This window comes from Roseomonas sp. E05 (assembly GCF_030063475.1).
Lineage (GTDB): Bacteria > Pseudomonadota > Alphaproteobacteria > Acetobacterales > Acetobacteraceae > Pseudoroseomonas.
Genome location: NZ_JASIRT010000022.1, coordinates 1 through 54066, shown reverse-complemented (window position 1 = coordinate 54066; position 54066 = coordinate 1). Strand labels below are relative to the sequence as shown.

Annotated in this window: 54 protein-coding genes; 30 read left to right on the top strand and 24 right to left on the bottom strand. The window is 72.0% G+C overall.

What is annotated here, in order from left to right; translation table 11 throughout:
- Window positions 1-206: 206 nt before the first annotated feature.
- Window positions 207-1115: a YihY/virulence factor BrkB family protein gene (locus tag QMO56_RS18720; protein WP_283528227.1), complete on the top strand. Its 909-nt coding sequence runs from the start codon at window positions 207-209 to the stop codon at window positions 1113-1115.
- 36 nt (window positions 1116-1151) lie between these two features.
- On the opposite strand, the gene QMO56_RS18715 is transcribed toward QMO56_RS18720, so the two are convergent.
- Window positions 1152-1820 (bottom strand): haloacid dehalogenase type II, encoded by a 669-nt coding sequence (locus QMO56_RS18715; RefSeq protein ID WP_283528225.1) that lies wholly within the window; start codon window positions 1818-1820, stop codon window positions 1152-1154.
- Between the two features lie 115 nt (window positions 1821-1935).
- On the opposite strand from QMO56_RS18715, the gene QMO56_RS18710 reads away from it, so the two are divergent.
- The 3 genes from QMO56_RS18710 (at window position 1936) to QMO56_RS18700 (ending at window position 3998) form a co-directional block, all read left to right on the top strand.
- Window positions 1936-2796, top strand: a complete 861-nt coding sequence (locus QMO56_RS18710) for a GNAT family N-acetyltransferase (protein ID WP_283528222.1) — start codon at window positions 1936-1938, stop codon at window positions 2794-2796.
- A 236-nt stretch (window positions 2797-3032) separates the two neighbouring features.
- Window positions 3033-3350 (top strand): hypothetical protein, encoded by a 318-nt coding sequence (locus QMO56_RS18705; protein ID WP_283528221.1) that lies wholly within the window; start codon window positions 3033-3035, stop codon window positions 3348-3350.
- A 90-nt stretch (window positions 3351-3440) separates the two neighbouring features.
- Window positions 3441-3998: a DUF1080 domain-containing protein gene (locus QMO56_RS18700; protein ID WP_283528219.1), complete on the top strand. Its 558-nt coding sequence runs from the start codon at window positions 3441-3443 to the stop codon at window positions 3996-3998.
- 70 nt (window positions 3999-4068) lie between these two features.
- On the opposite strand, the gene QMO56_RS18695 is transcribed toward QMO56_RS18700, so the two are convergent.
- From QMO56_RS18695 to tsaE, 3 genes are read right to left on the bottom strand one after another with little or no spacing between them, the layout of a single operon-like run.
- Window positions 4069-4794: a nucleotidyltransferase family protein gene (locus QMO56_RS18695; protein WP_283528217.1), complete on the bottom strand. Its 726-nt coding sequence runs from the start codon at window positions 4792-4794 to the stop codon at window positions 4069-4071.
- Window positions 4791-5810 (bottom strand): aminoglycoside phosphotransferase family protein, encoded by a 1020-nt coding sequence (locus tag QMO56_RS18690; RefSeq protein ID WP_283528215.1) that lies wholly within the window; start codon window positions 5808-5810, stop codon window positions 4791-4793. Before QMO56_RS18690 ends, QMO56_RS18695 begins: the two co-directional genes overlap by 4 nt.
- A 52-nt stretch (window positions 5811-5862) precedes the next feature.
- Window positions 5863-6324, bottom strand: a complete 462-nt coding sequence (tsaE, locus tag QMO56_RS18685; protein WP_283528213.1) for a tRNA (adenosine(37)-N6)-threonylcarbamoyltransferase complex ATPase subunit type 1 TsaE — start codon at window positions 6322-6324, stop codon at window positions 5863-5865.
- 132 nt (window positions 6325-6456) lie between these two features.
- Between tsaE and QMO56_RS18680 the strand changes: the two genes are divergently transcribed.
- The 6 genes from QMO56_RS18680 (at window position 6457) to QMO56_RS18655 (ending at window position 12198) form a co-directional block, all read left to right on the top strand.
- Window positions 6457-7479 (top strand): SDR family oxidoreductase, encoded by a 1023-nt coding sequence (locus QMO56_RS18680; RefSeq protein WP_283528211.1) that lies wholly within the window; start codon window positions 6457-6459, stop codon window positions 7477-7479.
- A 119-nt stretch (window positions 7480-7598) separates the two neighbouring features.
- Window positions 7599-8642 carry an NAD(P)/FAD-dependent oxidoreductase gene (locus QMO56_RS18675; protein ID WP_283528210.1) on the top strand — a complete coding sequence of 348 codons (1044 nt, stop codon included), beginning with the start codon at window positions 7599-7601 and terminating at the stop codon, window positions 8640-8642.
- Window positions 8643-8727: 85 nt separating this feature from the next.
- Window positions 8728-9381, top strand: a complete 654-nt coding sequence (locus tag QMO56_RS18670) for a glutathione S-transferase family protein (protein ID WP_283528208.1) — start codon at window positions 8728-8730, stop codon at window positions 9379-9381.
- The gene (locus QMO56_RS18665; protein WP_283528206.1) at window positions 9378-10229 is read left to right on the top strand and encodes a VOC family protein; all 852 of its coding nucleotides are present in this window, start codon (window positions 9378-9380) and stop codon (window positions 10227-10229) included. The genes QMO56_RS18670 and QMO56_RS18665 overlap by 4 nt, the downstream gene beginning before the upstream one ends.
- Window positions 10226-10981, top strand: a complete 756-nt coding sequence (locus QMO56_RS18660) for an FkbM family methyltransferase (RefSeq protein ID WP_283528204.1) — start codon at window positions 10226-10228, stop codon at window positions 10979-10981. The genes QMO56_RS18665 and QMO56_RS18660 overlap by 4 nt, the downstream gene beginning before the upstream one ends.
- Before the next feature lie 161 nt (window positions 10982-11142).
- Window positions 11143-12198 carry a glycosyltransferase family 4 protein gene (locus tag QMO56_RS18655; RefSeq protein WP_283528203.1) on the top strand — a complete coding sequence of 352 codons (1056 nt, stop codon included), beginning with the start codon at window positions 11143-11145 and terminating at the stop codon, window positions 12196-12198.
- Here the strand turns inward: QMO56_RS18655 and QMO56_RS18650 are convergent.
- Window positions 12182-12829, bottom strand: coding sequence for a YjbF family lipoprotein (locus QMO56_RS18650; RefSeq protein WP_283528202.1), 648 nt, complete (start codon window positions 12827-12829; stop codon window positions 12182-12184). The two genes, QMO56_RS18655 and QMO56_RS18650, sit on opposite strands and share 17 nt — an antisense overlap.
- 134 nt (window positions 12830-12963) lie before the next feature.
- Here QMO56_RS18650 and QMO56_RS18645 point away from each other — a divergent pair, with 134 nt between their 5' ends.
- The 3 genes from QMO56_RS18645 to radC all read left to right on the top strand — a co-directional run bounded on the left by QMO56_RS18645 (window position 12964) and on the right by radC (window position 15293).
- On the top strand, window positions 12964-13662 hold the full coding sequence (locus QMO56_RS18645; RefSeq protein WP_283528201.1) for a CBS domain-containing protein: 699 nt from the start codon (window positions 12964-12966) through the stop codon (window positions 13660-13662).
- 116 nt (window positions 13663-13778) lie between these two features.
- A complete protein-coding gene (locus tag QMO56_RS18640) occupies window positions 13779-14285 on the top strand; it encodes a pyridoxamine 5'-phosphate oxidase family protein (protein WP_283528199.1) in 507 nt (168 codons plus the stop codon).
- Window positions 14286-14402: 117 nt separating this feature from the next.
- Window positions 14403-15293 (top strand): RadC family protein, encoded by an 891-nt coding sequence (gene radC, locus QMO56_RS18635; RefSeq protein WP_283528197.1) that lies wholly within the window; start codon window positions 14403-14405, stop codon window positions 15291-15293.
- Between the two features lie 99 nt (window positions 15294-15392).
- Here the strand turns inward: radC and QMO56_RS18630 are convergent, their stop codons facing one another.
- Window positions 15393-15950, bottom strand: coding sequence for a hypothetical protein (locus QMO56_RS18630; RefSeq protein ID WP_283528196.1), 558 nt, complete (start codon window positions 15948-15950; stop codon window positions 15393-15395).
- An 11-nt stretch (window positions 15951-15961) separates the two neighbouring features.
- Window positions 15962-17137, bottom strand: a complete 1176-nt coding sequence (locus QMO56_RS18625) for a zinc-dependent alcohol dehydrogenase (protein ID WP_283528194.1) — start codon at window positions 17135-17137, stop codon at window positions 15962-15964.
- Window positions 17138-17744: 607 nt separating this feature from the next.
- Between QMO56_RS18625 and QMO56_RS18620 the strand changes: the two genes are divergently transcribed.
- Window positions 17745-17954, top strand: coding sequence for a hypothetical protein (locus QMO56_RS18620; RefSeq protein WP_283528192.1), 210 nt, complete (start codon window positions 17745-17747; stop codon window positions 17952-17954).
- Window positions 17955-18016: 62 nt separating this feature from the next.
- On the opposite strand, the gene QMO56_RS18615 is transcribed toward QMO56_RS18620, so the two are convergent.
- The 4 genes from QMO56_RS18615 to QMO56_RS18600 all read right to left on the bottom strand — a co-directional run bounded on the left by QMO56_RS18615 (window position 18017) and on the right by QMO56_RS18600 (window position 20974).
- Entirely contained in the window at window positions 18017-18910 is an 894-nt protein-coding gene (locus QMO56_RS18615) for a 3-hydroxybutyryl-CoA dehydrogenase (RefSeq protein ID WP_408906539.1), read from the bottom strand.
- 3 nt (window positions 18911-18913) lie between these two features.
- A complete protein-coding gene (locus QMO56_RS18610; RefSeq protein WP_283528191.1) occupies window positions 18914-19840 on the bottom strand; it encodes an electron transfer flavoprotein subunit alpha/FixB family protein in 927 nt (308 codons plus the stop codon).
- Window positions 19841-19843: 3 nt separating this feature from the next.
- Complete coding sequence (locus QMO56_RS18605) at window positions 19844-20590, bottom strand: electron transfer flavoprotein subunit beta/FixA family protein (protein WP_283528189.1); 747 nt, start codon at window positions 20588-20590, stop codon at window positions 19844-19846.
- A 189-nt stretch (window positions 20591-20779) separates the two neighbouring features.
- Window positions 20780-20974, bottom strand: coding sequence for a twin transmembrane helix small protein (locus QMO56_RS18600; RefSeq protein ID WP_283528187.1), 195 nt, complete (start codon window positions 20972-20974; stop codon window positions 20780-20782).
- Window positions 20975-21084: 110 nt separating this feature from the next.
- Here QMO56_RS18600 and QMO56_RS18595 point away from each other — a divergent pair, with 110 nt between their 5' ends.
- Window positions 21085-23382, top strand: a complete 2298-nt coding sequence (locus tag QMO56_RS18595) for a mechanosensitive ion channel family protein (RefSeq protein ID WP_283528185.1) — start codon at window positions 21085-21087, stop codon at window positions 23380-23382.
- Window positions 23383-23557: 175 nt separating this feature from the next.
- Window positions 23558-23836 carry a hypothetical protein gene (locus QMO56_RS18590; RefSeq protein ID WP_283528184.1) on the top strand — a complete coding sequence of 93 codons (279 nt, stop codon included), beginning with the start codon at window positions 23558-23560 and terminating at the stop codon, window positions 23834-23836.
- 48 nt (window positions 23837-23884) lie between these two features.
- Here QMO56_RS18590 and QMO56_RS18585 read toward each other — a convergent pair whose 3' ends face one another.
- Window positions 23885-24634, bottom strand: coding sequence for a TSUP family transporter (locus QMO56_RS18585; RefSeq protein ID WP_283528182.1), 750 nt, complete (start codon window positions 24632-24634; stop codon window positions 23885-23887).
- A gap of 84 nt (window positions 24635-24718) precedes the next feature.
- Between QMO56_RS18585 and QMO56_RS18580 the strand changes: the two genes are divergently transcribed.
- On the top strand, window positions 24719-25609 hold the full coding sequence (locus QMO56_RS18580; RefSeq protein ID WP_283528180.1) for a LysR family transcriptional regulator: 891 nt from the start codon (window positions 24719-24721) through the stop codon (window positions 25607-25609).
- Between the two features lie 225 nt (window positions 25610-25834).
- On the opposite strand, the gene QMO56_RS18575 is transcribed toward QMO56_RS18580, so the two are convergent.
- Genes QMO56_RS18575 through QMO56_RS18565 form a run of 3 tightly spaced genes read right to left on the bottom strand, consistent with a single transcriptional unit; the run spans window position 25835 to window position 28632 of the window.
- Window positions 25835-26722, bottom strand: a complete 888-nt coding sequence (locus QMO56_RS18575) for a prephenate/arogenate dehydrogenase family protein (RefSeq protein WP_283528178.1) — start codon at window positions 26720-26722, stop codon at window positions 25835-25837.
- Entirely contained in the window at window positions 26715-27800 is a 1086-nt protein-coding gene (gene hisC, locus QMO56_RS18570) for a histidinol-phosphate transaminase (protein ID WP_283528176.1), read from the bottom strand. The genes QMO56_RS18575 and hisC overlap by 8 nt, the downstream gene beginning before the upstream one ends.
- Window positions 27801-27804: 4 nt before the next feature.
- Entirely contained in the window at window positions 27805-28632 is an 828-nt protein-coding gene (locus QMO56_RS18565) for a chorismate mutase (RefSeq protein ID WP_283528174.1), read from the bottom strand.
- Between the two features lie 96 nt (window positions 28633-28728).
- Here QMO56_RS18565 and QMO56_RS18560 point away from each other — a divergent pair, with 96 nt between their 5' ends.
- The 6 genes from QMO56_RS18560 (at window position 28729) to QMO56_RS18535 (ending at window position 36672) form a co-directional block, all read left to right on the top strand.
- The gene (locus tag QMO56_RS18560; protein ID WP_283528172.1) at window positions 28729-29907 is read left to right on the top strand and encodes a homoserine O-acetyltransferase; all 1179 of its coding nucleotides are present in this window, start codon (window positions 28729-28731) and stop codon (window positions 29905-29907) included.
- Between the two features lie 145 nt (window positions 29908-30052).
- Window positions 30053-31774, top strand: a complete 1722-nt coding sequence (locus QMO56_RS18555) for an NAD(P)H-dependent oxidoreductase subunit E (RefSeq protein ID WP_283528170.1) — start codon at window positions 30053-30055, stop codon at window positions 31772-31774.
- Window positions 31771-34536, top strand: coding sequence for a formate dehydrogenase subunit alpha (gene fdhF / locus QMO56_RS18550; RefSeq protein ID WP_283528168.1), 2766 nt, complete (start codon window positions 31771-31773; stop codon window positions 34534-34536). Before QMO56_RS18555 ends, fdhF begins: the two co-directional genes overlap by 4 nt.
- Before the next feature lie 162 nt (window positions 34537-34698).
- Entirely contained in the window at window positions 34699-35268 is a 570-nt protein-coding gene (locus tag QMO56_RS18545) for a hypothetical protein (RefSeq protein ID WP_283528166.1), read from the top strand.
- A gap of 226 nt (window positions 35269-35494) precedes the next feature.
- Window positions 35495-36454, top strand: a complete 960-nt coding sequence (locus QMO56_RS18540; RefSeq protein WP_283528164.1) for a helix-hairpin-helix domain-containing protein — start codon at window positions 35495-35497, stop codon at window positions 36452-36454.
- An 11-nt stretch (window positions 36455-36465) separates the two neighbouring features.
- Window positions 36466-36672 (top strand): ChaB family protein, encoded by a 207-nt coding sequence (locus QMO56_RS18535; RefSeq protein ID WP_283528163.1) that lies wholly within the window; start codon window positions 36466-36468, stop codon window positions 36670-36672.
- An 11-nt stretch (window positions 36673-36683) separates the two neighbouring features.
- Here the strand turns inward: QMO56_RS18535 and QMO56_RS18530 are convergent, their stop codons facing one another.
- Together QMO56_RS18530 and QMO56_RS18525 are read right to left on the bottom strand one after the other, a co-directional pair.
- A complete protein-coding gene (locus tag QMO56_RS18530) occupies window positions 36684-37043 on the bottom strand; it encodes a response regulator (protein WP_283528161.1) in 360 nt (119 codons plus the stop codon).
- Between the two features lie 7 nt (window positions 37044-37050).
- Window positions 37051-38520 (bottom strand): ATPase domain-containing protein, encoded by a 1470-nt coding sequence (locus tag QMO56_RS18525; protein ID WP_283528159.1) that lies wholly within the window; start codon window positions 38518-38520, stop codon window positions 37051-37053.
- 387 nt (window positions 38521-38907) lie between these two features.
- Here QMO56_RS18525 and QMO56_RS18520 point away from each other — a divergent pair, with 387 nt between their 5' ends.
- Together QMO56_RS18520 and cysK are read left to right on the top strand one after the other, a co-directional pair.
- Window positions 38908-39639 (top strand): Crp/Fnr family transcriptional regulator, encoded by a 732-nt coding sequence (locus QMO56_RS18520; RefSeq protein ID WP_283528156.1) that lies wholly within the window; start codon window positions 38908-38910, stop codon window positions 39637-39639.
- An 84-nt stretch (window positions 39640-39723) separates the two neighbouring features.
- The gene (cysK, locus tag QMO56_RS18515; RefSeq protein WP_283528155.1) at window positions 39724-40638 is read left to right on the top strand and encodes a cysteine synthase A; all 915 of its coding nucleotides are present in this window, start codon (window positions 39724-39726) and stop codon (window positions 40636-40638) included.
- Between the two features lie 27 nt (window positions 40639-40665).
- Here cysK and QMO56_RS18510 read toward each other — a convergent pair whose 3' ends face one another.
- Window positions 40666-41571, bottom strand: coding sequence for a LysR family transcriptional regulator (locus QMO56_RS18510; RefSeq protein ID WP_283528153.1), 906 nt, complete (start codon window positions 41569-41571; stop codon window positions 40666-40668).
- A 159-nt stretch (window positions 41572-41730) separates the two neighbouring features.
- On the opposite strand from QMO56_RS18510, the gene QMO56_RS18505 reads away from it, so the two are divergent.
- The gene (locus QMO56_RS18505; protein ID WP_283528151.1) at window positions 41731-42912 is read left to right on the top strand and encodes an MFS transporter; all 1182 of its coding nucleotides are present in this window, start codon (window positions 41731-41733) and stop codon (window positions 42910-42912) included.
- A gap of 28 nt (window positions 42913-42940) precedes the next feature.
- On the opposite strand, the gene QMO56_RS18500 is transcribed toward QMO56_RS18505, so the two are convergent.
- The 5 genes from QMO56_RS18500 to QMO56_RS18480 form a co-directional block, all read right to left on the bottom strand.
- Window positions 42941-43612 carry a TrkA family potassium uptake protein gene (locus tag QMO56_RS18500; protein ID WP_283528149.1) on the bottom strand — a complete coding sequence of 224 codons (672 nt, stop codon included), beginning with the start codon at window positions 43610-43612 and terminating at the stop codon, window positions 42941-42943.
- A complete protein-coding gene (locus tag QMO56_RS18495; protein ID WP_283528146.1) occupies window positions 43605-44936 on the bottom strand; it encodes a TrkH family potassium uptake protein in 1332 nt (443 codons plus the stop codon). The genes QMO56_RS18500 and QMO56_RS18495 overlap by 8 nt, the downstream gene beginning before the upstream one ends.
- 144 nt (window positions 44937-45080) lie before the next feature.
- Window positions 45081-46568: a hypothetical protein gene (locus QMO56_RS18490; RefSeq protein ID WP_283528144.1), complete on the bottom strand. Its 1488-nt coding sequence runs from the start codon at window positions 46566-46568 to the stop codon at window positions 45081-45083.
- A 293-nt stretch (window positions 46569-46861) separates the two neighbouring features.
- Window positions 46862-48886 (bottom strand): BTAD domain-containing putative transcriptional regulator, encoded by a 2025-nt coding sequence (locus tag QMO56_RS18485; protein WP_283528142.1) that lies wholly within the window; start codon window positions 48884-48886, stop codon window positions 46862-46864.
- A 72-nt stretch (window positions 48887-48958) separates the two neighbouring features.
- Complete coding sequence (locus QMO56_RS18480; RefSeq protein WP_283528140.1) at window positions 48959-49234, bottom strand: hypothetical protein; 276 nt, start codon at window positions 49232-49234, stop codon at window positions 48959-48961.
- Window positions 49235-49535: 301 nt separating this feature from the next.
- On the opposite strand from QMO56_RS18480, the gene QMO56_RS18475 reads away from it, so the two are divergent.
- Window positions 49536-49748, top strand: coding sequence for a hypothetical protein (locus QMO56_RS18475; protein ID WP_283528138.1), 213 nt, complete (start codon window positions 49536-49538; stop codon window positions 49746-49748).
- 75 nt (window positions 49749-49823) lie between these two features.
- On the top strand, window positions 49824-50618 hold the full coding sequence (locus QMO56_RS18470; protein ID WP_283528136.1) for a DUF6065 family protein: 795 nt from the start codon (window positions 49824-49826) through the stop codon (window positions 50616-50618).
- A 162-nt stretch (window positions 50619-50780) separates the two neighbouring features.
- Here QMO56_RS18470 and QMO56_RS18465 read toward each other — a convergent pair whose 3' ends face one another.
- Window positions 50781-51776 carry a tripartite tricarboxylate transporter substrate binding protein gene (locus QMO56_RS18465; RefSeq protein WP_283528134.1) on the bottom strand — a complete coding sequence of 332 codons (996 nt, stop codon included), beginning with the start codon at window positions 51774-51776 and terminating at the stop codon, window positions 50781-50783.
- A 193-nt stretch (window positions 51777-51969) separates the two neighbouring features.
- Here QMO56_RS18465 and QMO56_RS18460 point away from each other — a divergent pair, with 193 nt between their 5' ends.
- Window positions 51970-52668: a GntR family transcriptional regulator gene (locus QMO56_RS18460; protein WP_283528132.1), complete on the top strand. Its 699-nt coding sequence runs from the start codon at window positions 51970-51972 to the stop codon at window positions 52666-52668.
- On the top strand, window positions 52659-53777 hold the full coding sequence (locus QMO56_RS18455) for an isocitrate/isopropylmalate dehydrogenase family protein (RefSeq protein ID WP_283528131.1): 1119 nt from the start codon (window positions 52659-52661) through the stop codon (window positions 53775-53777). The genes QMO56_RS18460 and QMO56_RS18455 overlap by 10 nt, the downstream gene beginning before the upstream one ends.
- Window positions 53778-54066: the final 289 nt, after the last annotated feature.

Here is a 54066-nt window from a genome sequence, read left to right as displayed (position 1 = left end):
GGTGATTTCCTCCATTTCGGCATCTGTCGTGCCGGCCCAGAAGATTCCCCTCCGCGGAGGACGAGACAAGGTGTCGATCGCCGCCGACAGGACAGGGCAGGGTGGAAAGCGCGGAAACTCCCACCTTCTTGAGCGGTTGCCGGCCTGCGGCGGGGCCGTGGCGGGGGGACTGCACCGCCTGGTCCGCCCGGAGGGAGGAGGAACAGATGGCCGACTCGCAGCGTGAGCCCCGCGAGGCGCCCTGGCGGCACCCCTTGCGTGCCTTCCTCGCCGAGGTGCTGAGCGACCATACCCAGACCGTCGCCGCCGCCCTGGCCTTCCATGCGATGTTCGGCGTGCTGCCGGCGCTGGCCGGCGCGGCGGCGCTGCTGGGCAAGGTGGCCGATCCGGCGCTGCTGCGCGGGCCGGTGCAGTCGGGCGCCGAGCGCCTGCTGGCGGACAAGGCCGCCGCCTCCGTGCTGGTCGAGTTCGTGACGACGGTGCCGCAGGGTTTCGGCTTCGGTCTCGGGCTGGTGCTGAACCTGCTGGTCGCGCTCTGGGCGGCGCAGCGGGCCGCCAGCGGCCTGCTGACCGCGCTCAACATCGTCTATGACCAGACGGAGCGGCGCGGCTGGCTGCAGCGGGAGGGCATCGCCGTCGTCATCGCCTTCGCCGTCTTCCTGCTGCTGACCCTCACGCTGGCGTTGCTCGCCTTGCCGCCGCTGCTCACCGGCCATGTGGAGAGCGACCTGCTGGACCTCGTCAGCATCGCCCGCTGGCCGGCGCTGGTGCTGCTCTTCGCCCTGGCCGTCGGCGCGCTCTACACCTATGCGCCCAGCCGGGCACGGCCGCAGCGGGACTGGGCCTCCTGGGGCACCGTCGCCGCCACGCTGCTCTGGGTCGCGGCCTCGATCGGGCTTTCCGTCTATGTCTCGCACGCGCAGAGCTTCGGCGTCTTCTACGGCTCGCTGGGCGGCGGCGTGGTGCTGATGATGTGGTTCTACCTCACCGCGCTGGCGCTGCTGGCCGGCGCCGAGGTCAACGGGCTGCGCCAGGAATGGGCGGAGCGGCGCGAGGACCCGGTGAAGCGGGGGCTGCGCGACCGGGAACGCCGGCCGGATGGGGATGGCGGCTGAGCGGGCGGTGCCGGCGGGCGGTGGCCCTCCGGCGCGTCAGAGGCCGAGCAGCCCCGGCAGTCCGCCGATGTCCGGAATGACCTGCGCGCCGTAGTGGGGAAGGGTTGGCTCATGGCCGCGCGCCACATGCACGCGCCGGCCGATTCCGAGGTCGTGCGCCGCCATCAGGTCGTAGCGGTAGCTGGAGGAGACGTGCAGGATCTCCCCCGGCTCGGCGCCGAGCTGGTCGAACATGTATTCGAAGGCGCGGAAGCGCGGCTTGTAGGCCCCGGCCTGCTCGGCCGTGAAGACGGCGTGGAACGGCGCCTCCAGCTTCGCGACGTTGTGGCGGATCTGCGCGTCGGCGGCGTTGGAGAGGATGACCAGCGGGAAATCCCGCGCCACGCGCCTCAGCGGTTCCGGCACGTCGGGATGCGGACCCCAGCCGGGGATGGCCTCATAGAGGCGCTGGCCATCCGCCGCCGCGAAGGCGATACCGTGCCGTCGGCAGCTCCGCTCGGCGGCGCAGGCCAGCACCTCCGCATAGGGCTTCCAGGCGCCCAGCACCTCGTCGAACCGGTAGGCGGCGAAGTCCCTGAGGAAGGCGTCCATCCGCCCGGCCGGAAGGCGCCCGGCGAAGACCTCGCGGGCCAGCGCGCCGATGCGGAAGTCGGTCAGCGTGCCGTAGCAGTCGAAGGTGATGAACTTCGGCCGGAAGCCGGGCATGGCGTGATCTCCCGAGATGCGGATGAAGGCGCGGCGCCCCGTTGTGCGCTGCACTGTCCCGCCGCGCGGAATGCGGCATGATGGCGGGCGCAATGCGCGAAAGGAAGGAGAAGCCGTGTCTGGCCACTGTGTGGAGGCGGAGGTCGCGCTGCGGCCGCTGACGGCGGATGATCTGGAGGCGGCGCGGGGCCTGTCGCAGGCCGTGGGCTGGCCGCATCGGCTGGAGGACTGGCGGTTCGTGCAGGCGCTGGGCTCCGGCCTCGCGGCCGAGCGCGCCGGCCGGCTGCTCGGCACGGTGATGGGCTGGCACTTCGGCACCGGCTATGCGGCGCTGGGCATGGTGATCGTCGCGCCCGAGGCGCAGGGCCAGGGCCTCGGGCGGCGGCTGACCGCGGCGGCGGTGGCCGCGCTGGAGGGGCGCGGCATCCTGCTGCATGCCACGGCGGCGGGCCAGCCGCTCTATGCGAGCCTCGGCTTCGTCACGTCGGGCGAGGTGTGGAAGCATGAGGGTGTCGTGGCGCCGGCCGGGCCGGCGGTGCCCGGCGCCGGAGAGCGGCTGCGCCCGGCAGAGCGCCGGGACGCGACGATGCTGGCGGCGCTCGACCAGGCGGCGACCGGGCTCGACCGCGCGCCGCTGATCGCGGCGCTGCTCGCCGGCGCCGAGGCCGTGGTGCTGGAGCGCGAGGGCGGGCCGGCCGGCTTCGCGATGCTGCGCCGCTTCGGCCGGGGCTGGACGGTCGGCCCGGTGGTGGCGCCGGACGCGGCCGCGGCGCAGGCGCTGGTGGCGCACTGGCTCGCGGCCTGCGGCGGCCGCGCCCTGCGCATCGACGTCCCGGCGGAAAGCGGCCTCTCGCCCTGGCTGCGGGCGTGGGGGCTCCAGCCGGCGGGCGCCGCCACGGCGATGCGGCGCGGTCCGGCGCCGGCGTCCGGCGGGGTGGTGCACCGCTTCGCGCTGGTCAATCAGGCGCTGGGCTGAGCCGCGCTTTCAGCCTCGTCTCCTTCGCCGGGCCTTATCGGGCGTGGCGTCTTGCCTGCCATCGGGCCCCCCGGCCAGCAGGACGCCGCAAGGCGGGCCTTCCGCACCGGGGAGGCCCCCGATGCGCCCCCGATGCGCTTCGGGGGGCGGAACGGAAGAGCATCGGCGGCGTTGCCAGGGAGGCGCCGGATTCGGAGCGTTCCCGCTGCCTGGCCCGCAACCCATGGAGACCGACAATGCCCGAACTGCGACTGCCCGGCGAACTCATCGAGCCGGCGCGCAACGCCTTCGAGCGCGGCGCTGCCTCGGTGTCCGGGACCACGCCGCTGGAGCCGGCGGCGATCGAGGGCGCGCGCGCCGCCCTGCTGCGGGCGGCGAAGGCCGGAGAGCGGGCGGAATGCGGCGTCGAACTGGCGCCGCAGGAGCTTGAGGCTTTCCGGGCGTGCTTCCTGGCGGGCGGGGAACACGCCGCTGGGCTGGAGGATGCGCAGTGGCGCGCCATCCTGGCCGCCATCGATGCGGCGGAAGGCATGCGGCGCCCCGACATCGCCTGAGGGGGGCCGATGGACGGCTTTTCAGTCGGCGTGCCCGGCCGGGTGGGCCAGGATGGACGCCGTGACCACGTGTGAGGGGAATGCCAGGGAATGGAAGACTTCAGGCCGCTGCTGACCGCCGACCTCGCCGGCTGGCGCATGGCCGGACCGGGCGGATTCCGCTGGGCGGCGCCGGGAGTGCTGGAGAGCTTCGGCGGCTCCGGCCTGTTCTGGTTCGCCGATGCGGCCTTCGAAGACTTCGTGCTGAAGGTCGAATGGCGCATCCAGCGGCCGGACGACAATTCCGGCGTGTTCATCCGGTGTCCGCCGCTGCAGGACAGCCCCGGGCCCGCGATCGAGCGCGGCTATGAGATCCAGATCGACGACCGCGGCTATGACCCGAAGGGGAAGCAACTGGACAGTCCGCTGCACCTGACCAGCGCGATCTACCGGCTGGCGCCGGCCAGCGGCCACCTCTCGCATCCCTGCGGCGACTGGAACGAGTTCATCATCCGCGCCAAGGGGGACCATTTGGCGGTCTGGCTGAACGGGACGCCCGCCGCGCATCTCTTGCCCGCCACGCGGGAACCGCGCGGGCACATCGCCCTGCAGAACCACCACGAGGGTTCGGCGGTGCAGTTCCGGCGGCTGGACGTGATGGCGCTTTAGCCGGGCAGGAGGGGCTCCACCCCTCCTGGACCACCCCGCCGGGGGAACCGAGTTCCCCCAGGCCCCCGCATTAGAACAGCGGCCGCGTCAGCCCGGTGGCCAGCGCCGCCTCGGCCCGCCGCAGATCGACGGGTGTCGAGAGGTGGAACCACGCCCCGTCATGCACCAGGCCGAACAGCCGCCCCGCCTCGATGGCACGGTTCCACAGCAGGTTCATGCTGAAGGAGCCTGCCGGCGCGCCCTCGAAGAGGCGCGGATGCACCATCTGCAGCCCGGCGTAGAAGTAGGGGGCGATCTCCCGCTCCTTCGGGCGGCGCACGCGGCCGAGCGGGTCGAGCAGGAAGTCGCCACGGCCGACCTCGCCCTCCACCGCGGTGGCACGCACCACCAGCAGCAGGGCGTCCATCGCCGCCGCATCGAAGCGGTGGGCCAGGCGCTCGATGGTGGGGGTGGGGCCGTCCAGCCAATAGGCGTCGCCGTTCACCACCAGGAAGGGATCGGCGCCGAGATGCGGCAGCGCGTCGCGCACCCCGCCGCCGGTCTCCTGCACCGGCTCCTCGCGCAGCACCGTGGGCGGGTTGGGGCGCGCCGTGCAGACCGCCTCCACCTGCTCGGGAAACCAGTGGGCATTGACCACCACCTTGCCGATCCCGGCGGCGTCGATGCGGTCCAGCGCGTGGTCGAGCAGGCTGCGCCCAGCCAGCGGCAGCAGGGGCTTTGGCTTCGCCTCGGTCAGCGGCCGCATGCGGGTGCCGAGGCCGGCAGCCAGCACCATGGCGGAGTTGAGGGTGATCACGCGGCGTCGTCCTTGGTGGGGCTGTCGGGGTTGCGCCGCAACTCGGCGGGCACGTGGCGGTCGAGGAAGGCGGCGAGCGGGGCGGCGGCGGGATGGCGCAGCGCCTGGGCCAGCAGCGCCCAGCAGCGCGGGCCGTGCCGGAGGTAGTGCGGCTTGCCGTCGCGGCGGTCCAGCCGCACCCAGAGGGCGGCGACGCGCAGGTGCCGCTGCGCCGCCATCGCCGCCATCGCGGCACGGAAGGCGGCGGGGTCCAGCTCCGGCCGGGCGGCGAGATAGCGGGCGAGGGCCGCCTCGCGCACGGCGGGCGCCACGTCGCGGCGGGCGTCCTCGGTCAGGCTGACCATGTCATAGGCGGGATGGCCGAGGGCGGCGTCCTGGAAGTCCAGGATGCCGACGCGGCGCGGCCCGGCGCGGTCCGGCAGGTGCATCAGGTTGGCCGGGAAGTAGTCCCGGTGCACCAGGCAGCCGGCGCCGGCGAAGGGCGTCAGCATGGCGTGCAGGGCGGCCATGAACCCGGCCCGGATCGCCTCGCCGGGGGCGGCGCCGAAGGTGGCGGGCCACCACCAGTCCAGGAAGGTCTGCGCTGCCGTCGCCGCCATGCGCGGGGCTTCCCAGTGCGGCAGGCCGGGCGGCGGCGGGGCGGCGTGCAACGCGGCGAGCGCCTCGGCGGCCGCCTCGTAGAGCGGCTGCGGCGCGGCGCCGGCATCCAGCAGCATGGCGTGGGTCTCGTGGCCCAGGTCCTCCACCAGCAACAGGCCATGCGGCGCGTCCTCGGCCAGGATGGCGGGGGCGGAAAGGCCGATGCCGGCGATGTGCCGCGCCAGCTTCAGGAAGGGGAGGAGATCCTCCTCCGGCGTCAGTCCGACCCTGGGCGCGTCGGTGCAGTCCATCAACAGGGCGGGGCGCGGCCCGCCGTTCAGGCGGGTGTAGCGGCGGTGGCCGGCATCCTGGGGCAGCGGCGCGCGCGCCGCCTCCGCATAGCCATGGGCGGCCAGAAAGGAATCCGTAGGGGTCATGCTGCGGCAAGGAGGTGCCGCAGGCCGCGGCGATTGCCAAGCGCGGAATGCGTCAAAGCCCGGCCAGGGCCGCCAGCCGCGCATCCCAGCCCCGCAGCGCGGCATGGCGGGCCTCGCCTTCGGGGTCGGGGCGAAGCGTCAGGTGCAGCGCCCCGGGCGGGGTCAGCCAGCCCAGCCGGTCCGGCCATTCGACCAGCACGATGCCCTCGCGGGCCTCCTCCCAGCCCAGCTCCTCCAGCTCCTCGGGGCCGGCGAGGCGGTAGAGGTCGAAATGGTGCGCCGGGCCGCGCGGCAGGTCATAGCCCTGCACCAGGGTGAAGCTGGGGGAGGGCACCTCCAGCGCCGGATTGTGGGCGGCGGCGCGCAGGAAGGCGCGGCAGAAGGCGGACTTCCCGGCGCCCAGCGGCCCCTCCAGCAGGATTGCGTCGCCCGGGCGCGCGAGCGCGGCGACGCGCGCGGCGAGCGCCTCGGTGGCGGCCAGGTCGGGCAGGAGGAGGTGCAGCGTCTCGGGCATGGGCAGGAGGCAATCTGCCCCCGGGGCGCGGCCGTTTTCAAGGGCAGGCGGAGGCGGGCCGCCACGCGCCACCGAACCTGCCGGCGTTTCCGCTGTTCAGCTGGGGACACTCCAACAGAGAGGCCCTGCCGCATGACCGACGATACCTCCCCCTCCCGTCGCGACGTCTTCCGCGGCATGGCCGCCGGAGGGATCGCCTCGGTGGTCGCCGCGCCCGCCATGGCGCAGACGGCCTCCGGCTCCGGCTCCGTCTCCGGGCAGGCCGGCGCCGCGCCTGCCTTGTCCAACCCGCAGGACCGCTTCCCCAAGCCGCCCTTCGAAATGCAGACCCAGCCCTGGCCGGCGCTGCAGTCGAAGATGACGCCGGTGCCCGACTGCGGCGAGGAGAGCTACAAGGGCTCGGGCCGGCTCACCGGCCGCAAGGCGCTGATCACCGGCGGGGATTCCGGCATCGGCCGGGCTGCGGCCATCGCCTATGCGCGCGAGGGCGCGGATGTCGCCATCAACTATCTCCCCGCCGAGGAGCCGGATGCGCGCGATGTCGCGGACCTCATCCGCAAGGCCGGGCGCAAGGCGGTGCTGATCCCCGGCGACATCCGCGAGGAGGCCTTCTGCAAGAGCCTGGTGGACCAGGCGGTGCAGCAGCTCGGCGGACTCGACATCCTGGTCAGCAACGCGGCCTACCAGCATGCGCAGAAGTCCATCCTGGACATCTCGACCGAGCAGTTCGACCAGACGATGAAGACGAACGTCTATGCGATGTTCTGGATCGTGAAGGCGGCGCTGCCGCAGATGCCGGCGGGCTCGGCGATCATCTGCACCAGCTCGATCAACGCGCAGCGGCCCTCCGAGTACATTCTCGACTATGCCTGCACCAAGGCGGCGAACGCGATCTTCGTGCGGGGGCTCGCCAAGCAGGTGATCGGGCAGGGCATCCGCGTGAACGGCGTGGCCCCCGGGCCGTTCTGGACGCCGCTGCAGGTCGGCGGCGGGCAGACCGCCGACGGACTGAAGACCTTCGGCAGCAGCACGCCGATGGGGCGGCCCGGCCAGCCGGTGGAGCTGGCCTCGGTCTATGTCGAGCTGGCGGCGGCCACCTCCAGCTACACCACGGGGCAGATCTACGGCGAGACCGGCGGCGTCGGCTGGCCCTGAGCGGCGCATCCGGGGAAGGCGGCGGCCCTTAGGGGAGGGCCGCCCTTTGCCGCCGCCCCTTTGCCGTCGCTGGCCAAAGCCTCTATGCACGGCAGCCGGACGCGGAGGTACTGTTCCCCATGCTCGATCATTCCCCCGAGACGGCGCATGTCGCGGTGGAGGCCGATGTTGCCATCATCGGCGCCGGCCCCACCGGCCTGTTCGCGGTGTTCGAATGCGGCATGCTGCGGATGAAATGCGTGGTGATCGACACGCTGGAGGCGATCGGCGGGCAATGCGCCGCGCTCTATCCGGAGAAGCCGATCTACGACATTCCCGCCCATCCCGCGATCGCCGGCGGCGAGCTGATCGAGCGGCTGGAGGCGCAGGCCGCGCCCTTCGCGCCGGTCTATCTGCTCGGCCGCCGCGTCGAGGCGCTGAAGGAGCAGGAGGGCGGCCTGTTCGAGCTGCGCACCAGCAAGGGCGAGGTGGTGCGGGCCAGGGCGGTGATCCTGGCCGCCGGGGCCGGCGCCTTCGGCCCCAACCGTCCGCCGCTCAATGACCTGGCCGCCTATGAGGCGACCGGCGCGGTGCGCTATATGGTGGCGCGGCGCGAGGAGTTCCGGAACAAGCGCGTGGTGATCGCCGGTGGTGGCGACTCGGCGGTGGACTGGGCGCTCAGCCTGAAGGACGTGGCCGCGCGGGTGACGGTGGTGCATCGCCGCCCGAAGTTCCGCGCCGCGCCGGAGAGCGTGGCGCAGATGGAGGCCGCCGCCGAACGGGGCGAGATCGAGCTGGCCATCCCCTACCAGCTGCACGGCCTGCGCGGCAGCGGCGGCGAGCTGGACCATGTGGTGCTGGCGACGCTGAAAGGCGAGGAGAAGGCGGTGCCGGCGGACCACCTGCTGGCCTTCTTCGGCCTGTCCATGGAACTCGGCCCGATCGCGGAGTGGGGCCTGGGCCTGGAGCGCAGCCACGTCATGGTGGAGCCTTCCACCTGCGCCACCAACATCCCGGGCATCCACGCGATCGGTGACATCGCCACCTATCCCGGCAAGCTGAAGCTGATCCTGCAGGGCTTCTCGGAGGCGGCGATGGCGGCGCATGCCATTCATCCGCGCATCTTCCCGGGCGAGGCGCTGCATTTCGAGTACAGCACGTCGAAGGGCGTGCCGCTGGGCTGAGGCAGGTCCAGGACCCTCAGGGTCCTGGCGGGGGAGTTCCAGAGGGGGCGGCGCCCCCTCTGGCCGACGCGGAAGGAGATGCGGAATGGCCGAGGGGCGCCTTTTCATCGGCACCAAGATGTATTCCTCCTGGTCGCTGCGCGGCTGGCTGGCGGTTCGCCTGGCCGGCCTGGAGGTCGAGGAGGTGGTGATCCCGCTGGCCGGGGGCGCCACCGCGGCGGTGAAGGAGGCCACGCCTTCCGGCACGGTGCCCTATCTGGAGCATCGCGGGGCCCGCATCTGGGAGAGCCTGGCGATCATCGAGTATTGCGCCGAGACCGCGCCCTCCCTCTGGCCGGCCGATCCGGTGGCGCGCGCCCAGGCCCGCAGCATGGCGGCGGAGATGCATGCCGGCTTCCGCGGCCTGCGCATGGCCATGCCGATGACCATCCTGAACCGCTTCCCCGGCCAGGGCCGCACCCCGGAGGCGCTGGCCGACATCGCCCGCATCGAGGCGATCTGGCGCGAGGCGCTTCTGAACTCGGGCGGGCCCTTCCTGTTCGGCGCGGGCTTCGGCGCGGCGGATGCGATGTTCGCGCCCGTGGCGTGCCGCTTCCTGACCTGGGAGCCGGAGCTCTCGGAGGCCAGCCGGGCCTATGTGGATGCTGTGCGCGCGCATCCGCTGGTGCGGCGCTGGTACGACGAGGCGGCGGCCGAGCCGGCGGAATGGCGCCTGCCGAAATACGAGCCGCAGCCGTGAGCGGCGCCGCCAGCCTCGACCATGTCGGGCTCGGCACGCGGGACGGGCCGGCGCTCTGGGCCGCCTATGAGCGGCTGGGCTTCCGGCTGACGCCGGTGGCGCGGCAGTCCGGCCGGCGCGCGCCCGGTGCGCCGCTCGAGCCGCTCGCCACCGGCAACCGCTGCGCGATGCTGCGCGAGGGCTATCTGGAGCTGCTGGCCATCCTGGAGCCGGCGCGCTTCGACAACGGGCTGGGCGGCTTCCTCGACCGCTATGCGGGGATGCACATCCTCGCCTTCGGCATCGCGGATGCGGAAGCCGAGCTGGCCCGGCTGCGCCGCGCCGGGCTGGAGATCCCGGGGGTCGCGCATCTGGAGCGCCCGGTGGATGCGCCGGATGGGCCGCGCGCCCGCTTCTCCCGCCTGCCGCTGCCGGACGCGCCGGAAGGGCGGCTGCAACTGATCCAGCACCACACGCCCGAGCTGCTGTGGCAGGCGCGCTGGATGGAGCACCCGAACCGCGCCGTGGCGCTGGAGAGCGTGGTGCTGGTGGCGCCGGAGCCGGCCGCCAGCGCCGCCGCGCTTTCGCGCCTGACCGGGCATCCGCTGGAGCCGGACCCGGCGGGGGGCTACGTGCTGCCCCTGCCGCGCGGGCGGGTGCGCATCCTGCCGGCGGAGGCGCTGGAGGCCGTGCTGCCCGGCGTCACCGCCCCCGCACTGCCGTTTCTCGCCGGCTTCACGGTGCGGACAGAGGATGGCAATGCCGCCGTCCGCCGCCTGCTTGGCGGCCTGCCGCTCCGCACGGCGCCGGAGGGGCTGATGGTGCCACCCGAACTGGCCGGGGGCGCCGCGCTGGTATTCCGGCCATGAGCCTTGCCCCGAACGCGCGCGCCATCGGCCGCTCGCTGCGCACCTACTACGCTCCCGGCCGCGCGGAGGCGCTGGATGCCTTCCTCGGCCGCTTCGTGGCGGCGGAAGATCTGGCCTTCGACATCGGCGCCCATGTCGGCGACCGGACCGCCAGCCTGCGGCGGCTCGGCGCCCGCGTGGTGGCGGTGGAGCCGCAGCCGCGGCTGGTCCGACTGCTGGGCCGGCTGTTCGGGAAGGACGAGGGGGTGACCGTCCTCGGCACGCTGGTGGGCAGCCAGCAGGGGCTGGGCCGCCTCCACCTGAACAGCGCCAACCCGACCATTGCCACCGCCTCGGAGGCCTTCATCTCCGCCGCGGAGGGGGCGCCGGGGTGGGAGGGGCAGGTCTGGGACGGCGCCATCGCCGCGCCCGTCACCACGCTCGACGCGCTGATCGAGGCGCATGGCGAGGCCGCCTTCATCAAGCTCGACATCGAGGGTTTCGAGGCCACGGCGCTGGCCGGGCTGTCGAAGCCGGTGCGAAGCCTGTCCTTCGAGTTCACCACCATTCAGCGCCGGGTCGCGCTGGACTGCCTCGACGCCCTGGAGGGGCTGGGCGAGTACAGCTTCAATGCCTGCCTCGGTGAGGAGATGCGCTTCGTGCTGGAAGGGCCGGTGCATGCCGGCACCATGGCGCGCTGGCTGGAGGCGCTGCCCGACGCGGCCAATTCCGGGGATATCTACGCCAGCCTGGAGGAGGCGCGGGTGACATAGCGCGGCCAAAGGGGGGCGCCGCCCCCCCTCTGGACACCCCCCGGCAGGAACCTCAGGTTCCTGCACCTCCCCCGAAGGGAAGGTCCGGGAAACCCGGTTTCCTGATGGGGGGAGCTTAAGGGGGCGACGCCCCCCCGATTCCTCTCGCTGGGCCTCGTTCGATGACCTCCTACGCCTTCCTGCAGCACCTGACCTTCGCGGCCGGGCTGGCGGCGCTTTCCGCCATGCTGGTGCGGCTGATGATCGCCTTCCCGATCCTCGACCACCCCGACCACCGCAAGGCGCACAGCCGCCCCACGCCGAAGGGGGGCGGTGTCGGCATCGTCTGCGCCTTCATCCTGGGCATGCTGGTGCTCTACCAGGTGGCCGATTTCGCGCGCATGGCGGATCGCCGCTTCATCGGCGTCATCCTGGCGGCGGTGGCGATCGCCGTGGTGGCGCTGCTGGACGACATCCGCGACTTTCGCTTCGTGGTGAAGCTGGCGGCCCAGGGCCTTGCCGCCCTGGTGGCGGTCGGCAGCGGGCTGGTGGTGGACCGCCTGGCGCTGCCCTGGTACGGCATCCTCGAACTCGGCCCGCTCGGCGCCGTGCTGACGCTGTTCTGGATCATCGCCTGCACCAACGCGGTGAACTTCATGGACGGGCTGGACGGGCTGATCGGCGGCACGGTGCTGATCGCCTGCGTCGGGCTCGGCTTCGTGGCGGAGCTCCAGAACGGCTGGTTCATCTACGCCGCCTGCCTGATCCTGGCCGCCGGCATCCTCGGCTTCCTGCCCTTCAACCTGAGCCCGGCCCGCATCTTCATGGGCGATGTCGGCAGCCAGTTCCTCGGCTTCATGCTGGCGGTGCTGGGGGTGGCGGCCGCGCGGCTTGATGTGGCGCAGCTCTCCTTCCTGCTGGTGCCGCTGCTGCTCTTCGCGCTGCTCTTCGACACCGGCTTCACCCTGCTGCGCCGCGCCGTCATGAGCGAGCCGCTCAGCGCGCCGCACCGCACCCATCTCTACCAGATGGCGCAGCGCAGCGGCATGCCGATGGGAGCGGTGGCGGCGGTGCATTGGGGCTTCACGGCCTTCCATGGGGCGCTGGCGCTACTGTTCCTGCGCCTGGCGCCGGACGTGAAGCCGCTGATCATCCTGCCGCCGCTGGCGGTGCAACTGCTCTGGCTCGCCTATGTCGCGGCGCGGGTGCGGCGCGCCGGGCTCAGCTGGGTGGGTTGACCACCTCCAGCCGCATCATCCCGGCCTCGCCCACCCACTGCTCCGAGCGGTAGATGCCGCCCGACTGCGGATCGGCCCAGTAGCGATTGGTGAAACTGCCGCCGCCGCGGCGGCGGCAATGCTCCAGCACCAGCACCGCGGCGCCTTCCATGCTGGCCGTCAGGCGGCAGTTCAGCGCCAGGCCGAAGCGCATGCTGTCGGGCGAGCGGTCGCTCCGCATCAGGTCCACCTGCCGCCGCAGGGTCGCGGATTGCCCGACCAGTGCCAGTGGCTCGTCCAGCGGGTCGGGGCCATCGAGCCGGGTGCTGGCGATCCATTCCCGCAGCCCTGCGGTGGCGACGATGCGGGCGCCGTCGGTCGCCACTGCCAGCCCGCCGGCGCTGCGCCAGAGGCGGTTCTCGCCGTTCTCCTGGATCAGCAGCGCCAGCGCCCGGCTGCCGCGCCAGGCGAGCCGGATGGAGGGCGTGTCCTCCGGAGGCCGTGCCATCGCCTGCGGCGGGTCGGGCTCCGCTTCGGGGGGCGGCGCCTCCCAGAGCGCGGAGAGGCCGGGAAGGGCGGAAAGCTCCGGAAGGGCAGGGAGGCCGATGCAGCCGGGCAGCAGCAGGAGAAGGCCGAGCAGGGCAGCGCGCATGGCCTTAGTCTAGATTATCACGCGTCCGTGATCACCTGCTTTGTTCCGGAAACGGCCGGCCTATATTGATCGGGATCAAGGCGCACCCACCCGGTGCGGCGCATCCTCCCCGGCACAAAAGAGGAGCCGGACCCATGACCATGCCGACCGCCAAGGACATCATGACGCCCGACGTCGTCACCGTGCCACCGGAGACGCCGTTCCTGGCCGTCGCCCATCTGCTGGCGGAGCGCGGCATCTCCGCCGTGCCGGTGGTGGGGCCGGACGGCGCGCTGCTCGGGATCGTCACGGAGGCAGACCTCATCCGCCGCCTGGCCGGCGCCGACAAGCCGCCGATGGGGCTGCTGCGCCAGCTCTTCGCCAACATGGACCAGCTGGCCAACCGCTATGCCTGCAGCCACGGCACCACCGCCGCCGAGGTGATGACCACCGACGTCATCACCGTCGCGCCCGGGACGAAGGTCGGCGCCGTCGCCGAGACGATGGAGACGCACAACATCCGCCGCGTGCTGGTGGTGGAGGAGGGCAAGCTGCGCGGCGTGGTCAGCCGTGCCGACCTTCTGCGCGCCCTGGTGGCGCCGCAGATCGATGCGGGCAACTACTCCGACGAGCGGCTGCGCCGCGCCGTGCTGGCGGCGATGAAGCGTGAGCCCTGGGCCGACACCTTCTACACCCTGGTGGACGTGCAGGATGGTGTGGTCGAGCTGCACGGCTTCAGCCGCAGCCTCTCCGTGCAGCGGGCCCTGAAGGTGCTGGCCGAGCAGGTGCCGGGCGTGAAGGGCGTGGTGGACAAGACCCAGCCGATGCCGACCTACCTGTTCGCCGGCAGCTGACGGCAAGGCCGGGGGGGTCTCCCCCGGCATGCCCCCCGGCCCGCGGGGGACGCGGGCCGAGGGCAACCCCGGCGGAGGCGGGGGGTTCATCCCGGCAGACAGCCAGGGAGCGAACCATGCCGACCGATCGCAACGAGGACGAGATGCGGATGAAGGTGCGGGAGATGATCTCCGACATCGCCACCGCGACCTTCGTCACCCTTGACGAGCAGGGCCGCCTGCGCGGCCGCCCGATGCGTACCCAGAAGCCGGACCCCGACGGCCACACCCTCTGGTTTTTCACCCGCAAGGACAGCCCGAAGGTGGCGGAACTGGCGCATGACTCGCGCGTCCTGCTCGGTTATGCGGATACCAAGAGCCAGGATTACGTCTCCCTCTTCGGGCGCGGCCGGGTGGTGACCGACGTGGCGAAGAAGAAGGAGCTCTGGACCGAGGGCCTGCGCAGCTGGCTGCCGCAGGGGCCGGAGGGCGAGGATGTGGCACTGATCGCCGTGACGGTCGAAGGGGCCGAGTACTGGGACGGCATCTCCTCCAACCTGCGCTATGCCTACGGCTATGCCCAGGCGCTGATGGGCGGCAAGCCGGACAGCAGCGAGAATGCGAAAGTCCGCTTCGGCGATTGACGCCGTGGCTGCATCAATTCTGCTTGAAGAACCATAAAATTGATGAGAGGTTAGTGTCTGCCACCAGGAGGGTGGCGCTCGGGGTGGGTGAGTACCATGGCAGCGTGGCTCTCCAGGATGTTCGACTCCCGGGGGAAGGTGCGGCCCAACCCGCCGCTGCATCCTGAGGCTGTGCCGCAGGATGCATTGGCGCGCCCCACTGCTTCTCCGGGCTTTGCGGAGGGTCCGCTCCGCGCCGATTTCGATTCGCTCTCCGGCGCCACACCGGTGATGCCACCGCCCTCGCCTGCTCCGGCACCAGAGGCGGAGCGGCCGGAGGCGGTGGCGCCCTTCACCAGCACCGGCCCTCACGGCCATCGCGGCCGCATGCGGGAGAAGCTGTTGGAGCGTGGGCCGGATGCGCTGGCCGACTACGAACTGCTTGAGATGCTGCTCTTCTTCGCCTTCAAGCAGGGCGATACCAAGCCGCTGGCGAAATCCCTCATCAACCGCTTCGGCAGCTTCGCCGGCGTGCTGGCGGCACCGCAGAAGGTGCTGCTGGAGACGCGCGGCCTGGGGCCGCACAGTGTGGCCGCCATCAAGCTGGTGCAGGCGGCCGCCCTCCGCCTCGCCAAGGCGGAGGTGATGGAGGCGCCGGTCCTCAACAACTGGGATCGGCTGATCACCTATCTCAACGCCGCCATCTCGCGCGAGAAGATCGAGCAGTTCCGCATCCTCTTCCTCGACAGCAAGAACCGCCTGATCGCCGACGAGCCCCAGGCCAAGGGCACCGTCAACCACACGCCGGTCTATCCGCGCGAGGTGATGAAGCGGGCGCTGGAACTGCACGCCACCGCCCTGATCCTGGTGCACAACCATCCGAGCGGCGATCCCACGCCCAGCCGCGCCGATGTCGAGATGACACAGGAGATCAAGCAGGCCGGGAGCTTCTTCGCGGTGGTGGTGCATGACCACCTGATCGTCGGCAATGGGCGGTATTTCAGCTTTCGGAGGGAGGGGCTGCTCTAGGCCGGCCAGGGCGGGCGCCGCCCTCCCTGGAACCCTCCCGCCGGGGTGGCTGAACCACCCCGGACCCCGGCATCAGCAAGCCCGGCGCGGGGCCTCCGGTCACGCAATGCCGGGCAGGGCGGGGCGCGCCTCGCCGGCCTGGCGGACGGCACCCCGGGCAGCGGCCAGGCCCTTCGGGAAGCCCGAGCGATCCCGGTAGTCACGCCGTGGGCCGCTTGGGCGCGCGTGCCGCCTGGTCAGTCCCTGTTGGCAGAGCACATCCAGCAGGGTGACGCCGGCAACGGCAAGCAGCGCAAGCTCGGCGTTGCCGCGCTTCGGATTGTCATGGCGCAGGGCGGGAAGGAGCGTCAGGATGTCGAGCCCGTCACCCGCGACCCGGCTCGTGACGCCTGGGAGCGGGTTGGCCGAGAGGCATGCGACGCCGGATGCGACCTCCCGCAGGCCGTAGCCGCGGATCAGCCACTCGTATCCTTCCAGGCCGAGGCCCCGCGCGACGCGGTTGGCAGCGAGCAGTTCGGCCGCGCCGAGCCCGATGCTGAACCAGCCCAGGCCACGGGCCATGCGGTCGGCCGCGCCGAGCGAACTGGGCCCGGTGGACTGCACCTTCGGGTCACCCGGCGAGCGGGCGATATCGGCGGCTTTCGCCAGCATGTTCATGGAACCCACCCTCAGGGCTTGAGGACAACCTTGACGCAGCTGTCCTGCTTGTCACGGAACACCTTGTACATCTCCGGGCCTTCCTCCAGGCCCACCGTATGGGTGATGACGAAGGAGGGGTCGATCTGCCCCTCCTCGATCCGGCGGAGGAGGTCATCCGTCCAGCGGTTCACATGCGTCTGGCCCATGCGGAAGGTCAGGCCCTTGTTCATGGCCATGCCCATCGGGATCTTGTCCACCAGCCCGCTATAGACGCCGGGGATGGAGATGATGCCCGCCGGCCGGCAGACATAGATCATCTCGCGCAGGACATGCGGGCGGTCATTCTCCATCAGCATCGCCTGCTTGGCGCGGTCCAGCAGCGTATCGGGCAGGCTGGGCGTGACATGCGCTTCCAGGCCGACGGCGTCGATGCACTTCTCCGGGCCTTTTCCGCCCGTCAGGTCATTCAGGCGCCCGACGACGCTCTCCTCCTCGAAGTTGATGGGGATCGCGCCGCCCGCCTCGGCCATGGAGAGCCGCTCCGGAACGCAGTCGATCGCGACCACCTGCTTCGCCCCGAGCAGGATGGCGCTGCGGATCGCCATCTGGCCGACCGGGCCGCAGCCCCAGATCGCCACCGTGTCCGTCGGCTCGATGTCGCACTGCGCCGCGGCCTGCCACCCCGTGGGAAAGATGTCGCTGAGGAAGAGCACCTGCTCATCCGTCAGGTTGTCCGGCACCTTGATGTGGGTGGCATCCGCGAAGGGCACACGAAGGTATTCGGCCTGGCCACCGGGATACCCGCCGGTCAGATGCGTGTAGCCGAAGAGCCCGGCCGTGGTGTGGCCGAAGACCTTCTCGGCGAGATCCTTCCTGCGGTTCGTCCTTTCGCAGACGGAGAAATTGCCGCGTTTGCACTGGTCGCATTCGCCGCAGATGATGGTGAAGGGCACAACAATGCGGTCGCCCGTCCTGAGCTTGCTTTTCGCGGCGGAGCCCACCTCGACGACTTCTCCCATGGCCTCGTGGCCCATGATGTCGCCGGGCAGCATGGCCGGGATGAAGTTGTGGAAGAGGTGTAGGTCCGAGCCGCAGATGGCGCAGCTTGTCACCCGGATGATGGCGTCACGAGGGTCCTCGATCTCGGGGTCCGAAACCCTGTCGCACCGGATGTCCTGCTTGCCGTGCCAAACCAAGGCCTTCATCGCATGCCCTCCGCTGCGCAAATGAACGCAATCCGCCTGGCTCCGGACCCGCGGACTCTCCTACGGATCGCGAAGCCTCATGGGTGCGGTAACATCGTCATCACCGGAGGGTTCCTCGGCTCTCCGCCTCGTCATGTGGCCGGGACGCAGCCGCTTTCGGCCGATCCGCCCGCCGGGAGAGCGCCGCCCTCCCGGCGGGCGGTTCAACCATCTCTCCCATCCCGGCACCGGGAAGGCAGGGGGAGGGGCCGCTGGCAGGGATATCGCAGGGCCAGCCAACTCCGCCGCGCGAGCACGTCCGCGTGCCCTGATGACCGACGATCGTTGTGAAAGGTCATGGACAGGAAGCAGGCGCGGCTCGCGGCCCGATCGGAAGACCCTCTGCCCCGCGGGCACCGGCGGAAAGCCTGGTGCCGGCCTATGCGGTCGTCCTGCCCGCCCTGGCCGGCGGCGTGGCCGTCTGGATCGCCGCCGGGCCGGCGGCATCGCTGGGCCTGCACTGGACCATCACCTGGGCCGGCGCCATTCTGTGCGCTTCCTTGCCGGCGTCCGCCATGGCCCCAGCTTCCGGCAGGAGGGCGGCCCGAACTTCGGGCAGCTCGGGTCCATGCTCTGGTTTCTCGCGCTGGGCGCGGCGGCGCTGTTCTCACCGTGGATGCCCGCCTCGGTGATCCTGCTCCTCGCCGGATACGGGACCATGGCGGTGCTGGACCCGATCGCGGCGCGCCGGCGTGAGGCGCCCCGCGACTTCCGGCGGCTCCGGTCTCCGCAGCGACTCTTGCTTGCCGCCGGTCCGGCCAGCCTGCTGGTCAGGTAGCCGGCCTGAGCGGCGCCTTGGCTCCGCTCAGGCCGGCTACCGCTATCCCGGGCCTTGCCGCGTCAGCGCGTGGCCTTCGGCGGGTCCTGCGAGTAGTCGTAGAAGCCGCGCCCGCTCTTCCGCCCGAGCCAGCCGGCCTCGACATACTTCACCAGCAGCGGGGAGGGGCGATACTTGCTGTCGCCCATGCCCTCGTGCAGCACGCGCATGATGGCGAGGCAGGTGTCGAGCCCGATGAAGTCCGCCAGCTCCAGCGGGCCCATCGGGTGGTTGGCGCCCAGCTTCAGCGCGGTGTCGATCGAACGGACGTCGCCCACCCCTTCCTGCAGCGTCTGCACCGCCTCGTTGATCATCGGGATCAGGACGCGGTTGACGATGAAGGCCGGGTAGTCCTGCGCGACCGCCGTGACCTTGCCGAGCTTGCCGGCCAGCGCCAGCACGGCGCCGAAGGTCGGCTCGTCGGTGGCGATGCCGCGGATGATCTCGACCAGCTTCATGACCGGCACCGGGTTCATGAAGTGCATGCCGATGACGCGCTCGGGCCGGTCGGTGGCGGCGGCGAGGCGGGTGATCGGGATCGATGAGGTGTTGGAGGCGAGGATGGCCTCCTGCTTCAGCAGCGGGCAGACCGCCTTGAAGAGGGAGAGCTTGAGCTCCTCGCGCTCGGTGGCCGCCTCGATGACGATGTCGCTCTCGCCGAGGAGGGCCATCTCGGTGCCGGTGCGGATGCGGCCGAGGGCCGCCTCCTTGGCCTCGGCGGTGAGGGCGCCCTTGGCCACCTGGCGGTCCATGTTCTTCGCCATGGTCGCCAGCGCCTTCTCCAGCGCCTCGGCCTTCACGTCCACCAGCACGACGGGCAGCCCGGCCAGCGCGGCCACATGGGCGATGCCGTTGCCCATCTGGCCGGCGCCGATGACGCCGACGGATGCGATCTCGGGGATACCCGTCATCGCCATGGCTCAGCCCAGCGCCTTTTCCAGCTCGGGGATGAGAGTGAACAGGTCGCCCACCAGGCCGTAATCGGCCACCTGGAAGATCGGCGCCTCCTCGTCCTTGTTGATGGCGACGATCACCTTGCTGTCCTTCATGCCGGCCAGGTGCTGGATGGCGCCCGAGATGCCGACGGCGATGTAGAGCTCGGGTGCCACGATCTTGCCGGTCTGGCCGACCTGGTGGTCGTTCGGCGCGTAGCCGGCATCCACCGCGGCACGGGAGGCACCCACCGCGGCGCCGAGCTTGTCGGCCACCTTGTCGAGGATCGCGAAGTTCTCCGCCGAGCCGAGCGCGCGGCCGCCGGAAATGACGACACGGGCGGCGGTCAGCTCCGGCCGCTCGCTCTGCGCGATCTGCGCGCCGACGAAGGCGGAAATGCCCGGGTCCTCGGCGCCCGGCGCCGGCTCCACGGTGGCGCTGCCGCCCTCGGCGGGCACCGGGTCGAAGGAGGCGGCGCGGACGGTCAGCACCTTCTTGGCGTCCGAGGTCTTCACCGTGGCGAGCGCATTGCCGGCATAGATGAAGCGGCGGAAGGTGTCGGGCCCCTCCACGCCGGAGATGTCGGAGAGGATCTGCACGTCGAGCAGGGCGGCGACGCGGGGCATGATGTTCTTGCCCATGGCGCTGCCGGGGGCCAGCAGATGCGTGTAGGAGGGCGCCAGCGCCACCAGCAGGGCGGCGGCCGGCTCGGCCAGCCCATGCTCATAGGCCGGGCCATCGGCCTGGATCACCTTGGTGACGCCGGGCAGCTTGGCCGCCGCCTGCGCGGCCGCGGCATCGCCCAGCACCAGCACATGCACGTCGGAATCGATCTGCGAGGCGGCCGCCACCGTGCTGCGGGTCGGGTTGCTGACGGTCGTGCCGCTGCGGTCGGCGAGAACGAGAACGGCCATGGCTCAGATCACCTTCGCTTCGTTGCGCAGCTTGTCCACCAGCGTGGCGACGTCCGGCACCTTCACGCCGGCCTGCCGCTTCGGCGGGTCCTCGACCTTCAGCGTGGTCAGGCGCGGGGTGACATCGACGCCGAGATCGGCCGGCTTCAGCGTCTCGATCGGCTTCTTGCGCGCCTTCATGATGTTGGGCAGCGACGCGTAGCGCGGCTCGTTCAGCCGCAGGTCGGTGGTGACGATGGCGGGCAGCTTCAGGCTGACCGTCTCCAGGCCGCCATCCACCTCGCGCGTCACCTTCGCCTCGCCCTCGGCCATCTCGACCTTGCTGGCGAAGGTGCCCTGCGCCCAGCCGAGCAGCGCCGCCAGCATCTGGCCGGTGGCGTTCATGTCGTCGTCGATCGCCTGCTTGCCCATGATGACCAGCTGCGGCGACTCGCGCCCGACCAGCGCCTTCAGGATCTTGGCGACGGCCAGCGGCTCGGTGCCCTCGGCCTCGACCAGGATGCCGCGGTCGGCGCCCATGGCCAGCGCGGTGCGGATCTGCTCCTGCGCCTGGGCCGGGCCGATGGAGACGGCGACGATCTCGGTCGCCACGCCCTTCTCCTTCAGCCGCACCGCCTCCTCGACGGCGATCTCGTCGAAGGGGTTCATCGACATCTTCACGTTCGCCGTCTCGACGCCCGTGCCGTCCGCCTTCACGCGGACCTTCACGTTGTAATCGACCACCCGCTTGATGGGTACGAGGAGCTTCATCGCCGGGCCGTGTCCTGTTGTTCCAACCTGGGTTTCCAAAGGTCATGCCCGGCCGGCGCCGCCCGGGGCCGGGCGACGCGACGGGCATGCCGCCGCCCCTCGCGGGGCGGTCTTGGCGCTGTTGCGGTGCAAAGCCTATGCGCCAGCCTTACCCGAGGCAAGGTGAGCGCCGCAACGAGGCCGTGCGGTTCAGCGCCCCATGCTGAGCATCAGCGCCAGGAAGAGCAGGATCGAAAGGCCCTGCAGCCCGATGCGCCAGCGCATCAGGCGGTTGGAGCGGGCGCCATCCGCCCCGCCGCGCACCGCGCCCAGCACGCCGGCCATCATGACGCCGAAGGTGGCGAGCATGGCGATGCCGAGCAGGATCGAGAGGAGTGTCTGCATCCACGCGAGATAGCGCCGTTTCACGGCCGTGCAAGCGCCGGCGGCGGGGCGCCGGGGCCTTTGGTAACGAGGCTTGACCTGGTCCGTCTTATCGGCTTCGCCCCTCCTCCATGCGCCTCCTGCCCGTCCTGCTGCTGCTCTGCGGCCTCGCGCTGCCGGCCCTGGCCCAGCCCCCCGCCGCACCCCCGGCCGCTGCGGCCGCCGGCATGCGGCCGGGCGAGGCGCAGCGCCTGCTCAACCTGCTGCGGGACGAGGCGCGCCGGGCCGAGCTGACGCGAACCCTGGAAGCGCTGGCCGCCGCCGAGGCGCGCATCGCCCCCGCCGCGGCCCCTCCGCCGGCCGCTCCCGCCAGCGGCATGCCTCCCGCAGCGGCCGAGGCCGCCGCCGCGGCGCCCGAGGCACCGCTGCTCGCTCCCAACACGCTGGGCGGGCAGATCCTGATCGGCGCCTCGCAGCGGCTCGCCTGGCTGTCCGAGCAGGCCGTCGCCGCCGCCCAGGCCGTCACCGACCTGCCGGGCCTGCTCTCCTGGTTCTCCTCGCTGGCGCGCGACCCGGTGACCCAGGCGCGGGTGATCGACGCCTCCTGGAAGCTGGCGCTGCTGTTCGGCCTCGGCATCTGGGCGGAGTGGGTGGTGCAGCGCGCCCTGGCCGGGCAGCGCGCGCGGCTGGACCGCATGGCGCCGCGTGCCGTGCATGGCTGGGGCTGGCTGCGGCGGGTACCGCTGGTGATGGGGCGGCTGCTGCTCGACCTGCTGCCGGTCGCCGCCTTCGGCCTCGTCTCCTACGGACTGATCGGGGCGGTGCGGCCGCTGCCAACCACCGAGCTGGTGCTGCTGACGGCGAACAACGCCTATCTGGCCTGCCGGCTGGTGATGGCGCTGAGCCGGATGCTGCTCTCGCCCGCCTCGCGTCACTTGCGGCTGCTGCCCTGCTCCGACCTGACGGCCGCCTATGTGACGCTCTGGCTCGGGCGCATCGCGGTGGTGCTGGTGGGCGGCTACGGCATGGCCGAGGCGGGACTGCTGCTGGGCCTGCCCTGGGGGGCCTATGACGCCATCCTGCGGCTGGTGCTGCTGGTTGTTTCCTTCTTCTGCGGCATCATCGTGCTGCAGAACCGGGTGGCGGTGGCGCAGTTCCTGCGCGCGCCGCCGCTCAAGCCGGGCGATGCGCCGCACCGTGCCCGCGCCGCGCTGCGCCGCTTCCGCGACTGGCTGGCCGAGGTCTGGCACGTGCTGGCCATTCTCTATCTGCTGGCGCTCTGGGCGGTCTGGGCGCTGCGGATCGAGGAGGGCTTCACCCGGCTGCTGCGCGCCAGCCTGTTCACCCTGATGGTGCTGGCCGCCGCCAAGGGGCTCGACATGGGCCTGCGCCGGGTCCTGGCCGGCAGCTTCCGCATCGCGCCGGACCTGGCGCACCGCTATCCCGGCCTGGAGGCGCGCGCCAACCACTACCTGCCGCTGCTGAAGGGCGGTGTCTCGGCCATGCTGACGGTGCTGACCCTGCTGGTCCTGCTGGAGGTCTGGGGGATCGGCTCCTTCGCCTGGTTCGCGCCCGGCGAGCTGGGCAGCCGGGTGGTCGGCTCCGGCCTCTCCTTCGCGCTGACCGTGCTGGCCGGCGTGCTGGTCTGGGAGGCGGCCAATGCCGCGCTGCGGCGGCACCTGGAGCGGCTCTCGCGCGATGCCGAGGCGGCGCGCAGCGCCCGGGTGCGCACCCTGCTGCCGATGCTCCGCACCAGCCTGCTGGTGGTGATCCTGCTCTTCGTCGGCTTCAACCTGCTGACGCAGATCGGCGTGAACGTGGCGCCGCTGCTGGCCGGCGCCGGCGTGGTCGGCCTGGCGCTGGGCTTCGGCTCGCAGAAGCTGGTGCAGGACGTCATCACCGGCATTTTCCTGCTGTTCGAGGACGCCATGGCGGTGGGCGACGTGGTCAACCTGGGCGGCAAGGCGGGAGTGGTGGAGCAGCTTTCCATCCGCTCCATCAAGCTGCGCGACCTGGATGGCAGCGTGCACATCATCCCGTTCAGCACCGTCACCAGCGTCACCAACATGACGCGCGACTTCTCCTTCGCGCTGCTCGACGTGCAGGTGAGCTACCGGGAGAACACCGATCGCATCGTCGAGCTGCTCCAGGGGCTCTGCCAGGAGATGCGCGGCGAGGCGAAGTGGAGCCAGGCCATCCGCGACGACATGGAGGTGCTGGGGGTGGACAGCCTGCAGACCAATGGCCCGGTGGTGCGGGTGCGGATCAAGACCGAACCGATCAAGCGCTGGGACGTGATGCGCGAGATGAACCGCCGCATCCGGCATCGCTTCGACGAGCTGGGCATCGAGATCCCGGCGCACCGGCAGCAGGTGGTCTTTACCGGGGCGGTGCCGCCCCCCGCTGCCGCCTCCGCGCCGCAGCCGTGAGGCTCGGGAGAGGCTTGTCTCGTGCCGGGGGAGCGCCTATCCTTCCTGACATGGACCGCATTCGGACCTTCCGGATCATCATTAGCGGCCCGGCCGCCTGAGCGCCTTGCGGGGGGCAGCGGCCGGGGAAACCCCGCGCAGCCTCTTCCAACCGCTCGATCCGGAACCTTTTCCGATGTCCGATTGCTCCGCTGCCCTGACGGCCGCCCGCTTCACCGTTGTGGCCGAGGCCTCGCCGGGCCTGCTCTCCCGTGTGCTGGAACCTTTCGCCAAGCGCGACCTGACACCCGACCGCGTCCGCTCCCAGCGCGAGGGCGCGCTGCTGCGCACCGAGGTGGCGCTCGACGCCATGCCGGTCGAGATGCTGCACCTCGTGGCCGGCAACCTGGGCCAGATCATCGGTGTGATCCGTGTGGAGGCGATGGAAGGCCGCCACATCCGCCTGGCGGCCTGAAGTCCGAGGAGGGGGCCGAGGGACAGCGCCTCGGGCCCCGTTTTTCCTTCAGCTGCCCGTCGCCAGGGCCAGATGTGCGCCGAGCGCCACCAGGGACGCGAAGAACACCCGCCGGAACAGCATGGGGGGCAGGCGCAACCGCTGCCCCAGGGCCATGCCGAGCAGCGCCGGGGCAAGGGCGAGCGCCGAGGCGCCGAGTTCCGCGCCGCCCAGGGCGGCATGGCGTGAGAGCGTGGCTGCCAGGGCGAGGGTCGAGGCGCTGAAGGCCAGCCCCATGCCCTGCAGCAGTCTCTGCCGCTCCAGCCCCAGCGCCTGCAGATAGGGCACCGCCGGCAGCACGAAGACACCGGTGGCGGCGGTGAGCAGACCGGTGGCGGCACCGCTCGCCGCGCCCGCCCAGCCGGTGGCGCCGGGCGGGAGGGTGAACCGCCGCTCGCTCAGGCCGAGCAGCCCATAGAGCAGCAGGGCCACCCCCAGGGTCTGCCGCGCCGTCCGCGCGCCGCTTTCACCCAGCCCCAGCCCGGCCAGCGCCGCCAGCCCGGCGCCCGCGAGGATGCCGAGCAGCAGCGGCGCGAGACGGCGCAGCAGGGGGAGCAGGGCGCCGCCCCAGGCGCCCTGCCAGAGATTCGTCAGCAGCGAAGGCAGCACCAGCAGTGCCGCCGCTTCGGCGGGCGGCAGGAACAGGCCGAGCAGCCCGATGGCGACGGTGGGCAGGCCAAGGCCGACCACCCCCTTCACCAGCCCGGCCAGGAAGAACACGCCGGCCACCGCCAGCACCATGGAGAGATCGCTTGTCATGCCGCGCAGCTTGCGGGCGGCGGCATGGCGGGCACAATGCGGCTTTCGACGAGGCTGGCTTCGCGGAAGGCGAAGGCACGTGGCATGCACCTGGACCTGACCGACCTGCGGCTGTTCCTGGCCATTCTGGAGGAGGGCAGCATCACTGCGGGCGCGGCGCGGGTGAACCTGGCGCTGGCGGCGGCCAGCACGCGCATCCGCGGGCTGGAGGCACGGGCGGGCGTGACGCTGCTGGAGCGGGGGCGGCGCGGCGTGCGGCCTACCCCGGCGGGATTGGCGCTGCTGCACCATGCGCGCGCCGTGCAGGCACAGGTCGCGCGGCTGGAGGCGGAGCTGAAGGACCATGCCGGCGGCGTGCGCGGCATGGTGCGCCTGCCGGCCAATGGCGCCGCCTGCGCCGAGTTCCTGCCCGAGGCACTGCCCGCCTTCCTGGCCGCCCATCCACTGATCGACGTGGAGCCGGAGGAGAGGCCAAGCCATGCCGTGCTCGACGCGGTGACGACGGGCGCGGCGGAGCTTGGCATCGCCGCGGCCTGGGCGCTGGAAGGAAGGGCCGGCCTCTGCGGTGCCCCGTTCCGTACGGATCGCCTCGTGCTGGTGGCGCCGCGCGGGCATCGGCTCGCCAGCGGGCCGGCGCTGCGGCTGGCGGAGGCTCTCTCGGCGGAGTTCGTCGGCCTGGGCACGGGCAGTGCCTTGCAGGCCCATCTGCTGGCGCAGGCCACCCGCGCCGGTGGGCAGCTGCGGCTGCGGACGCACGCCCCGGGCTTCGACGCCGCCTGCCGCATGGTTGCGGCCGGGGCGGGTGTGGCCATCCTGCCGGAGAATGCCGCACGCCGGCACCGCCGCATCCTCGCCATCCGGCGGCTGGCGGAGTCCTGGGCCGTGCGCCGGCTGATGCTCTGCACCCGGGCGGGCGCCACGCTGACGCCGCAGGCAGACCGGCTGTTCCAACATCTCGCGCGGGAAGGACAGTGACCCCTTAAACCTCGCCGCCAGATGGGCGGCCGCTGCGCTTGGCCGCCGTTGCGGGAGGGCTAGAGCAGATCCCGTTCCGATGGCATCATCGGAACGGGTGAAGATGCTCGTCAAAACGCTCTGGGATGAAAGCCTGCCCGGGAGCCGCCGGGAAGGGCGGGGCCGGGGGGGGGGCATTGCCACCCAGCGGGGATGTCCAGAGGGGCGGAGCCCTCTCTGGAAGGTTCAGGCCTGCTTCCGCTCGATCAGCCCGTGGCGGATCTTGCGGCCGCGGCGGATGCGGTCCTCGATGAATTCCGCCTGCCCCCAGCGCACGGCGCGGCCCAGGGCATGCGCGTCCTCCGAGAAGCGCGCCAGCATCTCCAGCAGTGCCTCACGGTTGTTGAGGAAAACGTCGCGCCACATGTCCACGTCGCTGGCGGCGATGCGGGTGAAATCGCGGAAGCCGGAGGCGGCGAATTTCAGCACCTGCTCGCGGGTTTCCTGCGCCAGGTCGTCGGCGGTCGAGCAGATGGTGAAGGCGATCAGGTGTGGCAGGTGGGAGACGATGGCCACCACCTTGTCATGGGTGGCCGCATCCATGGTTTCGATCATCGCCCCGGCGCGGCGCCAGAGTTCGGCGATTTTCTCCACCGCCGCCGGGTCGGCGCCTTCCGGCGGAGTCAGGATGGTGTAGCGGCCCTGGAACAGGGTGGCGAAACCGGCATCGGGGCCGGAATGCTCGGTGCCCGCCATCGGATGGCCGGGCACGAGATGCACGCCTTCGGGCAGCCGCGGCAGGAGATCGCGCAGCACCGAGCCCTTGGTCGAGCCCACATCGCTCAGCACCGCACCGGGGGCGAGGTGCGGCGCGATCTGCGCCATGACGCGGCCGAAGGTGCCGACCGGGGTGCAGAGGAGGACGCCGTCGCAGCCCTCGACGGCGCGGGTGGCCTCCACCTCCACCACATCGGCGAGGCCGAGCTGCTTCACGCGCGCCGCCACGCCCACGCCGGTGTCGCAGGCGACCAGGGTGTGCGCGATATCGCCCCGCTCCCGCGCCAGGCGGGCGATGGAGGAGCCGATCAGCCCCAGCCCGATCAGGCAGAGGCGGTTGAAGACCGGCTCAGCCATGCGGCACAGGGGCAGTCAGCGCATCGAGCACCATCTGGCACTCCTCGGCGGTGCCGATGGTGATGCGCAGGCAGGCCGGCAGGCCGTAGCCGGCCATGGCGCGCACGATCAGCCCATGCGCCTTCAGCTTCGCGTCGGCCGCCCTGGCGCCGTCGGGGGAGCCGAAATCCACCAGCAGGAAGTTGGTGTGGCTCGGCCAGACCTTGAGGCCGGCCTTCTCCAGCGCCGCCACCATGCGGTCGCGCCATTCGCTGTTGTGGGCGACGCATTTCTCCACCCAGCCCGGTTCGGAGAGGGCGGCGGTGGCGGCGGCCTGGGAGGCGGCGGCGACGTTGAAGGGGCCGCGCACGCGGTTCAGCGTCTCGATGATCTCGGGCGCGCCATAGCCCCAGCCGATCCGCATGCCGCCCAGGCCGAAGATCTTGCTGAAGGTGCGCAGCATGATGGTGCTGGGGGCGGCGTCCACCAGCGCGGCGCCCGCATCGTAGCCGGGCTCGGTGACGTATTCGGCATAGGCGCTGTCCAGCACCAGCAGGATGTCGTCGCGCAGGCCGGCGCGCAGGCGCGCCACCTCGGCGGTGGGCAGCAGCGCACCGGTCGGGTTGTTCGGGTTGGCCAGGAAGACGATGCGGGTGCGCGGGCCGACGGCGGCGAGCATGCCGTCGATATCGGCCAGCATGTTCTTTTCCGGCACCTTGATGACGCGGCTGCCGGCATAGCGGCCGGCGATGTCGTACATCAGGAAGCCATAGGCGGACATGATGATCTCCGTCCCCTCGCCGCCATAGGCGAGGCAGAGGTGGGAGATCAGCTCGTCCGAGCCGTTGCCGCAGACGATGTGCGCGGGGTCCAGGTTCCAGCGCTTGCCGAGCGCGTTGCGCAGGGTGGTGGCGCCGCCATCGGGATAGCGGTGGGCCTCCCGCGCCGCCTCGGTGATCGCCGCGATCGCCGCGGGCGGCGGGCCGAAGGCGCCCTCGTTGGAGGAGAGCTTGATGATCCGGTTCACCCCCGGGAGCTTCGACTCGCCGCCGACATAAGGCTCGATCGACAGGATGGAGGGGCGCGGCTGCACGGTCATCGGCTCATTCTTCCGGCTCGGGCTCGGCATAGGCGCCGAGGATCTGCATGCGGGGGAAGGGCAGGGCGGCGAGGCGCGGGTCGGCCTCGGTGAGGAAGCCCTCCAGCTCGGCGAGCGCCATCGGGGTCGGCATGTCCTGGCGCAGCAGCCAGCGTGGCGCCAGGCCGGCGGCGGCGAGCGCCGCCTGGATGCGGGCGCGGGAATGCTCCGGCCCCGGCTCCAGGCGCAGCAGACTGCGGTCACGCCCGGTCGGCTCCGGCGCCAGCGGCGCCACGGCATAGGCCGGCGTGCCGCCATTCCCCTGCGGCGCCAGGAAGGGCAGGGCGAGCACGACGCGCAGGCGCGAAGGCTCCAGCTGCGCCCACCAGGCGGCCTCGGGGCGCTCGCCCTCCTGCGGGGCGGGCAGCACGGCGACGGCCGCCTCGCCATTGGCGACACTGGCCAGGGCGCGGGAGGGGGTGGCGTGCAGCTTCAGCGGGGTCGGCAGGCCGAAATGCGCCCGCGCCAGCCGGACCAGGGGCGAGTCGGCGCCCGGCTCGCCCGGTACCGCCACGGTGAAGGCACCCTGCTGCGCCAGAGAGGCGGCGATGATCTCGCGCCACAGCCGCACCACCGTGCCGCGCGCCAGGGCACCCCGGTTGCGCTCCAGCAGGCGGCGCAGGATCTCCGCCTCCCGCCCCGGGCGGAAGCTGGGCGCGCCGGCCTTCACCCGGCTGGCCGCCATATGCGCCACGATGTCGGCGCGGCGCATCAGCAGGTCGTGCAGGGCGTCGTCGATCCGGTCGATCTCGACGCGCAGGGAGGCCAGGTCGGGCGGGGTCTGGTCGGGCATGGCGGCAGGTCAGCAATAGAGCGGGTCAGCCATTACGCCAAGCGGTCAGCCAATCTGTGGACCTGCGCGCCCACCACCCCTATTGATCGGCACGCGATGACCGAGGCCACGCCCCCCCAGACCGTGCCTTCCCCCCCGGACCTCCAGGCGGAGGTGGCGCACCAGCATGTCCGCTTCCCCGAGGGACTGGCGCTGGACTGCGGCGCCGTGGTCGCGCCGCTCGACGTGGCCTATCGCACCTATGGCCGGCTGAACGCCACGCGCAGCAATGCCGTGCTGATCTGCCACGCCCTGACCGGCGACCAGTACCTGGCCGAGCGCCACCCCCTCACCGGCAAGCCGGGCTGGTGGGAGGCCATCGTCGGCCCGGGCAAGCCGATCGACACCGACCGCTTCTTCGTCATCTGCGCCAATGTGCTGGGCGGCTGCATGGGCTCCACCGGCCCGCGCTCGCTGATGACCGACAGCACCGGCACGACCCGCCCCTGGGGCACCGACTTCCCCAGCATCACCATCCGCGACATGGTGCGGGCGCAGTGCAAGCTGGTGGAGCATTTCGGCATCGCGCGTCTGCTCGCGGTGGTCGGCGGCTCGATGGGCGGCATGCAGGTGCTGGAATGGGCCGCCACCTACCCCGACATGGTCCATGCGGCGGCGCCGATCGCCACCGCCAGCTACCACAGCGCGCAGAACATCGCCTTCGACGAGGTCGGCCGCGCCGCCATCCATGCCGACCCGGACTGGCGCGGCGGCCGCTACTGGGAAGTGCCGGGGCTGATCCCGGCCAAGGGCCTCTCGGTGGCGCGCATGATCGCGCACATCACCTACCTCTCGGAGGAGGCGCTGGCGCGCAAGTTCGGCCGCCGGCTGCGCGGCGCCTCGGCGCTGACCTTCCTGGAGGACGTCTTCGAGGTGGAGAGCTACCTCCGCCACCAGGGCAGCACCTTCGTCCGCCGCTTCGATGCCAACGCCTACCTGACCATCACCCGGGCGATGGACTATTTCGACCTGGCGGAGGAGCATGGCGGCGACCTCGCGGCGGCCTTCCGCGGCACCCGCACCCGCTTCTTCGTGGCCAGCTTCAGCTCGGACTGGCTCTTTCCGACCAGCGAGAGCCGCGCCCTGGTGCGGGCCCTGAACGCCGCCGCCGCCAACGTCTCCTTCGTCGAGATCGCCTCGGACAAGGGACACGACGCCTTCCTGCTGCACGAGCCGGAGTTCCATGCGGCGCTCGGCGGCTTCCTGCGCGGGGCGGCGGAGCGCGTCGGCGTCTGAAGGCCAGGGGGCGCCGCCCCCTGGACCCCCGCCGGGGGGATAGTATCCCCCCCGGACCCCGCCTTTCCTGGCGCTCTGATTGGATGCTGCCGCCAAGGCCCGCAGGCGCTAGGTTGAGCCAACGAAACCAGGGAGGAAAGGCGCCATGCAAGCCAGGGCTGCCGGAGATCAACCGTCCGCAGGGCCGGCAAGCGCCGCAGGCCATCCGGGCTCCGGCCGCCGCCGCGCCGCCGAGACGCCCAAGGGCCGGCAGCTCGACCCCCAGGCGCTCGCCGAGGTGGAGGCGCTGCTCGGCGGCCGCCCGCGCCGCCGCGACCTGCTGATCGAGCACCTCCATCGCATCCAGGACCGGTACGGGCAGATCCCGGCAGCGCATCTGGCGGCGCTGGCCGAGCTGATGCGTCTCTCCCAGGCCGAGGTCTATGAGGTCGCCACCTTCTACGCGCATTTCGACGTGGTGAAGGAGGGCGCGCCGCCCCTGCCGCCGCTCGCGGTGCGCGTCTGCGACAGCCTGACCTGCGCCATGCATGGCGCGGAAGGGCTGATGACCGAACTGCAGGCGCAGGTGGAGTCGGAGGCGCGGGTGGTGCGCGCGCCCTGCCTCGGCCTCTGCGACCAGGCGCCGGTGGTCGAGGTCGGCCACCATTTCCTGCACCGGGCGGCGCCGGCCGCCGTGCTGGCGGCGATTCGCACCGGCGACACCCACCCGCATATGGCCGATTACGTGGATCACGACCGCTACCGTGCCGCCGGCGGCTACGCCCTGCTGGAGCAGGTGCGCGCCGGCACGCCGGATGCGGAGGCGGTGATCGCAGCCCTGGAGCATGGCGGGCTGCGCGGCCTGGGAGGCGCCGGCTTCCCGACCGGCCGCAAATGGCGCGCGATGCGCGGCGAGCCCGGCCCGCGCCTGATGGCGGTGAACGGCGACGAGGGCGAGCCCGGCACCTTCAAGGACCGCCACTACCTCAACACCGACCCGCACCGCTTCCTGGAAGGCATGCTGATCGGCGCGCATGTGGTCGAGGCGGAGGACGTCTACATCTATCTGCGCGACGAATACCCGCTGGCGCGCGAGATCCTGCTGCAGGAAATTCCGAAGCTGCCGCCGGGCGGGCCGCGCCTGCATCTCCGGCGCGGCGCCGGGGCCTATATCTGCGGCGAGGAATCCGCCCTGCTGGAAAGCCTGGAGGGCAGGCGCGGCCTGCCGCGCCACAAGCCGCCCTATCCCTTCCAGCGCGGCCTGTTCGGCCGCCCGACACTCATCAACAACGTCGAGACGCTCTACTGGGTGCGCGACATCCTGGAGCGCGGGCCGGACTGGTGGGCCGGGCAGGGGCGGCATGGCGGCAAGGGGCTGCGCTCCTTCTCCGTCTCCGGCCGGGTGCGCGAGCCGGGGGTGAAGCTGGCGCCCGCCGGCATCACGCTGCGCGAACTGATAGAAGAATTCTGCGGCGGCATGGCGGAGGGGCACCGTCTCGCCGCCTATCTGCCCGGTGGCGCCTCGGGCGGCATCCTGCCCGCCGCCCTGGCCGACCTGCCGCTGGATTTCGGCACGCTGGAGCAGCATGGCTGCTTCATCGGCTCGGCCGCGGTGATCGTGCTCTCCGACCAGGACGACCTGCGCGCCGCCGCGCTGAACCTGATGCGCTTCTTCGAGGATGAGAGCTGCGGCCAGTGCACCCCCTGCCGCGTCGGCACGCAGAAGGCGCGGATGCTGATGGAACGGCGGGACTGGGATGGGGAACTGCTCGCCGAGCTTGCGGCAGTGATGCGCGATGCCTCGATCTGCGGCCTCGGCCAGGCGGCGAGCAATCCGCTCGCCAGCCTGATGCGGCACTTTCCCGGGCTGGTGGAGGGGGTGCGATGAGCGAACGGATTCCCTTCGAGCTGGACGGCGCCGCCGTCGAGGCGCTGCCGGGCGAAACCCTCTGGGAGGCCGCGCGGCGGCTCGGCACCGAGATCCCGCATCTCTGCCACGCGCCTGAGCCGGGTTACCGGCCGGATGGCAATTGCCGCGCCTGCATGGTGGAGATCGAGGGCGAGCGCGTGCTGGCCGCGTCCTGCATGCGGCAGCCCAGCCCGGGCATGAAGGTGCGCAGCGCCAGCGCGCGCGCCGCCCGCGCCCGGCGGATGGTGATGGAACTGCTCGTGGCCGACCAGCCGGCGCGCGCGGCGGCGCATGACCCGGATTCCCGCTTCTGGGTCTGGGCGGACAAGAGCGGCGTGGAGGAAAGCCGCTTCCCCGCCGCGGAGCGGTGGGAGACGGATGCGAGCCATCCGGCGATGCGTGTCAATCTCGACGCCTGCATCCAGTGCAATCTCTGTGTGCGCGCCTGCCGCGAGGTGCAGGTGAACGACGTCATCGGCATGGCCTACCGCAATGCGGCGGCCAAGGTGGTGTTCGACTTCGACGACCCGATGGGCGCCTCCACCTGCGTCGCCTGCGGCGAATGCGTGCAGGCCTGCCCGACCGGCGCGCTGATGCCCGCCGCCTATCTGGACAACGAACAAAAACGCGCCGTCTGGCCGGACCGCAGCGTGGATTCGCTCTGCCCGTATTGCGGCGTCGGCTGCCAGGTCACCTATCAGGTGAAGGAGGACCGCATCGTCTATGCCGAGGGGCGGGACGGGCCGGCCAACCACCAGCGGCTCTGCGTGAAGGGGCGCTTCGGCTTCGACTACACGCGGCATCCGCACCGGCTGACGCAGCCGCTGATCCGTCTGCCCGGCGTGCCGAAGCGCGCGGACGACGCGGTTGATCCCGCCAATCCCTGGACGCATTTCCGCGCCGCGAGCTGGGAGGAGGCGCTGGACGTCGCCGCCGCCGGGCTGCGCCGGCTGCGCGATGAACACGGGCCGAAGGCGCTGGCCGGCTTCGGCTCGGCCAAGGGCTCGAACGAGGAGGCCTATCTTTTCCAGAAGCTGGTCCGTACCGGCTTCGGCAGCAACAACGTCGATCACTGCACGCGGCTCTGCCACGCCTCCTCCGTCGCGGCGCTGATGGAGGGGCTGAACTCGGCGGCGGTGACGGCGCCCTTCGCGGCGGCGCTCGATGCCGAGGTGATCCTGGTGATCGGCGCCAACCCGGCGGTGAACCATCCCGTCGCCGCGACCTTCATCAAGAACGCGGTGAAGCAGCGCGGCGCCAGGCTGGTGGTGATGGACCCGCGCGGGCAGAGCCTCTCCCGGCTGGCCACCCACCATCTCGCCTTCAAGCCGGGCAGCGACGTCGCGCTGCTGAATGCCATGCTGCACACCATCATCGAGGAAGGGCTGGCCGACGAGCAGTACATCCGCGGCTATACCGAGAACTACGAGCAACTGCGGGAGCGCATCCGCGACTTCCCGCCGGAGCGGATGGAGGCGGTCTGCGGCATTCCCGCCGCCACCCTGCGCGAGGTGGCGCGGCTCTATGCCCGCGCGCGGACGGCGATCATCTTCTGGGGCATGGGCGTCAGCCAGCACGTGCACGGCACCGACAATGCGCGCTGCCTGATCGCGCTGGCGCTCGTCACCGGGCAGATCGGCCGGCCCGGCACCGGGCTGCACCCGCTGCGCGGGCAGAACAACGTGCAGGGCGCCTCCGATGCCGGGCTGATCCCGATGGTGCTGCCGGACTACCAGCCGGTGGCGAAGCCGGAGATCCGCACGGCCTTCGAGCGCTACTGGGGTGCGGCGCTCGACCCGGAGCCGGGGCTGACGGTGGTGGAGATCATGAACGCCATCCAGGCCGGCAGCATCCGCGGCATGTATATCGAGGGCGAGAACCCGGCCATGTCGGACCCCGACCTGCACCATGCGCGCAGGGCCCTGGCGAAGCTGGAGCACCTGGTGGTGCAGGACCTCTTCCTCACCGAGACCGCCTTCCACGCCGATGTGGTGCTGCCTGCCTCGGCCTTCGCCGAGAAGGCCGGCACCTTCACCAACACCGACCGCCGCGTGCAGATGGCCCGCCCCGTGCTGCCGCTGCCCGGCGAGGCCCGGCAGGACTGGTGGATCATCCAGGAGATCGCGCGGCGGATCGGGCTGGACTGGAGCTATGCCGGCCCGCGTGAGGTCTTCGCCGAGATGGCGGCGGTGATGCCCTCCTTCGCCAACATCACCTGGGAGCGGCTGGAGCGGGAAGGGGCGGTGACCTACCCGGCGGAGGCGCCCGACCGGCCGGGCAACGAAATCCTTTTCGCGCAGGGCTTTCCGACCGCCAGCGGGCGGGCGCGGCTGGTGCAGGCCCAGGTCACGCCGCCGGATGAGGTGCCGGATGCCGAGTACCCGATGGTGCTTTCCACCGGCCGGGTGCTGGAGCACTGGCACACCGGCTCGATGACCCGCCGCACCGACGTGCTGGACCTGCTGGAACCCGAGGCGGTGGCGTTGCTCGCCCCGGCCGAGCTGCGCCGCCTCGGGCTGCCGCCCGGCGCGCGGGTGCGGCTGGAGACGCGGCGCGGCGCGGTGGAGCTGAAGGCGCGCGCCGACCGCGACGTGCCGGCGGGCATGGTGTTTCTGCCCTTCTGCTACGCCGAGGCGGCCGCCAACCTGCTGACCAACCCGGCGCTCGACCCCTTCGGCAAGATCCCGGAGTTCAAGTTCTGCGCGGTGCGGGTCTCCGCCCCGGAGGCAATCGGCGCCTGACGGCTTTCGGGGAGGCGCTGCCTCCCCGTGCGCGGCGGGGCGGAAGGATGGCGCGCCGGCATGACACGGATCAGTGCAACTGCGGCTCCCGTGCCTAGGCTGCAGCGCGCGCCGCCAGAACCTTCCTGCATTGGCCGGGCGCACAGCAAGGGGCCATGCGCCATGACATGCATTCTGATTGGCCTGTTCGACCGCAGCGGGGATGCTGATCAGGCCGTTGCCAGCCTGGTCCGCGCCGCCGGCAACGATCTCCAGGCCGTGGAGCTGTACGATGCCAAGCCCGGTCCGGAGCCGACCGAGCTGGGGAAGGTGTCCGTGGCCCTGGCCCGTCTCGGGCTGCCGGCGGAGGACGACATCCTGCTCCGGGAGGGTATCCGGCGTGGAGGCATCGTGCTGGCCGCCTGGATGGCCGAAAGCCATGTCGAGCGGGCGCTGGCGGTGTTCGAGGCCTGCGGAGCGGTGGATCTCGATGACCGGGAGGCCGCGCAGGACTCCGCGCGGGGTGGCGGGCCGTCGGGTCAGCACGGCTATACCGGCCATGACGAGGATATCGGCTTCGCCACCTTTGGCGGCGACGCGGTGCTGGGCCAGATCCCGCGGCGCCATCACGACGACACGCCTGCCGGCCTGGCGGGGCGGTTCGAAATGGCGGCCATGCGGCGCGACCCCGAGCGCAGCCGGGCGCAGGTGCGGGTTTATGTCGGGGAAGCCGGGGCGGCCCGGCGGCCCTGAGCGTCCGGCGCGGTGCGGCCTGCCCTGGCCAAAGGCGAGATGGCGCCTCAGGCAGGCATGATGCCCATGGCCGGCAGGCATCGTGGGTTCCCTGAGGCGCGGCGGCGCGCGGGATCACGAAGATGTTCGCGGCCCGGCGCCCTGGAAGCCTGAGGCAGCGCAGGGCACGGCGCCCGGCAGTCCGGCAGGCTTCGGCGCGTGAACCCGGTGAGGACGCTCCATGGCCATGCTACCCAGCGCAGGCGCCGCGCGCAGCCCGGAGCCCTTTCCCGCGGAGCCCTCCGCCGGGAAGGCGCTGCCGCCCGCCACGATCCGCAACGAGCCCATCGCGGAGCGGCTGCGCGAGGCGGCCGATCTCCTGTTGGCGCAAGGGGATGGGCCCTTCCGCGCCGCCGCCTACCGCCGGGCGGCGGAGGCCGTTCTGGCGCTGCCCCGGGAACTGGGCGTCATCGCCGCCGAGGGTGGACGGCCTGCGCTGGAGGCGATCCCCGGCCTCGGCCCCGCGATCGCCAGCGCCATCGCGGAGATGCTGGCGACCGGGCGATGGGCCTATCTCGAGCGGCTGCGCGGCGTGGCGGAGCCGGAGCAGTTGTTCTGCCTCGTTCCCGGCATCGGCCATGCGCTGGCGCGGCGCATCCACGAGGCGCTGCATCTCGAGACGCTGGAAGCCCTGGAGGTCGCGGCGCATGACGGGCGGCTGGCCAATCTCGCCGGCTTCGGCCCGCGCCGGGCCGCGGTGGTGCGCGCCGCGCTGACCAGGCTGCTCGGCCGCCTGCGGTCGGCGCCGCCCCGGGCTGCGGGCGAGCCGCCGGTGCCGCTGCTGCTGGACGTGGATGGCGAATACCGGCAGCGCAGCGCCTGCGGCGACCTGCCGCGCATCGCGCCGCGGCGCTTCAACCCGTCGGGGGAGGCCTGGCTGCCGGTGCTGCACACGCGGCGCGGCGACTGGCATTTCACCGCCCTCTACTCGAACAGCGCCCTCGCGCACCGGCTGGGCAAGGCGCGGGACTGGGTCGTTGCCTACTTCCACCGCGAAGGCTTCTCCGAGGGCCAGCGCACCGTCGTCAGCGAAAGCCGGGGGGATGCCCGGGGCCAGCGCATCGTGCGCGGGCGGGAGGCGGAGTGCGTGGCCACCGCTCCCACCGAGCATGCCGGGGGCACGAAGGCCGGCCCGGCGCGCGCCTGAGGGCCACGGGCATGCCCTACCGCAGCAACCGCGACCTGCCGGAGAACCTGCGCCGCATCCTGCCGGAGCATGCGCAGGACATCTACCGCGCAGCCTTCAACCATGCCTGGGCCGGCCTGGAGCGCGCGGAGGACGAGGCCGCCGCGCGCCGCATCGCCTGGGGCGCGGTGAAGCGCAGCTTCCGGAAAGTGGAGGGGCGCTGGGTTCCGAAGCCGTAAGCGGCACCGCTTCAGCGCCCGAGCAGGCGCTCCACCTCCTGCAGTATTCTCGCCTTGCTGGCCGGCTTGGCCACGAAGCCGTCATAGGCCATGGTGGCGGCGCGGATCTGCGCCTCGTCGGCGGCGCTCGACAGGATGATGGGCACGTGCCGCAGCTCGTCGCTGCTCCGGATGGCGGCGATCAACTCCGCCCCGTTCATCAACGGCATCATGTAGTCGGTGATCAGCAGGTCCGGCGGCGCGTTCGAGGCCGCGGCCAGGGCGGCCCGGCCGTTCGAGGCGACCTCGACCTCGTGCCCGTGATCCTCCAGCAGCATGCTGAGCGCCAGCGCGATGATGGCTTCGTCGTCCACGACCAGGATCCTCGCCATGGTGCGGCTAGTCCTGCGTCTCGCGCCGGGGGCGCGAGGGCGGTGCCGTCCAGGTGGGGGTGGCGAGGGTGGGCCCGTCTTCCGCGACCGCGATGCCGGTGCCGCCGATGGCGAAGTCGCGCGCGAAGGAATCGAAGGGCGAGCCGCGGACCTTGAGGATCGAGATCTGCCAGCGCAGCGCGCGCCCCTCATAGGAATGCCGGAGCAGGATGAGGTTGTCCATGAGCGCCGAGACCTCGTCCATCCGGACGTTGCCCGGGCCGAGCTGCCGCGGGGCCTCGGTAGACAGCAGGGAGGTCACGCCGAGCCGGCGCAGCTCGTTGCTCAGGGCGGTCAGGAAGGGATGGATACGCTGCGGATGGACGAAGGCCTCGCGGAGGCTGCCCAGCCCGTCCAGGAAAAGCCGCCGGACGCCGCGGCGGCGGATGGTGTCGAGCAGCTCGCAGCCCAGCTCGTCCGCCAGCTGCTCGATCGGCGGCCGCCAGAGGATCTCGACCACGCCTTTCCTCACCAGGCCGGGCAGGTCCATGCCCAGCATGGCCGCGCGCTCGCACAGCACCTCCGGGTCCTCGTAGAAGCCGAGCAGCAGGCCCGGCTCCGCCTCCGAGGCGAGGGAGAGGAAATGCAGGCCCATGGTGGTCTTGCCGCTGCCGGAAGGGCCGTGCACCAGCGTCGTCGAGGCGGCGGGCAGGCCGCCATGCAGCATGCTGTCGAGAGCGCCGATCCCGCTGGACAGGCGCCGGCCGTGCGCCGGCGGCGGGGCGGCGGGCCTCGGGACGGCGGCCTCGAGGCGCGGGAAAAGGGCGATTCCCTGGTCGGTGATGCGGAACTTGTGCTGGCCGATGAGGAAATGGCTGCCACGCATCTTCTTCACCTGCAGCGTGCGGGCCGCCCAGGCGCCGGTCGCCAGCTCCGACATCTCGATCCAGCCGTCCACCATCGTGTATTCGGGCGAGGAGGGATCGCGCCGCTCGTTGGTCAGGAGCAGCGCGGTGGCGCCCGCCATGCTGAGCTGGCCCTGCAGCTCGTGCACGAAGCGGCGGAAGGTGTTCTCCGTGTCCGCGAGGGCATGCACCACGAACAGCCCGTCGAGCACGAGGAAGCCGGCCTTCAGGCGGTTGAGCTCGTGCACGATCAGCCCCATCAGGGCGTCGAGCCCGCCCTCGTCGAGCGCCGCATAGCCGCTGCTGTAGTAGACCCGCTCGGGGATGAGGCTGCGGTCGAAGAAGCCGAGCGACTGGAGGTGCACGAACATCTGCGCGTGCGATTCGGAAAGCAGGGTCAGGTACAGGACCGACTCGCCGGCCTCCCTGGCGCGGTGGAAGGCGATCTGGTTCGCCAGGATGGTCTTTCCGGCTCCCGGGGAGCCCTGGACGATATAGGCGGAGCCCCGCAGCAGGCCGCCGTTCAGGACGAGGTCCAGTCCCGGAAGCCCTGTCGTGATCCGCTCTCCGTAGGTGCCGCTGATCATTGCCATGCCGGTGACGCTCTGCTGCCCTTCGATGCTCGGCGCCGGCGGAAAGCCGCTCGATGCTCGGCGCCGGCGGAAAGCCGCCGGTTCAGCCCCCCGCGTTTCCGCCCATCAGCCCCATGCGAGCCTCCTCGCCGGAACCGCGACGGCAGTGTTCCGGTTACAGGCGGGAGGCGCATCTGTCTGTCCGGTTGCTGACAAAAACGTGTGTTCCCGCTACTGGATGTGCCGCAAGGGGTGTTGCGTCCGCCGGTGCCGGCATGCGGAAGGAGGAAACGGCACGCCGCCTCGCGGCCGCGTCTTTGGAAGGCAGGAGGGAAGCGGTGCCTTGAGAACTCTCCCTCCCCCGACCTGGCCGGCAGGCCTCCGGCGGCAACACCGGAAGGCATGGGAGTGACGTCGGCCGCAGGCGAGGCGGGCAACCATCTGCTCGGCCTGCTTGGGACCAGGGATCGCGGCCGGCTGCGGCCCCTCCTGAGGCGCGCCACCGTGGCGCGGGGCGACATCCTGCAGGAGCGGGGCGAGCCGCTCGCGCAGGTGCTGTTCCCCATCGACTGCGTCCTTTCCTTCCTGCAGGTGATGGAGGATGGACTGTCGGTCGAGGTCGCCTCGATCGGCGCCGAGGGGGCCCTCGGCCTTGCCGCCCTGGCCGGCGAGGAGCTGGCCGCCGGGCGGGGCGTGGTGCAGGTGGCGGGCAGCATCTGGTGCGTCGAACTGCCTGCGCTGCGCCGGATGGTCGCCGAGAGTCCGGCGCTCGCGGCGCTTCTCCTGCGTTATCAGGCGCTGCTGATGCAGAAGGTGATGCAGTCGGTCGGCTGCAACCAGTTCCACACGGTCCGCCAACGGCTCAGCCGCTGGCTGCTGACCCTGTTCGACCGCGTGCAGGCGGACGAGCTGTCGCTGACGCATGAATTCATGTCCGAGGTGCTGGGCATCCGGCGCCCTACCATCAGCGAGCTGGCGGGGGAGCTGCAGGCAGCCGGCGTCATCGCCGCCCGGCGCGGGCGCGTCCTGCTGCGCGACCGCCGGCGGCTCGAGCGCCTGGCCTGCGAATGCTACCGTTGCGGGCAGAGGGACCATGCCGCCTTCCGCCGCGTGGCGGAGGCGCTGCCCGCGACCGACTGAGCCGGCGCCGCCGGCCGGCGCGCCGGGGCTTGCATTGCCGCGCCACCCATGCGTCCCATCCCCGCAGCTTCAGGGAGCACCGAGATGAAGGCCGCGAACGTCCTCGCCACCATCGGCAACACCCCGCATATCCGGCTCGGCCGCCTGTTTCCCGGCGCCGAGGTCTGGGTCAAGTCGGAGCGCGCCAATCCCGGCGGCTCGATCAAGGACCGCATCGGCCTGGCAATGGTCGAGGCCGCCGAGGCCGATGGCACCCTCAAGCCCGGCGGCACCATCATCGAGCCGACTTCCGGCAATACCGGCATCGGCCTCGCCATGGTGGCGGCGGTGAAAGGCTATCCGCTGATCCTCGTCATGCCGGAGAGCATGTCGGTCGAGCGCCGCCGGCTGATGCAGGCCTATGGCGCCCAGTTCGACCTGACGCCGCGCGAGAAGGGCATGAAGGGCGCCATCGCCCGGGCGGAGGAACTGGTGGCCGCGACGCCGGGCGCCTGGATGCCGCAGCAGTTCGAGAACCCGGCCAACATCGCCGTGCATGTCCGCACCACCGCGCAGGAGATCCTGGCCGATTTCCCGGACGGGCTGGACGTGCTGATCACCGGCGTCGGCACCGGCGGGCACATCACCGGCTGCGCCCAGGTGCTGAAGGAGAAATGGCCGGAGCTGAAGGTCTTCGCGGTGGAGCCGGCCGCCTCGCCGGTGATCTCCGGCGGCTCCCCGGCGCCGCATCCGATCCAGGGCATCGGCGCCGGCTTCGTGCCGGCCAACCTGCATACCGGCCTGCTGGACGGCGTCATCCAGGTCGAGGCGGAGGAGGCGAAGGACTATGCCCGCCGCTCGGCGCGGGAGGAGGGGCTGCTGGTCGGCATCTCCTCCGGGGCGACACTGGCGGCCATCGCGCGGAAGCTGGCCGAACTGCCCGCCGGCTCGCGCGTGCTCGGCTTCAACTATGACACCGGCGAACGCTACCTCTCGGTGCCGGACTTCCTGCCGGAGTGAGGGGCAGGGCTGGGCGGATCGCCCGCCTCAGCGCCCGGCCCGCACCTGCTCCGCCAGGAAGTCGATGAAGGCGCGGATGCGCGCGGCGAGATGCTCGTGCCCGGCGAAGACGGCGTGGATCGCCTCGATGTCCTCGGGGTTGTAGGCCTCCAGCACCGGCACCAGCGTGCCGGCCTCAAGGTCCGGCTGCACGTGGAACTGCCCGAGCCGGGCCAGCCCGACGCCGTCCAGGCAGAGCCGGCGCAGCACCGCGCCGTTGTTGGCATGCGCGGTGCCGGAGACCGGGCGGGCGAAAGCGGCGCCGCTTTGCGGGTCGCGGAAGGGCCAGTCGTCCTGGCTGCGGCGGAAGTTGAAGCGCAGACAGTTGTGGCGGTCGAGATCCTCCGGCCGCGCCGGCGTGCCGTGCCGTGCCAGGTAGTCCGGCGCGGCGATGATGACGCGGCGGCTCTCCAGGATCCTGCGCGCCTTCAGGCTTGAGTCGCGCAGTGGCCCCGAGCGGATGGCGATGTCCGTACGCTCCTCGACAAGGTCGATGACGCTGTCGCTCAGCGAGAGGTCCAGTTCCACCAGCGGATAGCGGCGCAGGAATTCGGGCACCACCGGGACGATGCAGCGCATGCCGAAGCCGACCGAGGCATTGACCCGCAGCCGGCCGCGCGGTGCCGCCCGGGCACCGCCGGCGATGATCCGCTCCGCCTCCTCGATCTCGGCCAGGATGCGCTGTGCCCGGGCGAGATAGGCCTCGCCCTCCGGCGTCAGTTGCAGCGCGCGGGTGGAGCGCACCAGCAGGCGCGTGCCCAGCCGGTCCTCGATGCGGGTGACAAGCTTGCTGACCGCCGAGGGCGAGAGACCCAGCCGCCGTCCGGCGGCGGAGAAGCTGCCCAGAGCGGCCGCCTGCGCGAAGACCTCCATCTCGCCCGCGCGGTTGTCCATCCGGCCCACCTGTGAATTCGATTCAAAGGCATTGGTCCATTACCCGGAGTTCCCGCGCAAGCCGGCCACGCGCATCTCTGCCGCCATGAACCGCAACCCGGCGGAGCCAGCCTCCCGCCCGATGCGCCCGCCACCCCGGCGGATGGAGACCGACACACCATGCCTCCTGCCCTCTTCGCCTTGACGATCGCGGCCTATGCGATCGGCACCACCGAATTCGTCATCGTCGGTCTGTTGCCGACGGTGGCCAATGACCTTGGCATCACCCTGCCGCTGGCCGGGCTGATCGTCAGCGTCTATGCGCTCGGCGTCACCTTCGGCGCGCCCGTCATCACCGCGCTGACCGGCCGGCTCCCGCGCAAGACCCTGCTGCTCGGCCTGATGGCGCTGTTCATCCTCGGCAATGCCGCCGCGGCGCTCAGCCCGGGCTATGCGTGGCTGCTGGCGGCGCGCGTGCTTTCGGCCTTCGCGCATGGCGTCTTCTTCTCGGTCGGCGCCACCATCGCCGCCGACCTGGTGCCGGAGAACCGGCGCGCCTCGGCCATCGCCATGATGTTCATGGGGCTGACCGTCGCCATCGTCACCGGCGTGCCGCTCGGCACCTTCATCGGCCAGACCCTCGGCTGGCGCGCCACCTTCTGGGCCGTCGCCGGACTGGGCGTCATCGCCTTCGCGGGCATCGCGGCGCTGCTGCCGCGCGGCCTCTCCCGCGCGGCGCCCGCCAGCCTGGTGGAGCAGGTCCGCGTGCTGGGCAGCGGACGGCTGCTGCTGGTCTTCGCCATGACGGCGCTGGGCTATGGCGGCACCTTCGTCACCTTCACCTTCCTCGCCCCGATGCTGCAGCAGGTGACCGGCTTCGCGCCCGCCCATGTCAGCCTGATCCTGGTGCTCTATGGAGCCGCCATCGCGGCGGGGAACCTCGCCGGCGGCCGCATCGCCGACCGCGACCCGGTGCGGGCGCTGACCGGCCTCTTCGCGGCCCAGGCCGTGGTGCTGCTGCTGTTCAGCGCCACCGCCGCCTCGCCCGTCTGGGCGCTGGTGACGCTGGCGGCGATGGGATTCCTCTCCTTCGCCAACGTGCCGGGGCTGCAGCTCTATGTCGTGCAGCTCGCGCGGCAGCACCGGCCGGGCGCGGTGGACGTCGCCTCGGCGCTGAACATCGCCGCCTTCAATCTCGGCATCGCCTTCGGCGCCTGGATCGGCGGGCTGGTGGTGGAGAGCCCGCTCGGCATCGGCGCGACGCCCTGGGTGGGCGCCATCCTGGTCGCCGCCGCGCTGGGCCTGACGGTCTGGAGCGGCGTGCTGGACCGCCGGCCCCGGCCGCTCGGCCAGCCGGCCTGAGGGGAGCGCCTTCCCCTCCGGGCGGCGCTCAGGTGAGGGCGGCGAAGGCCTCGCAGCGCTTGGTCGGGCCGGAGACGATGAGCAGGTCGCCGGGCTGGATCGTGGTTTCCGGCCTGGCGTAGGTGAAGTCCTCCCGCGGCCGCTTCACGCCGACGACGGTGACGCCGTAGCGGCTCCGCAGGGCGCATTCGGCGAGGGTCTTGCCGAAGGCCTCGCGCGGCGCCCGCGTCTTGACGATGGCGAAGCCGTCGTCGAACTCGATGAAGTCGATCATCTTGCCGGTGACGAGATGGGCGACGCGCTCGCCCATCGCCGCCTCCGGGTAGATGACGTGGTGCGCGCCGGTGCGTTCCAGGATGCGCCCGTGCTTCGGGCCGAGCGCCTTGGCCCAGATGTCCCGCACCCCCAGCTCGCTGAGCGCGAGCACGGTGAGCACGCTGGCCTCGATGTCCGTGCCGATGCCGACCACGGCGCGGCCGAACTCATGCACGCCGAGCCGGCGCAGCGTGTCGCCCTCGGTGGTGTCGGCCTGCACGACATGGGTGAGGCGGTCGGCCCAGGACTGCACCAACTCGGCATCCTCGTCGATGGCGAGGACCTCGTGCCCGAGCTGCACCAGCGATTCGGCCACGGCGCCGCCGAAGCGGCCAAGGCCGATGACCACGACGCCGTCGCCGTCCTCATGTGCGGGATTAGCCAACGATGGGGCGCTCCTCTGGATAGCGATAGGGCCGCTGGCGGCTGCGCAGGGCGAGGCCGACCGCGACCGTGGTGGTGCCGACGCGGCCCAGGAACATCAGCAGCATGATGATCGTCTGGCCGGCGGGGGGCAGGCTGCCGGTGATGCCGGTGGAGAGCCCGACCGTGGCGAAGGCGGAGATGACCTCGAACAGCACGTCCCGCAATGCGAAGGTGGTCACGCTCAGCAGCGCCAGGGTGGCGATGCCCACCAGCGCCGCCGCCAGCAGCATGACCGCCAGGGCCTGCCGCTGGACCTCCGGGGAGACGCGGCGGCGGAAGGCGGTGGCATCCGGCTCGCCGCTGATCTCCGCCCAGGCGACCAGGCCGAGCACGAGGACGGTCGTCACCTTCACGCCGCCCGCCGTGCCGGCGCTGCCGCCGCCGATCAGCATCAGCGCGAAGCTGACGATGAAGCTCTCCGGCCGCATCGCGCCCACCTCCAGCGTGTTGAAGCCGGCGGTGCGCAGGATGGTGGCGTGGAAGGCGGCGTTGAGCAGCCGGCCCCCCGGCCCGAAGGGGCCGAGGGTGGCCGGGTTGCTCCACTCATAGGCCAGCACCGCCAGCGTGCCGGCGAGCAGCAGCCCCGCCGTTCCCACCAGGGTGAGCTTGCTGTGCATGGACCAGCGGGCCGGCCGGAGCGGCGCGCGCCGCATCTCGTGCAGGACCGGGAAGCCGATGCCGCCGAGGATCACCGCCGCCATGATCGGGCCGAGGACCAGCGGGTCGCGCGCGAAGGCCATCAGGCTGTCGGAATAGGTCGAGAAGCCGGCGTTGTTGAAGGCGGAGACAGCCAGGAACAGCCCGTGCCAGGCGGCATCGGCCCAGGGCTCCCCATGGGCGAGGTGCAGCCGCGCGGCGAGGGCGGCGGCGGTGGCCAGCTCCATGCCGGCCGTCACCGCCAGGATCAGCCGCAGCACCGCGACGACGTCACCCAGGGCAAGGCTGCGGGTTTCCGCCTGCGCGATCAGCCGGGTGCCGAGCCGGAGACGTCTGGTGACCAGAAGGCCGAGCAGGGTGGCGCCGCTCATGATGCCGAGCCCGCCGATCTGGAACAGGCCCAGGATCACCGCCTGCCCGAAGCCGGACCAGTAGGTCGGCGTATCCTGCACCACGAGGCCGGTGACGCAGACGGCGGAGGTGGCGGTGAACAGCGCGGTGAGGAAGGGCGCGCCACCCCCGCCGGCCCGGGCGGCCGGCAGCATCAGCAGGGCCGTGCCGGCCAGGATGGCGAGAAGGAAGGCCAGCGGCACCAGCCGGGCCGGATGCTGAAGGGTGCGGGGCAAGGCGGTCCTCTTCGCCGTCAGGAGCGAAGGCTTTAGGCCACTGCTCCCGGGAGGCGCCAGGGGGCCACCCAGGGGAAGGCCACCAAGAGGGAGGCGCGGGAGGCGCCTCGCCCGTGCTTGCCCGGCAAGCCCTCCCGCGCGGCCCTAGCGCGGCGTGGCTCCACCTGCCGGCACCGTGCTGTCGCTGGGGGGCGGCGTGGCGGTGCCGCCACCCGACACCGGAGACGGCGTGTCCGAGGAAGGCGCCGCCGGGCTGGCGGCAGACGGCGTTTCGGGGCGGCTTTCCGCCGGAGGCGTGGGGGAAGTGCCAGAGACTGGCGCCACGGTGCCGGCGCCACCCTGTCCCGCGCTGCTGGCGGCCTTCGCTGAGGCTTCCAGCGCCTGCAGCCGCTGCTCGGCCGACTGCACCTGCGCGGCCAGCCGCTGGCGCCGCTGGTCGAGGCCGTCATTTTCCCGCTGCAAGGCTTGGTTGGCGGTGGTGATGCGGTCGGCCTCCTGGCGCAGGTTCTGCACGGCCGCATTGGCCTGCTCGGCCTCGCTGCGCGCCCTGGTCAGCCGCGCCTCCGCCTCGGCGACGGCCTTGTTGCGCTCCGTCAGGCTGGCCTCGGCCCTCTGCAGCTCCTCCTGGACAGTGCTCAGGCGGCGTTCGGCCTCCTCGCGCTGCTGCTGGCGCTGCTCGGCGATGCGCTGCGCCTCCTCGGCGCTGCTGCGGATGCCGTCCAGGTTGCGCTGGGCGGCCTCGGCCTGCTGCTGCAGCCCGGCGAGGCGCGTCTCGGCACTGCGGATCGCGGTGTTCAGCTCGGTGCGGCGGGTGGTGAGGGCGGCCACCGCGTCGGTCGCCTCCTGGCGGGCGGCGGTCTGGCGGGTGATGTCGGCCTGCAACTGCTGCAGCTCCTGCCGGCGTTGCGCCAGCGTGGCCTCCTCCCGGGTCAGGCCCTCGCGCACGCCCTCCGCCCGTTGGCGCAGGCCATTCAGCCGCTCCTCCTGCTGCGAGGCCTGGCCGGTCAGCTCGGTCCAGCGACGCTCCAGCGCCTGCAGGCGGGTGGAGGACTGCTCGATCTGGCGCGTGGCCTCCTGCAGCTTGGCCTGCGCCTCGCCCACGGCGGCGGTGCGGCGGCCAAGCTCCGCCTGGGCGGCCTCGGCGGACTGCTGCGCCTGCCTCAACCGCGCCTCGATCTGCGACAGCGCCTCGCGCCGGGCGGCCAGTTCCGACTCGGCGCGCGCCCGGTCGTCACCCAGGCGCTGCAGGCGACCCTGCTCGCTCTCGCTGCCCTGCGAGAGCGAGCTGAGGCGCTGCTCCGCCGCGGCGATCTCGGCGCGGATGGAGGCGACCCGTCGCGCCGCCTCGGCGCGGGCGCGCTCGGTGGCGCTGCGCGCGGCGCGGGCCTCGGCCAGCCGTGCGTTGAGGGCATCGAGGTCCTGTGCCGCCTGTCGCTGGGACGTCAGCGTGGCCTCCATCTCGGCCACCCGCTTCTCCAGGGTGGCGACGCGGCGCTCCGCCGTTGCCAGGGCCTGCTCCCGCGCGTTCACGGTGGCGGTCCGCTCGATGGTGATGCCGCAGCCGGCGGTGGCGAGCGAAAGGGAAAGAGCGAGTGTCAGGGAAAGAGGCTTTCGCAGCCACTGGGCCGTCATCTTCGTTGCATCCCCCATCGTCGGCGCCGGAAGCCGGCCGCATGGCCCGGTCGCTGGTTGTCGGCTGCTTGACCGTAGCCGCCTTCCTCCGGCTCTGGAATGGCAGTCATGCATCCCGCGCCGGAGCATTGGGGGGAGGGAGGCGCCGGCGGCAGCGGGAAAGGCGAAGAGCGGAGGAAGGAATTCCCCCTAACCCCCAGCTTTTCCGCGGGCGCCGGCGCTTGCGGCCCATGCCGCGCCAGATCTGGCAAAGGGAAGATGGGGTTTGGAGGAGTTCCTTCCCCCGACCTTTTTCACGGCAGCCCCGCCAGGCGCAGCCCTTCGGCGTAGTGGGCGCGGTCGGTCTCGCCGCGCACCGGGGTGCGCCGCAGCGCCTTGGCCACGGTGAAGTCAGGCTCGATCGCCAGCAGCCGCGCGCGCAGGGCCGCCGCCTCCTCCCGTGCGCCGAGATGGCCGAGGGCGGAGAGATAGGTCTTGTAGGGGTAGCTGAATTCGGGGCGCAGGGCGACGCAGGCGCGGCCCACCGCCGCCGCCTCGGCGTGGCGCCCGAGCAGCAGCAGCGGGATGCCGCGCGCGGCGTCGAAGAAGAAGGCGTGCGGATGGCAGGGCGAGAGGGCGGCGTAGCGGCCGAGCTGCGCCAGGGCCGTCTCGTGGCGGCCGAGATAGCTCTCCGCCATGCCGGAGAAGACCCAGGCCATGGCGAGGTTGGGGTTCAGCGCCAGGGCGCGGGCGTGCAGCTCGGCCGCCTCCCGCACCTCGTGGTGCAGGAAGGCGCGCACATGGCCGTGGATGGTCAGCGCCTGCGCGTCCATCGGGTCGAGCGCGCTGGCATGGCGGGCCAGCCGCTCCGCCTCCTGCATGCTGGCGGCCTCGTCCGCCGCCCAGCCCTGGCCGACCAGGAAGAGGTGCCAGTAGGCGTGCCAGGCATGCGCCTGGGCATAGTCGGGCTCCAGCGCCGCGGCCTCGGCGAGCCAGCGCCCGGCGGCCAGGAAGCCTTCGCGGTCGAGCCGGTGGATCGCCGGGATGGCGCGCAGCAGGAGGTCGTAGGCGCCGCTGCTGGCCGGGCGGGCGGCGGCGCGGTTGGCCTCGATGAGCAGGATCTCGGGGTCGATGCGGGCGACCACGGCGGCGGCCACCTCGTCCTGCAAGGCCAGCAGGTCGCCGGCCGGGCGGTCGAAGCGCTGGCTCCAGACCAGGCCGGGCGGGTCGCGCAGGTCGGTCAGGCGCAGCGTCACGCGCAGCGTCTCGCCGCCGCGCTGCACCGTGCCACTGAGCAGATAATCGAGCCGCAGCGCGCGCGCCGCGGCCTCCGCGCCGTCGCGCGCCGCCTGCCCGGCCAATGAGGTGCTGTCCGCCACGAAGACCCAGCGGAAGCGGGCGAGCGCGGCACCGATCTCTTCCGCCAGGCCGATGCCGAGATGCGCCGCGACGCCTTCGCCCAGCAGCGCCAGCGGCGCCACGCCCAGCCGGGCGCCACGCTGTGCCGGCTGCCGCGGGATGGGCGGCGCGGCGACAGGAGGGCCGGCCTCGGCGCGCAGGGCGCGGGCCAGCGCCTCGGTCTGCGGCGAGGGCGGGGCGCCGAAGCGGCCGATCAGCAGCGCGCGGCAGGCTTCATAGGCGGTGAGGGCAGCGCCACGATCCCCCTGGGCCAGCCGCAGGCGGATCAGGGTCTGCCAGGCGACCTCCCGCGTGGGGTCGATGCGCAGCAGGCGCTCCGCGGCCTCCAGCTCCGCCTCGGGGCCGAGAGCGGCGGCCAGCAGGGCGGCGGCGCGGGTGGCGGCGCCCTCCTGCAAGGCGGCGCGCTGCTGCGCCAGCCAGGCGTCGAAGGCAGGGTCCAGCCCGTCGAGATCGGGCAGCAGCGTGCCCGAGAGCAGGTCGAGCGCCGCAGGTTCGGCCTCGGCGCGCAGCACGGCCAGGGCATCCACCCAGACCTGCTCGCCCCGCAGCAGCAGGGAATCGCGCCCGGATTGCAGCAGGGGGCCGCCCTCCGGCGTGCCGATGCCGGACAGCGCCGCCTGAAGCTCGTGCAGGGCCTGGCGCAGCGAGCCGCGCTGCTGTTCCTCGCCGCGGCGGGACCAGAGCAGCTCGGCCAGCCGGACGCGCGGCACCGGCTGGCCCAGCGCCATGCCGAGCACGGCGAGCAGGGCGCGTGCCTTGCGCGAGCGGGGCAGCACGGTGCGGCTGGAGAGGGTCCAGGCCTCCATCAGCCCGATCAGTCCCAGCCGCAGCAGCGGGGCCGGCAGGGGCGGCGCAGTCCCCGGCCCCGCGGGCGGCGAACCCTCGCCATGCCCTGTCTCAACCAGCGTGCCGGAAGCCATGCACGCGAGAGTAGCGGATGGAGCCCTTCTGTCACGCGAGGAAACGCGGGCACGCGAGGAAACGCGGGCGGCTCAAGGCCGGGGGGCGCGGCTGGCGATCTCGCCGCCCTTTTGCTGCGGTTCGGCGGCGCGAACCGCAGCACAGAGGGCACGCTCCGCATCCTCCAGCTCGAAGGCCACGAAGTCGCGCTCGATCGCTTCGGCGAGGCTGCCCGGAGCTTCCTCGGCGCGCAGCCGCAGGGTCTGCGCCCGCTCCCGGCAGAGCATGTAGTGATGGGCCTTCGCATAGATGGCCAGGAGGCTGTCCAGGCTCTGCCGCACAGCAGGAAAGGTCATGTTCTCGGTCATGGTCGGCGGTTCCGCTCGTGCCTCAGGAGTCTGGCGGCACCCTATCCGGCGCGGGGCAGGGGAGCGCGTCATTCCGTCGCGACGAGCGTCAAAGCGGCGTCAAATCGTGAGGAGGGAAGATTGACGACCGAAATAAGAAAAAAATCCTTGTTCTCGACTAATTTATGCATAAAGTCCGTCTCGCCAAGGGCGAACTGCGCCCTGGGCAATTCCCCTCCCCCTCCCTCCAAGACCCCGCTCCACCGCCCTGCCCCCCGCAGGGCGGCCCGGGCGCGGCTTGGCCTGACCCCGGAAGACCTCCATGCAGAAGCTCTCCTCCACCGACCTTCGTGACGCTGGCCGGGTGCGCTTCGGCGCCGGCATGCGCGCCCCTGCGGCGCTGCCCGCCGGCCTGGCGCCGGCTGCCCCGTCCAACCCGGCGCAGCGGCCTGGCCACCCCGCCATGCTGCTGCCCCCGGCGGCGGTGGCGGATGCCGGGCGGGTGCGCTTCGGCGCGGGGATGCGCCGCGGCTGAGCCTCGTCTGACTCCATCAGGCCGGGGGCATCCGCTCCCGGTCCTTTGCGCCGTCTCGCCGCAGGGCTTCTCGCCATGACCTTCGCCGCTCCTTGCGTCACCTTCCACCGCATGATCGAGGCCGCCCCGATGCCGGTGCGGGCCGACCGCTCCGGCCTGGGCAGCCTGCCCATCCGGGCCATGCGTCATTGTGACGCGATCGCCAGCGCCGCCGGCTTCGGCTGGCACCTGCACGCACCGATGGATTTCCGCCTGCTCTGGGACGGGGCGCAGATCTGGTGGCATTGCGAGGGCCTGGAGGATTGGCTGCCGCTCGGCGCCGCGCAGTTCCCGCATTTCGCCGGGCGGTTCGACGCCGCCGCACCCGAGGCCGTGCGCGGCTACGCGCCGCCCTTCCTGACCGCGTTGCAGGAACCGGGCGTGGTGCAACTCTGGACCGGACTGGCGGCGCGCACCGCGCCGGGCTGGAGCCTGCTGCTGCGGCCGCTGGCCAATGTGCCGCGCCACCCCTGCTACGAGCCCTACGAAGGCCTGATCGAGGCCGACCACTGGTTCGGGCCGCTGTTCACCAATCTGCGCCTGACCCGCACCGGCACGCCGATCGAGTTCCGCCGTGCCGAGCCGCTGCTGCAGGCGCAGCCGGTGCCGCAGATGGCCTATTCCGAGACGGTGCTGGGCGGCGCCGGCATGACCCCCGCCCTGGAGATGCTGACCGAGGCCGACTGGGCCGACTACCACCGCTCCATCGTGGCGCCGAACCAGGACCCGGCGCACCGTCCGGGGACCTATGCCGCCGAGGCACGCCGCCGCCGGCGTGGCGGCTGCCCGCATCTGGCGCGCCAGCAGGCCGAGGCGGCGCCGCCGGCGTAGGAAAGGGAGCGGGGGAAGGAATTCCTTCAACCAAACCTACAGGCTCGGCCCATCTTCTTTTGTCAGCTTGGCTCCGCCTCGCCGCAAGCGCCGGAGACTTGAAGAAAAAAGATGGGGGTCTGGGGGAATTCATTCCCCCAGGCTTTTCATTCCCCCAGGCTTCTAGCCTTCCAGCCGCACATTCGCGTCGCGGGCGACGCCGCGCCATTTGGCCATCTCGCCCCGGATGAAACTGCTGAACTCCTCCGGCGTGCCGGGTGCCGGGAAGCCGCCCATCTCCACCATGCGCCTGGCAATGGCGGGGTCGCGCAGGATGGCGACCACATCGGCGTTGATGCGCGCCAGGATGGCGGGCGGCGTCGCGGCGGGTGCCACCAGCCCGGACCAGCCCAGCGCCTCGTAACCGGCGAGGCCGCTCTCGGCGACGGTGGGCGTATCGGGGAGTTGCTTCACCCGCTCGCGCCCGGTGATCGCCAGCGCGCGCACCCGGCCGGACTGCACCTGCGGCAGCGCGCTGGCCAGGCTGTCCATCATCAGCGGGACGTTGCCGGCGATCAGGTCGGCCATGGCCGGGCCGCTGCCGCGATAGGGCACATGCGTCATGCGGACCCCGGCGCGGTGCGCCAGCATCTCCATCGCCAGGTGCTGCGCCGTGCCCGGTCCGGCGGAGGCGTAGTTCAGCCGCCCCGGCTCCTCCTTCGCGCGCGCCAGCACGGTGCGCAGGCTGTCCAGCCCGGAGGCCGGATGCGCGACCACCACCAGCGGCAGAGTGAAGATGTTGCTGATGGCGGCGAAGTCGCGCTCCGCGTCGTAAGGCAGGTTCGGCAGCACGGACGGATTGATGCCGAGCGTGCCGGAGGTGCCGACAACCAGGGTGTAACCGTCCGGCGTGGCGCGAGCCCCGGCCTCCATGCCGACCGCACCCGCGCCGCCCGCCCTGTTTTCCACGAAGACACGCTGCGGCCAGCGCTTGGAAAGCTCGTCGGCCACCAGCCGGCCGAACAGGTCGGCGGCCTGGCCGGGGGGGAAGGGCACGATCATCCGCACCGGCCGGTCGGGATAGCCCGCATCCGCCGACTGCGCCCGCACCGCGTGCGGCCCCAGCCCCGCCAGGGCGGCGGCGCCCAGCAGGCCGCGGCGGGTTGCTCCTTTCCACATCTGCGTCTTCCTCCCGTTTGGCGCGGCGCTTCCGGCCGCGTTTCCCGCGCCGCCACGGGCCGTGAAGCCCTTCGCCCGGCGCCGTTCCCTCTTGACGCGGGCATCCTGGCACCGTCAACAATGCATACGCAAAAGAATTCATAAGGCGTGCATGACCGCCGCGGCGGTCGCTCGCCTCAGCCAGGGAGGCGCCGTGACGTCCGCTCCGAGATCCCGCCACACGGAGGTTCCGCGCGCGCCCGGCGCCGCCGAGCTGGCGCATGCGCGGCTCAAGACCCTGATCCTGGACAATGCCCTGCCGCCCGGCGCGCAGCGACTGGAGAGCGAGCTGGCGCTGCAGCTCGGCCTTTCGCGGACGCCGGTGCGCGAGGCGCTGGTGCGGCTGCAGCAGGAAGGATTGGTGGAGATCACGCCGCGGCACGGCATGCGCGTGCAGCCGATCGCCGCCGCTGACATGCGCGAGATCTACGAGGTGCTGAACAGCCTGGAACCGACGGCGGCCGAGCTGCTGGCCCGCCGCCCCGATCCCGCCGCCGGGCTGGAGCGGCTGGATGCCGCCTGCGCCGCCATGGAGCAGGCCCTCGCCGCGCAGGACCGCCGCGCCTGGGCGGCGGCCGATGAGGCCTTCCATCTCGGCCTGGTCGAGCTGTGCGGCAACCGGCGGCTGGCGGGCATGGTGATGCAGGTCTGGGACCAGTCGCACCGCGCCCGCATGTTCACGTTGCACCAGCGCCCGCTGCCGGCGCGCAGCACCGCCGAGCATCGCCGCGTGCTCGATGCGATCGCCGCCGGCGAGGCCGAGCGGGCCCGCGAACTGTACCACCGGCACCGCCGCCGCAGTGGCGCGGAACTCGTCTCCCTCATCGAACGGAGTGGCGTGGCATGGCTGTGACCCGCAACGCAGTGCATATCGCCTTGATGCCGGGCGACGGCATCGGCACGGAAGTCACCGAGGCCTGCGTCGCGGTGCTGCAGCCGCTGGCGAAGCGGCACGGGCTCGGCCTCGATTTCGAGCGGCTGCGCGCCGGCGCCATGGCCTATCGCGACACCGGCAGTGCCATGGACGAGGCGACCTTCGAGCGCGCCCGTGCCGCCGACGCCATCCTGCTCGGCGCCATGGGCTGGCCTGGCATCCGCTACCCCGACGGCACCGAGATCGCGCCGCAGCTCGACCTGCGCTTCCGCCTTGGCCTCTATGCCGGGGTGCGGCCGATCCGTGCGCTGCCGGGCGTGCCGGTGGCGCTCGCCGATCCGCGCGCCATCGGCATCGACATGGTGATCCTGCGCGAGAGCACCGAGGGGCTTTTCGCCGCGCGTGGCCGCGGCGAGGTCATCGAGGACCGCGAGGCGCGCGACACGATGGTGATCACCCGCGCCACCACCGAGCGGCTTTCGCATTTCGCCTTCGAGCTGGCGCGCCGGCGGGCGGCGCGGCGCGGCCGGCGCGGGCTGGTCACGCTGGTGGACAAGGCCAATGTCTTCACCGGTTTCGCCTTCATGCGGAAGGTGTTCCACGAGGCGGCGGCGCACCACCCGGACGTGACCGCGGCGCATCACTACATCGACGCCATGGCGCTCGACATGGTCCGCCGCCCCTGGGAGTTCGACGTGCTGCCGACCGAGAACATGTTCGGTGACATTCTCTCCGATCTCGGCGCCGGGCTGATCGGCGGCATGGGCTTCGCGCCCTCGGCCGATATCGGCGGCGATCATGCCGTGTTCCAGCCGAGCCACGGCACCGCGCCGGACATTGCCGGCAAGGGCGTGGCCAACCCGACCGCGATGCTGCTCTCCGCGGCGATGATGCTGGACTGGCTCGGCACGCGCGGCGCCGGCGAAGCCTGGTGCGAGGCGGCGGCGGAGCTGGAGGCGGCGGTGGACACCGCCTTCGCCTCCGGCCTGCGCACGCCCGATATCGGCGGGCGTGCCGGAACGGGCGAGGTGGCGCGGGTGGTCGCAGGACATATCGGGGCGCGGGTGCCGGCGGCAGGCACGGCCTGAACCGGGGGAAGGCCTCCCAGGCAAGAAGATCGGGGGAATGAATTCCCCCATTCCCTTCTTTTTCTTCGGGTTTGCTGTGCCGGCGGCAAGCGCAGCCCTGTACTGATAAAAAGAAGATAGGGGGTCCGGGGGGAATTCTTTCCCCCCGCGCTTTTTCCTGCAGGTGCTAACACTACCTGGGCATTTCGGTTGAGTGCTGGGAGATCATGTGCGACGCTGCCTTGCGGAGGCAACGTCGATGACGAACATCCCTGGTGGTGGCGCTGACCTGGACCGCTGGCTGGCGCCG

Coding starts and splice junctions, on each gene's coding strand:
- QMO56_RS18720 (WP_283528227.1), top strand. CDS start 207: ATGGCCGACTCGCAGCGTGAGCCCCGCGAGGCGCCCTGGCGGCACCCC.
- QMO56_RS18715 (WP_283528225.1), bottom strand. CDS start 1,820: ATGCCCGGCTTCCGGCCGAAGTTCATCACCTTCGACTGCTACGGCACG.
- QMO56_RS18705 (WP_283528221.1), top strand. CDS start 3,033: ATGCCCGAACTGCGACTGCCCGGCGAACTCATCGAGCCGGCGCGCAAC.
- QMO56_RS18700 (WP_283528219.1), top strand. CDS start 3,441: ATGGAAGACTTCAGGCCGCTGCTGACCGCCGACCTCGCCGGCTGGCGC.
- QMO56_RS18690 (WP_283528215.1), bottom strand. CDS start 5,810: ATGACCCCTACGGATTCCTTTCTGGCCGCCCATGGCTATGCGGAGGCG.
- tsaE (WP_283528213.1), bottom strand. CDS start 6,324: ATGCCCGAGACGCTGCACCTCCTCCTGCCCGACCTGGCCGCCACCGAG.
- QMO56_RS18680 (WP_283528211.1), top strand. CDS start 6,457: ATGACCGACGATACCTCCCCCTCCCGTCGCGACGTCTTCCGCGGCATG.
- QMO56_RS18675 (WP_283528210.1), top strand. CDS start 7,599: ATGCTCGATCATTCCCCCGAGACGGCGCATGTCGCGGTGGAGGCCGAT.
- QMO56_RS18670 (WP_283528208.1), top strand. CDS start 8,728: ATGGCCGAGGGGCGCCTTTTCATCGGCACCAAGATGTATTCCTCCTGG.
- QMO56_RS18660 (WP_283528204.1), top strand. CDS start 10,226: ATGAGCCTTGCCCCGAACGCGCGCGCCATCGGCCGCTCGCTGCGCACC.
- QMO56_RS18655 (WP_283528203.1), top strand. CDS start 11,143: ATGACCTCCTACGCCTTCCTGCAGCACCTGACCTTCGCGGCCGGGCTG.
- QMO56_RS18650 (WP_283528202.1), bottom strand. CDS start 12,829: ATGCGCGCTGCCCTGCTCGGCCTTCTCCTGCTGCTGCCCGGCTGCATC.
- QMO56_RS18645 (WP_283528201.1), top strand. CDS start 12,964: ATGACCATGCCGACCGCCAAGGACATCATGACGCCCGACGTCGTCACC.
- QMO56_RS18640 (WP_283528199.1), top strand. CDS start 13,779: ATGCCGACCGATCGCAACGAGGACGAGATGCGGATGAAGGTGCGGGAG.
- radC (WP_283528197.1), top strand. CDS start 14,403: ATGTTCGACTCCCGGGGGAAGGTGCGGCCCAACCCGCCGCTGCATCCT.
- QMO56_RS18630 (WP_283528196.1), bottom strand. CDS start 15,950: ATGAACATGCTGGCGAAAGCCGCCGATATCGCCCGCTCGCCGGGTGAC.
- QMO56_RS18625 (WP_283528194.1), bottom strand. CDS start 17,137: ATGAAGGCCTTGGTTTGGCACGGCAAGCAGGACATCCGGTGCGACAGG.
- QMO56_RS18620 (WP_283528192.1), top strand. CDS start 17,745: ATGCTCTGGTTTCTCGCGCTGGGCGCGGCGGCGCTGTTCTCACCGTGG.
- QMO56_RS18615 (WP_408906539.1), bottom strand. CDS start 18,910: ATGGCGATGACGGGTATCCCCGAGATCGCATCCGTCGGCGTCATCGGC.
- QMO56_RS18610 (WP_283528191.1), bottom strand. CDS start 19,840: ATGGCCGTTCTCGTTCTCGCCGACCGCAGCGGCACGACCGTCAGCAAC.
- QMO56_RS18605 (WP_283528189.1), bottom strand. CDS start 20,590: ATGAAGCTCCTCGTACCCATCAAGCGGGTGGTCGATTACAACGTGAAG.
- QMO56_RS18600 (WP_283528187.1), bottom strand. CDS start 20,974: ATGCAGACACTCCTCTCGATCCTGCTCGGCATCGCCATGCTCGCCACC.
- QMO56_RS18595 (WP_283528185.1), top strand. CDS start 21,085: ATGCGCCTCCTGCCCGTCCTGCTGCTGCTCTGCGGCCTCGCGCTGCCG.
- QMO56_RS18590 (WP_283528184.1), top strand. CDS start 23,558: ATGTCCGATTGCTCCGCTGCCCTGACGGCCGCCCGCTTCACCGTTGTG.
- QMO56_RS18585 (WP_283528182.1), bottom strand. CDS start 24,634: ATGACAAGCGATCTCTCCATGGTGCTGGCGGTGGCCGGCGTGTTCTTC.
- QMO56_RS18580 (WP_283528180.1), top strand. CDS start 24,719: ATGCACCTGGACCTGACCGACCTGCGGCTGTTCCTGGCCATTCTGGAG.
- QMO56_RS18575 (WP_283528178.1), bottom strand. CDS start 26,722: ATGGCTGAGCCGGTCTTCAACCGCCTCTGCCTGATCGGGCTGGGGCTG.
- hisC (WP_283528176.1), bottom strand. CDS start 27,800: ATGACCGTGCAGCCGCGCCCCTCCATCCTGTCGATCGAGCCTTATGTC.
- QMO56_RS18565 (WP_283528174.1), bottom strand. CDS start 28,632: ATGCCCGACCAGACCCCGCCCGACCTGGCCTCCCTGCGCGTCGAGATC.
- QMO56_RS18560 (WP_283528172.1), top strand. CDS start 28,729: ATGACCGAGGCCACGCCCCCCCAGACCGTGCCTTCCCCCCCGGACCTC.
- QMO56_RS18555 (WP_283528170.1), top strand. CDS start 30,053: ATGCAAGCCAGGGCTGCCGGAGATCAACCGTCCGCAGGGCCGGCAAGC.
- fdhF (WP_283528168.1), top strand. CDS start 31,771: ATGAGCGAACGGATTCCCTTCGAGCTGGACGGCGCCGCCGTCGAGGCG.
- QMO56_RS18545 (WP_283528166.1), top strand. CDS start 34,699: ATGACATGCATTCTGATTGGCCTGTTCGACCGCAGCGGGGATGCTGAT.
- QMO56_RS18540 (WP_283528164.1), top strand. CDS start 35,495: ATGCTACCCAGCGCAGGCGCCGCGCGCAGCCCGGAGCCCTTTCCCGCG.
- QMO56_RS18535 (WP_283528163.1), top strand. CDS start 36,466: ATGCCCTACCGCAGCAACCGCGACCTGCCGGAGAACCTGCGCCGCATC.
- QMO56_RS18530 (WP_283528161.1), bottom strand. CDS start 37,043: ATGGCGAGGATCCTGGTCGTGGACGACGAAGCCATCATCGCGCTGGCG.
- QMO56_RS18525 (WP_283528159.1), bottom strand. CDS start 38,520: ATGGCAATGATCAGCGGCACCTACGGAGAGCGGATCACGACAGGGCTT.
- cysK (WP_283528155.1), top strand. CDS start 39,724: ATGAAGGCCGCGAACGTCCTCGCCACCATCGGCAACACCCCGCATATC.
- QMO56_RS18510 (WP_283528153.1), bottom strand. CDS start 41,571: ATGGACAACCGCGCGGGCGAGATGGAGGTCTTCGCGCAGGCGGCCGCT.
- QMO56_RS18505 (WP_283528151.1), top strand. CDS start 41,731: ATGCCTCCTGCCCTCTTCGCCTTGACGATCGCGGCCTATGCGATCGGC.
- QMO56_RS18490 (WP_283528144.1), bottom strand. CDS start 46,568: ATGACGGCCCAGTGGCTGCGAAAGCCTCTTTCCCTGACACTCGCTCTT.
- QMO56_RS18485 (WP_283528142.1), bottom strand. CDS start 48,886: ATGGCTTCCGGCACGCTGGTTGAGACAGGGCATGGCGAGGGTTCGCCG.
- QMO56_RS18480 (WP_283528140.1), bottom strand. CDS start 49,234: ATGACCGAGAACATGACCTTTCCTGCTGTGCGGCAGAGCCTGGACAGC.
- QMO56_RS18475 (WP_283528138.1), top strand. CDS start 49,536: ATGCAGAAGCTCTCCTCCACCGACCTTCGTGACGCTGGCCGGGTGCGC.
- QMO56_RS18470 (WP_283528136.1), top strand. CDS start 49,824: ATGACCTTCGCCGCTCCTTGCGTCACCTTCCACCGCATGATCGAGGCC.
- QMO56_RS18465 (WP_283528134.1), bottom strand. CDS start 51,776: ATGTGGAAAGGAGCAACCCGCCGCGGCCTGCTGGGCGCCGCCGCCCTG.
- QMO56_RS18455 (WP_283528131.1), top strand. CDS start 52,659: ATGGCTGTGACCCGCAACGCAGTGCATATCGCCTTGATGCCGGGCGAC.